The sequence below is a fragment of the Mesorhizobium sp. L103C131B0 genome, from assembly GCF_000502275.1.
GTDB lineage: Bacteria > Pseudomonadota > Alphaproteobacteria > Rhizobiales > Rhizobiaceae > Mesorhizobium.
The window spans coordinates 55680-112674 of record NZ_AYXC01000021.1; the positions used below are offsets into that span (position 1 = coordinate 55680).

At 64.0% G+C, this 56995-nt stretch carries 53 protein-coding genes, 1 tRNA gene and 1 riboswitch (1 of these 55 running past the window's edge); of the genes, 24 read left to right on the plus strand and 30 right to left on the minus strand.

Annotation, left to right across the window (positions count from 1 at the left end; translation table 11 throughout):
* The first annotated feature begins 403 nt into the window (after positions 1–403).
* The 4 genes from proS (at position 404) to X730_RS139690 (ending at position 5450) form a co-directional block, all read left to right on the plus strand.
* Positions 404–1732, plus strand: coding sequence for a proline--tRNA ligase (proS, locus tag X730_RS139705; RefSeq protein WP_023735912.1), 1329 nt, complete (start codon positions 404–406; stop codon positions 1730–1732).
* An 89-nt stretch (positions 1733–1821) separates the two neighbouring features.
* A complete protein-coding gene (locus tag X730_RS139700; protein WP_027050260.1) occupies positions 1822–3060 on the plus strand; it encodes a lipoprotein-releasing ABC transporter permease subunit in 1239 nt (412 codons plus the stop codon).
* Positions 3057–3740 (plus strand): ABC transporter ATP-binding protein, encoded by a 684-nt coding sequence (locus X730_RS139695; protein ID WP_023685211.1) that lies wholly within the window; start codon positions 3057–3059, stop codon positions 3738–3740. The genes X730_RS139700 and X730_RS139695 overlap by 4 nt, the downstream gene beginning before the upstream one ends.
* 459 nt (positions 3741–4199) lie before the next feature.
* A complete protein-coding gene (locus tag X730_RS139690) occupies positions 4200–5450 on the plus strand; it encodes a peptidase M50 (protein WP_023827340.1) in 1251 nt (416 codons plus the stop codon).
* A 19-nt stretch (positions 5451–5469) separates the two neighbouring features.
* Here the strand turns inward: X730_RS139690 and lipB are convergent, their stop codons facing one another.
* Positions 5470–6213, minus strand: a complete 744-nt coding sequence (gene lipB, locus X730_RS139685) for a lipoyl(octanoyl) transferase LipB (protein ID WP_023827341.1) — start codon at positions 6211–6213, stop codon at positions 5470–5472.
* Positions 6214–6549: 336 nt separating this feature from the next.
* On the opposite strand from lipB, the gene X730_RS139680 reads away from it, so the two are divergent.
* Positions 6550–6634 (plus strand) — tRNA-Leu (locus X730_RS139680).
* Between the two features lie 667 nt (positions 6635–7301).
* Here the strand turns inward: X730_RS139680 and X730_RS139675 are convergent.
* Positions 7302–8381, minus strand: a complete 1080-nt coding sequence (locus X730_RS139675; protein WP_023827342.1) for a histidine kinase dimerization/phosphoacceptor domain -containing protein — start codon at positions 8379–8381, stop codon at positions 7302–7304.
* A 401-nt stretch (positions 8382–8782) separates the two neighbouring features.
* Here X730_RS139675 and X730_RS139670 point away from each other — a divergent pair, with 401 nt between their 5' ends.
* A complete protein-coding gene (locus X730_RS139670; protein ID WP_023827343.1) occupies positions 8783–9715 on the plus strand; it encodes a TauD/TfdA family dioxygenase in 933 nt (310 codons plus the stop codon).
* A 27-nt stretch (positions 9716–9742) separates the two neighbouring features.
* Here X730_RS139670 and sucD read toward each other — a convergent pair whose 3' ends face one another.
* The 5 genes from sucD to X730_RS139645 all read right to left on the minus strand — a co-directional run bounded on the left by sucD (position 9743) and on the right by X730_RS139645 (position 14960).
* Entirely contained in the window at positions 9743–10642 is a 900-nt protein-coding gene (sucD, locus tag X730_RS139665) for a succinate--CoA ligase subunit alpha (RefSeq protein WP_023827344.1), read from the minus strand.
* A gap of 128 nt (positions 10643–10770) precedes the next feature.
* Complete coding sequence (locus X730_RS139660; RefSeq protein WP_023827346.1) at positions 10771–11955, minus strand: malate--CoA ligase subunit beta; 1185 nt, start codon at positions 11953–11955, stop codon at positions 10771–10773.
* Positions 11956–11973: 18 nt separating this feature from the next.
* Entirely contained in the window at positions 11974–12948 is a 975-nt protein-coding gene (locus X730_RS139655) for a CoA ester lyase (protein WP_023753464.1), read from the minus strand.
* 10 nt (positions 12949–12958) lie between these two features.
* On the minus strand, positions 12959–14149 hold the full coding sequence (locus tag X730_RS139650) for an aminotransferase class V-fold PLP-dependent enzyme (protein ID WP_023827347.1): 1191 nt from the start codon (positions 14147–14149) through the stop codon (positions 12959–12961).
* 145 nt (positions 14150–14294) lie between these two features.
* Positions 14295–14960 carry a response regulator transcription factor gene (locus tag X730_RS139645; protein WP_023827348.1) on the minus strand — a complete coding sequence of 222 codons (666 nt, stop codon included), beginning with the start codon at positions 14958–14960 and terminating at the stop codon, positions 14295–14297.
* A gap of 267 nt (positions 14961–15227) precedes the next feature.
* Here X730_RS139645 and mgtE point away from each other — a divergent pair, with 267 nt between their 5' ends.
* Both mgtE and X730_RS139635 read left to right on the plus strand, forming a co-directional pair.
* Complete coding sequence (gene mgtE / locus X730_RS139640; RefSeq protein ID WP_023700365.1) at positions 15228–16646, plus strand: magnesium transporter; 1419 nt, start codon at positions 15228–15230, stop codon at positions 16644–16646.
* 158 nt (positions 16647–16804) lie between these two features.
* Positions 16805–17191, plus strand: a complete 387-nt coding sequence (locus X730_RS139635; RefSeq protein ID WP_023685221.1) for a MerR family DNA-binding transcriptional regulator — start codon at positions 16805–16807, stop codon at positions 17189–17191.
* A 301-nt stretch (positions 17192–17492) separates the two neighbouring features.
* Here X730_RS139635 and X730_RS139630 read toward each other — a convergent pair whose 3' ends face one another.
* Both X730_RS139630 and X730_RS139625 read right to left on the minus strand, forming a co-directional pair.
* Positions 17493–17924: an isoprenylcysteine carboxylmethyltransferase family protein gene (locus X730_RS139630; protein WP_023827349.1), complete on the minus strand. Its 432-nt coding sequence runs from the start codon at positions 17922–17924 to the stop codon at positions 17493–17495.
* Positions 17925–18071: 147 nt separating this feature from the next.
* The gene (locus X730_RS139625; protein ID WP_023690977.1) at positions 18072–19082 is read right to left on the minus strand and encodes a DUF1624 domain-containing protein; all 1011 of its coding nucleotides are present in this window, start codon (positions 19080–19082) and stop codon (positions 18072–18074) included.
* 232 nt (positions 19083–19314) lie between these two features.
* On the opposite strand from X730_RS139625, the gene X730_RS139620 reads away from it, so the two are divergent.
* A complete protein-coding gene (locus X730_RS139620; RefSeq protein ID WP_023827350.1) occupies positions 19315–20514 on the plus strand; it encodes an MFS transporter in 1200 nt (399 codons plus the stop codon).
* 7 nt (positions 20515–20521) lie between these two features.
* On the opposite strand, the gene X730_RS139615 is transcribed toward X730_RS139620, so the two are convergent.
* Positions 20522–21697 carry an aromatic ring-hydroxylating dioxygenase subunit alpha gene (locus tag X730_RS139615; RefSeq protein WP_023827351.1) on the minus strand — a complete coding sequence of 392 codons (1176 nt, stop codon included), beginning with the start codon at positions 21695–21697 and terminating at the stop codon, positions 20522–20524.
* A 136-nt stretch (positions 21698–21833) separates the two neighbouring features.
* Here X730_RS139615 and X730_RS139610 point away from each other — a divergent pair, with 136 nt between their 5' ends.
* The 5 genes from X730_RS139610 (at position 21834) to cobO (ending at position 25024) form a co-directional block, all read left to right on the plus strand.
* Positions 21834–22526, plus strand: a complete 693-nt coding sequence (locus X730_RS139610; RefSeq protein ID WP_031203234.1) for a gamma-glutamylcyclotransferase — start codon at positions 21834–21836, stop codon at positions 22524–22526.
* A gap of 67 nt (positions 22527–22593) precedes the next feature.
* A riboswitch (cobalamin riboswitch) is annotated at positions 22594–22790 on the plus strand.
* 35 nt (positions 22791–22825) lie between these two features.
* Positions 22826–23005, plus strand: coding sequence for a CbtB domain-containing protein (locus tag X730_RS139605; RefSeq protein ID WP_023670784.1), 180 nt, complete (start codon positions 22826–22828; stop codon positions 23003–23005).
* Positions 23006–23020: 15 nt separating this feature from the next.
* Positions 23021–23830 (plus strand): CbtA family protein, encoded by an 810-nt coding sequence (locus tag X730_RS139600; protein WP_023827353.1) that lies wholly within the window; start codon positions 23021–23023, stop codon positions 23828–23830.
* Between the two features lie 7 nt (positions 23831–23837).
* Positions 23838–24410, plus strand: a complete 573-nt coding sequence (cobU, locus tag X730_RS139595) for a bifunctional adenosylcobinamide kinase/adenosylcobinamide-phosphate guanylyltransferase (protein WP_023827354.1) — start codon at positions 23838–23840, stop codon at positions 24408–24410.
* Entirely contained in the window at positions 24410–25024 is a 615-nt protein-coding gene (gene cobO, locus X730_RS139590; protein WP_023685228.1) for a cob(I)yrinic acid a,c-diamide adenosyltransferase, read from the plus strand. The genes cobU and cobO overlap by 1 nt, the downstream gene beginning before the upstream one ends.
* Positions 25025–25099: 75 nt before the next feature.
* Here cobO and X730_RS139585 read toward each other — a convergent pair whose 3' ends face one another.
* The 8 genes from X730_RS139585 to infC form a co-directional block, all read right to left on the minus strand.
* Positions 25100–25702 (minus strand): nucleotidyltransferase family protein, encoded by a 603-nt coding sequence (locus X730_RS139585; RefSeq protein WP_023672277.1) that lies wholly within the window; start codon positions 25700–25702, stop codon positions 25100–25102.
* A gap of 160 nt (positions 25703–25862) precedes the next feature.
* The gene (gene pheT / locus X730_RS139580; protein ID WP_023823994.1) at positions 25863–28271 is read right to left on the minus strand and encodes a phenylalanine--tRNA ligase subunit beta; all 2409 of its coding nucleotides are present in this window, start codon (positions 28269–28271) and stop codon (positions 25863–25865) included.
* A gap of 2 nt (positions 28272–28273) precedes the next feature.
* On the minus strand, positions 28274–28720 hold the full coding sequence (locus X730_RS139575; protein ID WP_023696009.1) for a GFA family protein: 447 nt from the start codon (positions 28718–28720) through the stop codon (positions 28274–28276).
* Positions 28717–29769 carry a phenylalanine--tRNA ligase subunit alpha gene (gene pheS, locus X730_RS139570; RefSeq protein ID WP_032885996.1) on the minus strand — a complete coding sequence of 351 codons (1053 nt, stop codon included), beginning with the start codon at positions 29767–29769 and terminating at the stop codon, positions 28717–28719. The genes X730_RS139575 and pheS overlap by 4 nt, the downstream gene beginning before the upstream one ends.
* 185 nt (positions 29770–29954) lie before the next feature.
* Positions 29955–30356, minus strand: coding sequence for a 50S ribosomal protein L20 (rplT, locus tag X730_RS139565; RefSeq protein ID WP_023672281.1), 402 nt, complete (start codon positions 30354–30356; stop codon positions 29955–29957).
* Positions 30357–30392: 36 nt separating this feature from the next.
* A complete protein-coding gene (gene rpmI / locus X730_RS139560) occupies positions 30393–30596 on the minus strand; it encodes a 50S ribosomal protein L35 (RefSeq protein WP_006201248.1) in 204 nt (67 codons plus the stop codon).
* Positions 30597–30780: 184 nt separating this feature from the next.
* Positions 30781–31419 carry an isoprenylcysteine carboxylmethyltransferase family protein gene (locus tag X730_RS139555; RefSeq protein WP_023681388.1) on the minus strand — a complete coding sequence of 213 codons (639 nt, stop codon included), beginning with the start codon at positions 31417–31419 and terminating at the stop codon, positions 30781–30783.
* A gap of 132 nt (positions 31420–31551) precedes the next feature.
* On the minus strand, positions 31552–32088 hold the full coding sequence (gene infC / locus X730_RS139550; protein WP_023744911.1) for a translation initiation factor IF-3: 537 nt from the start codon (positions 32086–32088) through the stop codon (positions 31552–31554).
* 246 nt (positions 32089–32334) lie between these two features.
* On the opposite strand from infC, the gene X730_RS139545 reads away from it, so the two are divergent.
* The 4 genes from X730_RS139545 (at position 32335) to X730_RS139530 (ending at position 35814) form a co-directional block, all read left to right on the plus strand.
* Complete coding sequence (locus X730_RS139545) at positions 32335–33105, plus strand: alpha/beta hydrolase (protein ID WP_023827355.1); 771 nt, start codon at positions 32335–32337, stop codon at positions 33103–33105.
* A 6-nt stretch (positions 33106–33111) separates the two neighbouring features.
* On the plus strand, positions 33112–34254 hold the full coding sequence (locus tag X730_RS139540) for a benzoate/H(+) symporter BenE family transporter (RefSeq protein WP_023827356.1): 1143 nt from the start codon (positions 33112–33114) through the stop codon (positions 34252–34254).
* 117 nt (positions 34255–34371) lie between these two features.
* Positions 34372–34857: a DUF2852 domain-containing protein gene (locus X730_RS139535; RefSeq protein WP_023827357.1), complete on the plus strand. Its 486-nt coding sequence runs from the start codon at positions 34372–34374 to the stop codon at positions 34855–34857.
* A gap of 198 nt (positions 34858–35055) precedes the next feature.
* On the plus strand, positions 35056–35814 hold the full coding sequence (locus X730_RS139530) for a M48 family metallopeptidase (protein ID WP_023681391.1): 759 nt from the start codon (positions 35056–35058) through the stop codon (positions 35812–35814).
* A gap of 18 nt (positions 35815–35832) precedes the next feature.
* Here the strand turns inward: X730_RS139530 and X730_RS139525 are convergent, their stop codons facing one another.
* On the minus strand, positions 35833–36051 hold the full coding sequence (locus tag X730_RS139525; RefSeq protein WP_023672288.1) for a hypothetical protein: 219 nt from the start codon (positions 36049–36051) through the stop codon (positions 35833–35835).
* A 109-nt stretch (positions 36052–36160) separates the two neighbouring features.
* Between X730_RS139525 and X730_RS139520 the strand changes: the two genes are divergently transcribed.
* From X730_RS139520 to X730_RS139495, 6 genes are all read left to right on the plus strand, one after another.
* A complete protein-coding gene (locus tag X730_RS139520) occupies positions 36161–36820 on the plus strand; it encodes a phosphoribosylanthranilate isomerase (protein WP_023681392.1) in 660 nt (219 codons plus the stop codon).
* Between the two features lie 90 nt (positions 36821–36910).
* Positions 36911–38161 carry a tryptophan synthase subunit beta gene (trpB, locus tag X730_RS139515; RefSeq protein WP_023681393.1) on the plus strand — a complete coding sequence of 417 codons (1251 nt, stop codon included), beginning with the start codon at positions 36911–36913 and terminating at the stop codon, positions 38159–38161.
* 2 nt (positions 38162–38163) lie between these two features.
* A complete protein-coding gene (gene trpA, locus X730_RS139510; RefSeq protein WP_023827358.1) occupies positions 38164–39003 on the plus strand; it encodes a tryptophan synthase subunit alpha in 840 nt (279 codons plus the stop codon).
* Positions 39004–39104: 101 nt separating this feature from the next.
* Positions 39105–40031, plus strand: a complete 927-nt coding sequence (gene accD / locus X730_RS139505) for an acetyl-CoA carboxylase, carboxyltransferase subunit beta (protein WP_023672292.1) — start codon at positions 39105–39107, stop codon at positions 40029–40031.
* Positions 40032–40093: 62 nt separating this feature from the next.
* Positions 40094–41419 (plus strand): folylpolyglutamate synthase/dihydrofolate synthase family protein, encoded by a 1326-nt coding sequence (locus X730_RS139500; RefSeq protein ID WP_023672293.1) that lies wholly within the window; start codon positions 40094–40096, stop codon positions 41417–41419.
* Positions 41420–41445: 26 nt separating this feature from the next.
* Complete coding sequence (locus tag X730_RS139495; protein ID WP_023681395.1) at positions 41446–41865, plus strand: VOC family protein; 420 nt, start codon at positions 41446–41448, stop codon at positions 41863–41865.
* A 22-nt stretch (positions 41866–41887) separates the two neighbouring features.
* Here the strand turns inward: X730_RS139495 and X730_RS139490 are convergent, their stop codons facing one another.
* From X730_RS139490 to X730_RS139440, 11 genes are all read right to left on the minus strand, one after another.
* Positions 41888–42136 carry a hypothetical protein gene (locus X730_RS139490; RefSeq protein ID WP_023827359.1) on the minus strand — a complete coding sequence of 83 codons (249 nt, stop codon included), beginning with the start codon at positions 42134–42136 and terminating at the stop codon, positions 41888–41890.
* A 70-nt stretch (positions 42137–42206) separates the two neighbouring features.
* Entirely contained in the window at positions 42207–42488 is a 282-nt protein-coding gene (locus X730_RS139485; protein WP_023696001.1) for a cupin domain-containing protein, read from the minus strand.
* A 190-nt stretch (positions 42489–42678) separates the two neighbouring features.
* On the minus strand, positions 42679–43002 hold the full coding sequence (gene trxA / locus X730_RS139480; protein ID WP_023672297.1) for a thioredoxin: 324 nt from the start codon (positions 43000–43002) through the stop codon (positions 42679–42681).
* Positions 43003–43075: 73 nt separating this feature from the next.
* Complete coding sequence (addA, locus tag X730_RS139475; RefSeq protein WP_023827360.1) at positions 43076–46594, minus strand: double-strand break repair helicase AddA; 3519 nt, start codon at positions 46592–46594, stop codon at positions 43076–43078.
* A complete protein-coding gene (addB, locus tag X730_RS139470; protein WP_023827361.1) occupies positions 46591–49728 on the minus strand; it encodes a double-strand break repair protein AddB in 3138 nt (1045 codons plus the stop codon). Before addB ends, addA begins: the two co-directional genes overlap by 4 nt.
* Entirely contained in the window at positions 49725–50429 is a 705-nt protein-coding gene (locus X730_RS139465; RefSeq protein ID WP_031197320.1) for a nucleotidyltransferase family protein, read from the minus strand. The genes addB and X730_RS139465 overlap by 4 nt, the downstream gene beginning before the upstream one ends.
* Before the next feature lie 14 nt (positions 50430–50443).
* Complete coding sequence (tsaE, locus tag X730_RS139460) at positions 50444–51955, minus strand: tRNA (adenosine(37)-N6)-threonylcarbamoyltransferase complex ATPase subunit type 1 TsaE (protein WP_023681400.1); 1512 nt, start codon at positions 51953–51955, stop codon at positions 50444–50446.
* 8 nt (positions 51956–51963) lie between these two features.
* Positions 51964–54528, minus strand: coding sequence for a PAS domain-containing sensor histidine kinase (locus X730_RS139455; RefSeq protein ID WP_023687430.1), 2565 nt, complete (start codon positions 54526–54528; stop codon positions 51964–51966).
* Between the two features lie 307 nt (positions 54529–54835).
* Entirely contained in the window at positions 54836–56236 is a 1401-nt protein-coding gene (gene ahcY, locus X730_RS139450; protein WP_023827362.1) for an adenosylhomocysteinase, read from the minus strand.
* Between the two features lie 206 nt (positions 56237–56442).
* Positions 56443–56733 (minus strand): HPr family phosphocarrier protein, encoded by a 291-nt coding sequence (locus tag X730_RS139445; protein WP_023672303.1) that lies wholly within the window; start codon positions 56731–56733, stop codon positions 56443–56445.
* Positions 56730–56995 carry the 3' portion of a PTS sugar transporter subunit IIA gene (locus X730_RS139440; protein ID WP_023672304.1) on the minus strand. 136 nt of this gene lie beyond the right edge of the window, so only the last 266 of its 402 coding nucleotides appear in the window; the start codon falls outside the window, past its right edge; it ends in the stop codon at positions 56730–56732. Before X730_RS139440 ends, X730_RS139445 begins: the two co-directional genes overlap by 4 nt.

Genomic DNA, 56995 nt, shown 5'->3' on the forward strand with positions numbered 1-56995 from the left:
TCTCCACCCTCTCGGTTATCGGGGCACACTAGCCTAACCCTGATGAAATTGTCACGCAGAATTTTGCCCGCAATCGGGCAATCTGTGCTGCAGTGCACAATAGTGCGGCAGGCTTTGCTTGCGAAACGAACAACACCGGGGCTGCCGCCTTAATCTGGTCAGGTGTGCCGCGTCGCCCGGACGCGCAAAGCGTGTGTGAGCACTTCGGAGTCCGGGTCATCATTTTGCATCAAAAGCATTATCGTTTTCGGTGCGAAGGTCTTTGGAAGAAGAATCGATTTTTGCGATTTCGGACCGATGCGGCCGGTCGGGTTTCCATTCCGTCACGAAATAGCTATGAAGCCGGGGCAAGCAAGCCAGCCGCGCCGATTCCGGCGCAGCCTCCTCTCTCACGGACCTGTCCATGCGTTTGTCGCAGTTTTTCCTGCCCATCCTGAAAGAAAATCCGCGCGAGGCCGAGATCGTCTCGCACCGGCTGATGCTGCGTGCCGGCATGATCCGCCAGCAGGGGCAGGGCAGCTTTTCCTGGCTGCCGCTAGGCAAGCTGGTGCTCGACAAGGTCTGCCGCATCATCCGCGAGGAGCAGAACCGCGCCGGCGCGCTGGAAATCCTGATGCCGACCATCCAGTCGGCCGATCTGTGGCGCGAAAGCGGCCGCTATGACGACTATGGCAAGGAGATGCTGCGCATCAAGGACCGGCAGGACCGCGACATGCTCTACGGTCCGACCAATGAGGAAGTGGTCACCGAGATCGTGCGCGCCTACGTCAAGTCGTACAAGGATTTGCCGCTCAACCTCTACCACATCCAGTGGAAGTTCCGCGACGAGGTGCGGCCGCGCTTTGGCGTCATGCGTTCACGCGAATTCCTGATGAAGGACGCCTATTCCTTCGACCTCGATTTCGAGGGCGCGAAGGCCGCCTATAACCGCATGTTCGTCTCCTATCTCCGGACGTTCACGCGCATGGGGCTGCAGGCCATTCCGATGCGGGCCGACACCGGGCCGATCGGCGGCGATCTCAGCCACGAATTCATCATCCTGGCCGACACCGGCGAGAGCCAGGTCTATTGCGACCGCGAATATCTGTCGCTCCAGGTGCCCGGCGAGAAAACCGACTTCGGCAATGACGGCGAGATCGCCGACATCGTCAAGACGTGGACGACGCCTTACGCCGCCACCGACGAGATGCATGACGAGGCGGCCTGGGACAAGCTTGGCGAAGCCGACCGGGTCTCGGCGCGCGGCATCGAGGTCGGCCACATCTTCCATTTCGGCGACAAATATTCCAAGCCCATGGGCGCCAAGGTGACCGGGCCCGACGGCAAGGATCATTTCGTTTCCGGCGGCTCCTACGGTATCGGTCCGTCGCGGCTGGTGGCGGCGATCATCGAGGCCAGCCATGACGACAACGGCATCATCTGGCCGGAAGCGGTGACGCCGTTCGACATCGGCCTGATCAACATGAAGGCCGGCGACGCCGAGTGCGACCGCGTTTGCGGCGAGCTCTACGCCGCCTTTACCGGCGCCGGCAAGGATGTGCTTTACGACGACACCGACCAGCGGCCGGGCGGCAAGTTCGCCACCGCCGACCTGATCGGCCTGCCCTGGCAGGTGATCGTCGGGCCGCGCGGCGTGGCCGCCGGCGAGATCGAGATCAAGAACCGCCGGACCGGCGAGCGCGAGACGCTGCCGGTCGCGGAGGCCAGGAAACGCTTCGGTGCAACCGCATGAGCGAAGCCGCGGCAGCGAAGTCTTCGGTAGCCCAGTCTCCGGTTGGCAAGTCTCCGGTCACCAAGTCTCCGGTCGCCGGCCCGTTCTCCATGTTCGAACGCATGGTCGCCTGGCGTTATTTGCGGTCGCGCCGCAAGGAGACGGTGATCTCGGTCATCGCCTCGATCTCCTTCCTCGGCATCATGCTAGGCGTCGCCACGCTGATCGTCGTCATGGCTGTCATGAACGGGTTTCGAGCCGAACTTCTGACCCGCATCCTCGGCGTCAACGGCCATCTGATCGTGCAGCCGCTGGATTCGCCGCTTGAGGACTATGCGCAGGTCGCAGCCCGCATCAACGGCGTGGCCGGCGTCAAATACGCGATACCGCTGATCGACGGCCAGGTCCTGGCGCAAGGCAATGTCGGCGGCGGCATGGGCGCGCTGGTGCGCGGTATCAGGGCCGAAGACCTCGGCAAGATCGCCATCGTCGCCCAAAACGTCAAGCAAGGCACGCTTGACGGCTTCGACTCCGGCGATGGCGTCGCCATCGGCAAGCGCATGGCGGAGAATCTCGGCCTTGTGCTCGGCGACACCATCACGCTGATCTCGCCGGACGGCGATGTGACGCCGATGGGCACGACGCCGCGGCTGAAGGGCTACAAGGTGGCGGCGATCTTCGAGGTCGGCATGTCGGAGTATGACAGCTCCATCGTCTACATGCCGTTTTCCGAAGCGCAGCTCTATTTCAACATGGACGGCAGGGCGCAGACGATCGAGATCTATGTCGACAATCCCGACAATGTCGACGCGCTGAAACCGCTGGTGGATGCGGCGGCGCAACGGCCGATCGACATGGTCGACTGGCGCCAGCGCAACGAGACGTTCTTTTCAGCACTGCAGGTCGAGCGCAACGTCATGTTCATGATCCTGACGCTGATCGTGCTGGTGGCGGCGCTCAACATCATCTCCGGCCTGATCATGCTGGTGAAGGACAAGGGCCACGATATCGCCATCCTGCGCACAATGGGCGCCTCGCGCGGCGCCATCCTGCGCATCTTCCTGATGACGGGTGCTGCGATCGGCGTCACCGGCACGCTGGCCGGCGTGCTGCTCGGGGTGCTCATCTGCACGAACATCGAATCCATCCGCCAGTTCTTCTCCTGGATGACCGGCAAGGTGCTGTTCAACCCGGAGCTCTATTTCCTCAGCCAGCTGCCGGCAAAGATGGACCCGCGCGAGACCACCTATGTCATCCTGATGGCGCTCGGCCTGTCCTTCCTAGCAACGGTGTTTCCGGCATGGCGCGCCGCACGGCTCGATCCGGTCGAGGCCTTGAGATACGAATGAAGTCCGAGATCATTATCGAGCTGAAGAGCGTCGAGCGGCACTATGTCCAGGGGCCGCGCAAGCTCACCATTTTGAACGGCGCCGACTTTTCGCTGAAGCGCGGCGAGATGGTGGCGCTGGTGGCGCCGTCGGGCACCGGCAAGTCGACGCTGCTCCATACGGCGGGCCTGCTCGAGCGCCCCGACGCCGGTGACGTCATTCTGGCCGGCCGCGCCTGCGGACGGCTCTCCGACGACGAACGCACGGCGATCCGCCGCAACGATGTCGGCTTCGTCTATCAGTTCCATCATCTGCTGCCGGAGTTTTCGGCACTGGAAAACATCATGATGCCGCAGCTGATCAAAGGGCTTTCGCGCAAGGAGGCGTCGGAGCGCGCAGCACAGCTGCTCGACTATATGCAGATCGGCAAGCGCGCGTCGCACCGTCCGTCGGAGCTGTCCGGCGGCGAACAGCAGCGCGTCGCCATTGCCCGCGCGGTCGCCAATGCGCCCTTGCTGCTGCTCGCCGACGAGCCGACCGGCAATCTCGACCCGGTCACCGCCTCCTATGTCTTCGAGGCGCTTGGCGCGCTGGTCAAGCAGTCCGGCCTTGCCGCGCTGATCGCGACCCACAATCACGAACTCGCCTCGCGCATGGACCGCCGGGTGACGTTGGCGGATGGCAAGGTCGTTCCGTTGTAGGCCCCAACTTCCTCATCCTAGGGTCTGCGCCGCGTCGCTGCGCTCCTTGCTCCGCCCTAGGATCACGAAGTGATTGGTGCGTGTCCCGATCGCAAAGGCATGCGATGCGCCCTGCGTCAGCACTGCCGTCACCCCGTCAACCTTTCCTTAACCCTGCCCAAACCGGGTGTCAGGATTCGTCGGCATGCCGCTTTCCGCTCATTGACTTTCGAACAAAGTTAGAACAAAATACGAACATATCAACAACAGGAGAGAGTTATGAGCGATCTTGTTCAGGACGTCGTTTCGTTGGTGTGCATGAGTGCGTTTCTGGTTTCCATGGCTGTCTGGATCGGCGCCATGTGATGCAACTGCGGTTCGCCGCACTGTTTTAGGCGGGCAGGAAGGCGCTGTGCCGTTAAGCCTTTCTTGCCGCCATGACGCTAGGCTGCCCCGCCAAGACAGGGAGCAAAACCTCAGGTGTCGCCGATCGTGACGGCCCTTCTCGTGGCCGGTAATCTCGGACTGATTTTCCTTCTGATGACCGCGCCGCTCGGTTTGCGCACGGTGCGGCTGAGCCGCGTGGTTGCGGTGGACCGGCAGCGCCTCTGGCAGGCGCTGTGGCCGCTCGGCAGCGATGCCGGCTGGTCCGGCGAGATACTCTCGGCCCAGCCGCTGGACGGGCAGGGCACGGCCCGCATCCTGCTGTCCTGGGAGGGCCGGGACGGCCAGCCGATCGAGCGAAGGTCGCGCTTCGAGGACGTCGTCGAAGGCAATCGTTTTTCGATGCGGGTCATCGAGGATACCGCGCTCGACGCGTCGTTCTGGAAGGATTTTTATGAGACCACCGAACTCACCTCGGAAGGTGCCGGCACGCGGGTGACGCTCAGTCAGACCGATCGCTATCGCGGCGTCGCCTTCCTGGTGTTCCGCTACTTCGCCATGCGCCGCGAGCTCGGCAAGCTGGAGATCTGGGCGAGGACCGGACAGTATCGCAAGGGCGGCTGGTTCGAGCATCCGCTGAGCCAGGTCGGTTTCGCCGTTCTGTCGGCTTTCATCCTTTGGCCGTTCTTCGGGCTCAATCTCGGCGGCCTGGCGCTGGCCGCGATCCTGACCTCGGTGGTTGCCCTGCATGAGCTCGGCCACATGGCGGCCTTTCGGCTAACCGGTCATCGCAAGGCGCGGATGATCTTTATCCCGCTGCTCGGCGGCATCGCCATTGGCGGCCGGCCTTATGACAGCCGCTTCGAGGTCGCCTTCGTGGCGCTGATGGGCGCTGGTTTTTCCGCGTTCCTGGTACCGCTGCTGATCGTCGCCAGCGGGCTCGCATCCGGCGAGGGACATCGGCTCGCCGCGGCCCTTCTGGCGACGCTTGCCGGCTTTGCCGCGCTGTTCAACATCGCCAATCTGGTGCCGGTGTGGAAATTCGACGGCGGTCAGGTGCTGCGCCAGATCTGCCCGGGGCCGGTCGCCCTGGCGCTCGCCTCGTTTTCCCTGCTCTCGGCCTTGCTATGGCTTGGCTGGCTGGCCGGCTTTTCCCAAAGCTTTCTGCTGGTGGCGGGCGCCGTCTTTGCCATCCTCAGCCTGATGACAGTGGGTAGCGGGGTAAAACCGCGCCACGAATTGAAGCCGATCCGCATCTTCGACCGTTTCGCCATGGCCGGCGCGCTGCTGGCCGTCTTCGCCATTCACGGTTTCGGGCTGTTGTGGGCCTCGGCGCGGTTGCTTTGAGCGTTGGTCGAGGCGAGACTCAGCCGGCCTTGCGAGCCGGTTCTGCAGAAGTTGACTCCGCTGCCCCGAAAACATCCTCGAAGGCGGATTTCAGCGCCAGGTCGAAATCGCCCATGGTCACGGGCAGGCCGAGGTCGACGAGGCTGGTGACGCCGTGATCCGGCACGCCGCATGGCACGATGCCGCTGAAATGGCTGAGATCCGGCTCGACATTGACGGCAATGCCATGAAAGCTCACCCAGCGCCGCAGCCGGATGCCGATGGCCGCGATCTTGTCTTCAGCCGGCGAGCCGTCGGGCAGGGACGGGCGCTCGGGCCGCACCACCCAGACTCCGACGCGGTCCTCGCGGCGTTCGCCGCGCACATTGAAGGCGGCAAGCGTGCCGATGATCCACTGCTCGAGCGCGGCGACGAAGGCGCGCACATCCTCGCGCCGGCGCTTCAGGTCAAGCATGACATAGGCAACCCGCTGCCCCGGCCCGTGATAGGTGTATTCGCCGCCGCGCCCCGCGGCAAAGACCGGGAAACGGTCGGGGTCGATCAAGCCCTCGATGCGGGCGCTGGTGCCGGCGGTGTAAAGCGGCGGATGCTCGACCAGCCAGACCATCTCGGCGGCCGCACCCGTGCGGATCGCCTCGGCGCGCGCTTCCATCAGGGCCAGCGCATCGGTGTAGCCGGTCAGGCCAGGCTCGATGCGCCATTCGACCGGCGCTGACCCGGGCAAGGGCAGGAACGACGTGGCGATCTGGCTGCGTTCGGTCATGGCTTTTCGTTTTTCGCGTGACGCACGCCGGCTTGGCGAAACCGGCTTGCGCTCTGGGGCCAAATGCATTTGCCCTTCATATGGCGGTATCCGGCTGAAACGTCCAGTTCGCCACGCATTTCGGCCTTCGCGCACGACCCCGAAGATAGGAACGATCTTCGGAAAGGATCATGCGCCAAATCAAAGTGCTGCAGCGTCCTTTGCGCGTCCCACAGGACGCGCGGCGCTGTAGAGGCCGATATGCCAATTTGCGCGATTATTGCGCGCCGCGCCCTTGTTTCGCCGGAAACGATTTGCTACACGCCGCGAGCCGGTTCGTTCCGGCTCCTACCACGGGCGGTCGTGGCGGAATTGGTAGACGCGCAGCGTTGAGGTCGCTGTGGGGCAACCCGTGGAAGTTCGAGTCTTCTCGACCGCACCATAATTTTTCGGCCATTGAAATCATTGCGGCTTCTCAGGCCGTCGACGCCAGATCATCGCCTTTGGCGCTTGAACCGGCCGCAGCAGAGTTGCAACAGGAGGTCGCAGAGCCGCACGCGAACGCCGTTTGGCTCGCACCGGCCAGCCTCCTGCACCCGAGTCCCCGGCTTTGCCGGTGGCGGGGCAGGGGATGTGGGTGACCTAAGCGGCGCGTCGTTGCGGGAAATGGAGACCCGGACGGGCTCGACGAGGGTCAACGGCCGTCACGACGGTGTGGTGGTGATCGCAGTAGACGCGATCCGGCGACGTCGGCCCGGCACAAAAACGGTAACCACCGGGTACCGAGCGGTCTTCGCTCACCGGGAAGCGGCACTGGTTGAGGCCTAGCTGAATGAGGGGGACGTCTCTCGACGCTGGTCTGATATTTTCACGCATGATGGTTTTCAGTTCCTGGTTCATAGCCCTTGCCGGCTGACGGCCGCGGTGCGACCCGTCGGAGCGAGCTTCTCTCGTTTTGGAGGCTGTGGACCACATATGGTGCTGATCGCACCGCCAAAGAAGCCCGGCGCCCCGCTTCTGAAGCCAAATCGTTTGCGACTTAAGGCCACACCCGCGAGCGCCCGAAGCACCTGTCCGGCCGGGATTTGTCGGCGCGTCGTTACATAGCCTCAGTCCGTCGCCGCCGATCGCTTGAAGACGATGGTGACCCTGGTTCCCTCGCCGGCACTCGAGTTGACGTCGAATTGCGCCTTGGCATTTTCGGTCAGCGACCGCGCGATCAGGGAGCCGAGCTTGCCTGGCCTGGGCCAGGTCTCACCCGTCGGCAGACCGATTCCATCATCGGCGACAGTCACCCGGCAACCATCGCCGCTGACGACGCTGTGCAGCGTGATCGTGCCGCCGTCGCGCCCGACGAATGCATGTTTGAGAGCGTTGGTCAGCAACTCATTGACGACCAGGCCTGTCGGCATGGCAACGTTGATGGATACCGGATAGGTATCCACCTTAAGGTCGAGGCGGATACCTTCGACTGCGTGCGACGCCATGACGGCGGACGCGATCTGGCTAAGATACACACCAAGATCCACCTCATCCTTCTGCTGGTCAGCCGACAAGGTCTGGTAAAGGATTGCCAATGCGTCTACCCGGCCGGCAAGCCTTTCGAAGCGCTTCTGGTCCGGTTCGGTGGCGTTGCGGGTTTCCATCCGGATCAAAGCGGTGATCATCTGCAGATTGTTTTTCACCCGGTGCTGCAGTTCGCGCAACAGGGTGTCCTTCTCCCGGATTAGCTCCTCCGCGGGTCGCGCGTCCTCGGTCTCGCCGTGTGCCGTGACGTCGACAAGCGCCACCAGCCGGAAGCAGAGCTTGCCGTTGTCGTCCTCGATAACGTTGGAATAAACGTCGACGATTGCCGGCTTGTCCTCGCCGCGCTCAAGACGAAATGTGCCGACGAAATCGGTGTCTTCAACGACAGCCTCGGCGAGCGGCCTGTCCTTCTGCCGATGAAGCCCCCTGCCGGAAAGGGCCGCCCAGTTTTCCCGCGCAAGCTTCGGCGCCTTGAGGTCCGAGAGCTTCTCGAATTCGGGATTGGCGTAGACGACACGCTCCTTCGCGATCAATTCCGAGACGGCGATCGCGATCGGCATCTGGTCGAGAAATTTCTTGAACTGGTCGCTTTCCAGCGCGGTGGCAAGGTCAGGCGTATCGAGCAATTGCTCGACAGCGTCAGCCTTTTCGGAGTCTGTCATCTCGGGGCCTGCGTGATGCGTGGAAGCCATCAATATCAGGCATGCAATTCACCCGCTATCTCCAATATCGAAGGGGATACGACAGCGTCACTACTGGTGCGGGCCGCGTCGCGCGGGGCTCCACCGCCTGCTGCTCACGAACGAACTGGACAGAAGGCATTTTTCTCAGGGCCGCCGAACTTTGAAAAGAAATGTCTATGGAATTTGTAGAATTACGCTTTGAATGGGATCTCGGTGCTGCTCGCAAGCCTTGGCGGCCTTCGCCTCCTGAGTTGAGATCAGCGCTTTCGTTACCAAGCAAGTCGGCTCCCGATGAGGGAGTTGCTCCGCCGATCGCTATGCGGCCGGCAGACGGCGGAGCATTGCCAGTGGCCCCGCGACTTTAGAGAACAGAGGTTCCCATGACCAGACTTACCCCCGTAGAGCAGATCATCCCGGATGCCGATATTGTCCCGCTTACCGGACGCGTCGGCGCAGAGATCAGGAACATTCGGCTCTCCGGCGACCTGCCGCAGCAGACAATAGCGGCGATCAATCAGATCCTGTTGCGGCACAAGGTGGTGTTCTTCCGCGATCAGGCGCATCTCGACGATGCCGGGCAGGAGCGCTTTGCCCAGCGTCTCGGCGACCTCGTCCCGCATCCGACCCAAGGTCCCGTCAAGGGAACGGCGTCCATTCTCGAACTCGATTCCAGCCGTGGCGGCGGTCGCGCCGACCAATGGCATACCGATGTCACCTTCGTCGACGCCTATCCGAAATTCTCCGTTCTTCGCGGCGTCGTCATACCGCCGGCCGGCGGCGACACCATCTGGTCGAACACCGCGGCCGCCTACCAGGACCTGCCCGAGCCGTTGAAACTGCTCGCCGACAATCTCTGGGCGGTTCACAGCAACGCCTACGATTACGCCGCGGTGCGGCCGCGTGCGAGCGCCGCGGAAAAGAAGCACTTCGAGGAAATCTTCACCTCGACGATCTACGAGACCGAGCATCCCGTCGTCCGCGTCCATCCCGAAACAGGCGAGCGCACGCTGCTGCTCGGCAATTTCGTGCAACGGCTGATCGGCCTTTCCAAAAGCGATTCGGCGAAGCTTTACGAGGTGTTCCAGTCCTATGTCACCGCGCCGGAGAACACCGTGCGCTGGCGCTGGAAAGCCGGCGATGTGGCGATCTGGGACAACCGCGCGACGCAGCACTACGCCGTCAACGACTATGGCGACCAGCACCGGGTGGTCCGTCGCGCCACGGTCGACGGCGACGTTCCGGTCAGCGTCGACGGCCGCCGCAGCGCCACCCGCACCAAGGTCGCGAAGCCGGCAGCCGACAAGGCGGCATGAGGCGCGGTCGAACGCGAAGGCCGCTGTTCAGGCGGCCTTCTTCATACGTGATAGTGTCTCTGCAACCACCTCACCAAACGACGACGGCGTCGGCACGATGATCACCCCGGCGTCCTTTAGAATCTCGACCTTTTCCTGCGCCGATTCGCCGAAGGCCGAGATGATGGCGCCGGCGTGGCCCATGCGGCGGCCTTTGGGGGCGGAAAGGCCGGCGATGTAGGCGATCAGCGGCTTCCTCATATTGTCGCGCGCCCAGATCGCCGCTTCGGCTTCCTGCGGTCCGCCGATCTCGCCGATCATCACCACGGCGTCGGTGTCGTCATCCTGTTCGAACAGTTTCAGCATGTCCTTGAAGGACGAGCCGTTGATCGGGTCGCCGCCGATGCCGACGCTGGTCGAGACGCCGATGCCGAGCGACTTCATCTGCGACGCCGCCTCGTAGCCCAGGGTTCCCGAGCGGCCGACAATGCCGACGCGGCCGGGGAGGTAGATGCTGCCGGGCATGATGCCCATCAGCGCCTGTCCGGGCGTGATGACGCCGGCGCAGTTCGGGCCGATCAGCCGCATGCGGTCCTCGTAGCGGTAGCGCAGCATGTAGCGCTTGACCTGCATCATGTCCTGCGACGGGATGCCGTCGGTGATGCAGACGCAGAGTTTAATGCCGGCGTCCGCCGCTTCCATGATCGAATCGGCGGCAAAGGGCGGCGGCACGAAGACGATGCTGGCCTCGGCGCGGGTCTCGCGCACCGCGCCCTTGACCGTGTTGAAGACAGGCAGGCCGAGATGCTTCTGGCCGCCTTTGCCGGGGGTGACGCCGCCGACCAGCTTGGTGCCATAGCGTTTCATGTCGTCGGCATGGAAGCTGCCGATCTTGCCGGTGAACCCCTGGACGATGACGCGGGTGCTGCGGTTGAGCAGGATTGCCATTTTCTCGACCTCCCTAGAGCACGATGCCGAAAAGTGTGAAGCGGTTTTCGGACGACATCATGCTCCATCTGTTTGATTTTAGAGACGGATTCAGATTTCAGGTCGATTCGACCTGAAATCATCCGGCTCTAGGCTGCTTTTTTCTTGGTGGCCGCGCGCCATGCGGCGACGGCTTTTTCGGCGGCTTCTGCAAGCGTGTCGGCAACGATCACCGCCTCGCCGGAATCAGCCAGGATGCGGCGGCCTTCCTCGGCCCTGGTGCCGGAGAGACGGACCACCAGCGGCACGTTGACGCCGACCTCGCGGATCGCCTTGATGACGCCTTCGGCGACCCAGTCGCAGCGGTTGATGCCGGCGAAGATGTTGACCAGGATGGTCTCGACATTCTTGTCGCCGAGCACGGCGCGGAAGGATTTCGCCACCCGCTCGGGCGAGGCGCCGCCACCGATGTCGAGGAAGTTGGCCGGTTCGCCGCCGGCGATCTTGATCATGTCCATGGTCGCCATGGCGAGCCCTGCGCCATTGATGATGCAGCCGATGTTGCCGTCGAGGCCGACATAGGAGAGGCCGCGATCGCTGGCGAAGGTTTCGCGCGGATCTTCCTGGCTTTTGTCGCGCAGCTCGGAGATTTCCGGCCGTCGGAACAACGCGTTCTCGTCGAACGACATCTTGGCGTCGAGCGCGATCAAATTGCCGTCGCGGGTCACCACCAGCGGATTGATCTCCAGCATCGAGGCGTCGTAGTCGCGAAACACCTGGTAGCAGCTGAAGATGGTCTCGGTCGCCTTGCCGATCAGATTGTGGTCGAGGCCGAGCCCGAAGGCGATCTCGCGGGCCTGGAAACGCTGCATGCCGACACCGGGATCGACCGATGTGCGCAGGATGGAGTTCGGCGCCTTCTCGACGATGTCCTCGATCTCCATGCCGCCGGCAGCGGACGCCACGATCATGACGCGCTCTTCCTTGCGGTCGAGAACGAAGCCGACATAGAGCTCCTGCGCGATATCGACGGCTTCCTCGAGATACAGGCGCGAAATCAGCTTGCCGCGCGGGCCGGTCTGCTGGGTCACCAGCTTGCGGCCGAGCATGGCTTCGGCAGCGTTGGAGATCTCCTCGTCATTGGCGCAGAGCTTGATGCCGCCGGCCTTGCCGCGGGCGCCGGAATGCACCTGCGCCTTCAAGACCCATTTGGCGCCGCCGATCTCGCGCGCCCTGTAGGTCGCCTGCTCGGGGCTGTAGGCCAGCCCGCCGCGCGGCACATGCACGCCGTGGCGTGCCAGCAGTTCCTTGGCCTGATATTCGTGGATGTCCATTTTGTCCTCCCTGAACGGTCAATGCGCGGCGACACGCGGCTCGCTAGAGAATTGGCTGGCCCGTTCGATTGCCTCGTTGACCACCAAAACATTGCGCGCCATGCGTTCCGACGCTGCGTCGATCATCTTGCCGTCGAGTGCGGCTGCTCCCTTGCCCTGCGCCTCCGCCTCCTTCAGCACTTCGAGGATGCGCCTGGCGCGCGTCACCTCTTTTTCCGGTGGCGAGAAGACGTCGTTGGCTAGCGCGATCTGCGAGGGATGGATTGCCCATTTGCCTTCGATGCCAAGGGCGGCGGCGCGCCTGGCGCCGGCGATGTAGCCCTCCGGATCGGAGAAGTCGCCGAACGGCCCGTCAATCGCGCGCAAGCCATAGGCGCGGCAGGCGACGGTCATCCGCGACAGAGCGAAATGCCACTGATCGCCGGGATAGTCGGGGTTGAGGCCGCCGATGTTGACCGTGCGCGCCTTGCAGCTTGCCGCATAATCGGCGACGCCAAAATGCATGGCTTCCAGCCGGCCGGGTGTCGCGGCAATCGCCTCGACATTGGCCATGCCGAGCGCGGTCTCGATCAGCGCTTCGAGGCCGACGCGGGTCCTGAAACCCTTTGCCATCTCAATCTGGTTGACCATGGCCTCGACCATGTAGAGGTCAGCCGGCACGCCGACCTTCGGCACCAAAATGGTGTCCAGCCGGTCGCCGGCCTGTTCCATGACGTCGACCACGTCGCGATACATGTAATGGGTGTCGAGGCCGTTGATGCGCACCGAGACGGTCTTGCCCTTGGCGCGCCAGTCGATGTCGTTGAGCGCCTGGATGATGTTCTTGCGGGCGCGCTCCTTGTCGGGTGGGGCAACGGCGTCCTCGATGTCGAGGAAGATGAAGTCGGCGGCGCTGTTGGCCGCCTTGTCGATCATTTCCGGGCTGGAGCCGGGAACCGCCAGCTCGCTGCGCTGCAGGCGGAGTTTCTTCAGGTGGTTGATGGTGTGGCTCATCGTAGGCTCCTCAGGCGGCTTCGGCGACCGGCACGGCGGCCGAGGCGCGGAAGTGCTGGATGGCGGCGCCGACGCCCGAGCCCGGCGCCAGCCGTACGCCGCAGTCGAGCAGCGCCATTTCGGCGGCCGAGAGCGAGGCCAGCACCATCACCTCGTTCAGCCAGCCGAGATGGCCGATGCGGAAGACTTTGCCGATCACCTTGTTGAGGCCGCCGCCGAGCGAGGTCTGGTATTTCTGGTAGGCGCGCTTGACCACATCGCCGCTGTCGACGCCGTCCGGCACCAGGATGGCGCTGACGGTGTCGGAGTGCCATTTCGGCGCCTTGGCGCAGAGCTTCAGGCCCCAGGCGTCGACCGCCTTGCGCACGCCTTCGGCGAGGCGATGGTGACGGGCGAAGATGTTTTCCAGCCCTTCCTCGGCGATCAGGTCGAGCGAGGTGCGCAGGCCGCGCAGCAGCTGCGTCGCCGGCGTATAAGGGAAATAGCCGGCGTCGTTGGCGCGGATCATGTCCTCGAAGGAGAAGACGCAGCGCCGATGGGTGGCGCTCCGCGAAGCCACCAGCGCCTTCTTGCTGACCGAGAGGAAGCCGAGGCCGGCGGGCAGCATGAAACCCTTCTGCGAGCCGCTGACGGCGCAGTCGACGCCCCATTCTCCCTGGCGGAAGTCGATCGAGCCGATCGACGACACGCCATCGACGAAGAGAAGGGCAGGGTGGTTGGCGTCATCGAGCGCGGCGCGGCAGCCGGCGACGTCGCTGGTCACGCCGGTCGCGGTCTCGTTTTGGGTGCAGAAGACTGCCTTGATGCGGTGCGCCTTGTCGGCCCTGAGCCGCTCGGCATAGAGCTCGAGCGGCACGCCGGTTCCCCATTCGCAGTCGATAACCTCGACCTCGAAGCCGAGGCGCTCGGCCATGTCGACCCACAGATGCGAGAACTGTCCGAAGCGCGACATCAGCACGCGGTCGCCGGGGCTGAGCACATTGGTCATCGCCGCTTCCCAGGCGCCGGTGCCGGAGGAGGGATAGATGAAAACGCGGCCGGTCTCGTTCTTGAACACCGTCTTGATGTCCTCGAACAGCGGTAGCGTGAGATCGGGGAAGGATGCTGCACGCATGTCCTCCATCGGCAGGTTCATCGCCTGCCGGACCTGTTCGGGAATGTTGGTCGGTCCGGGAATGAAAAGATGGGTGAAACCGGCCATGTCGCGAACTCCTCCTGCTCCAGCAAAGCGGTGAGGGGAGTTTCGTCTCAACGGCTAATGGCAACAACACCTCAAGGGGTAACATCTTGCCGCGCGCGGGTGGGGGTTGCCTACCCGGGTGACCTACCCGCGGCTCATCGCTCGCCTACCCGAACGGCTGCTTCTGGGTACGCCGCTCGCGCGCATAGAGCGCGACGGCCATCGCCCGGTTGCGGACGTCGAGCTTGTCGTAGAGGTTCTTGAGGTGGTATTTCACCGTGTTCTCGGAAATCCCGGTCCGCGTAGCGATCTGCAGATTGGTCCAGCCGTCGGACAGCACCGCCAGCAGCTCGCGCTCGCGCACCGTGAGCAGCGACAAGGGTGTGTCGTTGACCTTGTTGATGTCGATGTAGGGGATGCAGATGCGGCCATGCGCGACGGCCAGGATGGTCTCGAAGATGATCGCCGGATCGTCGAACTGGAAGCAGTAGCCCTGGGCGCCGAGCCGCACGCACTGCTTCAGGATGCCGATGTCGTGGTCGTTGGAAAACACCGCGATGCGCACGCCGAGCTTGCGGCTGTGAACCTCGGCCAGCACATCGGCGCCGTCCATGTCGGAGAGCTTCCAGCCGATAACGGCGACGTCGAATTCCGCTTCGGCTGCCAATTCCAGAAAATGCCTGCCGCTTTGCACGCAGGCCCTGAGATCGAAGCGCCCGTCGCAGTCCAGCATGTCGCGCACCGCCGATATGACGAGCGGATTGCGTTCGGCGACGACCACGCGCACGCGCCGTTCCTCGATTGCCTTCTGCGTCTGTGACCTGATCTTCAAGGGCTTCCGGCTGTTCTGGTTCCTGGCCTGGGCGGGTCCGGCAGATGGCAGGACCTGCACCATGACAATTCTGCCCCAACCGTGCTCGGGTGCTCTTTCCCCAGCGACATGTGCTGTCGCGCCGCCTGAATCCTGGGCGGCGTCATATCCTGATGAAATCACTCTCGCCCATATGCAGGGCGGGGCGCATTTCGTTTGATATTCCCGTGCGTTGCGCGCTAGACCTGACAGGCACCTTTTCCGAAATTCCCATGGCGGGAGCCGCTGGTGGAACGCCAGGACGACCAGAAGACCGGCGCCAAAGCCGCTGACGATGCCCACGCCGACATCTATGGCGAGGACGGCGCCGTTCTGTCATCATTCCTCGCCCAGATCGGCGCGGCGATCGCCGATCGCGATACGCTGACGCTGAAGCGCGAAGTCGACGACCTGCACCAGTCGGAACTTGGCGATCTGCTCGAGGCCCTGCACCCCGAACAGCGTCGCGCCCTAGTCGAACTGCTCGGCGCCGACTTCGACTTCTCGTCGCTGACCGAGGTCGACGAGGCGATCCGCCGCGATATCGTCGACAATATGCCCAATGAGCAAATTGCCCAGGGCATGCAGGACCTCGATTCCGACGACGCGGTCTACATTCTCGAAGACCTTGAAAAGGAAGACCAGGACGAGATCCTGTCGCAGCTGCCGTTCACCGAGCGGATCAGGCTGCGCCGCTCGCTCGACTACCCGGAAGAGACCGCCGGTCGCCGCATGCAGACCGAGTTTGTCGCCGTGCCGCCGTTCTGGACCATAGGCCAGACCATCGACTACATGCGCGAAGACAAGAACCTGCCCGAGCGCTTCAGCCAGATCTTCGTCATCGATCCAAGCTTCAAGTTGCTCGGCGCCATCGACCTCGACCAGATCCTGCGCACCAAGCGCACGACCAAGGTCGGAGACGTGATGCACGAGACGAGGCACGCCATTCCGGCCACCATGGACCAGGAAGAGGCGGCGCGGGACTTCGAGCAATACGATCTTCTGTCCGCCGCCGTCGTCGACGAGAACGAGCGGCTGGTCGGCGTGCTGACCATCGACGACGTCGTCGACGTCATCCAGCAGGAGGCCGAGGAAGATCTGCTGCGCATGGGCGGCGTCGGCGACGAAGAGTTGTCCGACAGCATTCTTTCGACCTCGCGCTCGCGCGTGCCCTGGCTGCTGGTCAACCTGTTGACGGCGTTCCTGGCGGCATCGGTGATCGGCCTGTTCGACCGCACCATCGAGCACATTGTGGCACTGGCCGTGCTGATGCCGATCGTGGCCGGCATGGGCGGCAATGCCGGTTCGCAGACCATGACCGTCACGGTACGCGCGCTGGCGACCAGGGATCTCGACATCTACAATGCCGGCCGCATCATCCGCCGCGAAATGGGCGTGGGTTCCATCAACGGCATCATCTTCGCCGTGCTGATCGGCATCGTCGCGGCCGTCTGGTTCCGCGATCCCAATCTGGGCGGCATCATAGCGGCGGCGATGATCATCAATATGTTCGTGGCAGCCCTTGCCGGTATCCTGATCCCGCTATTGCTCGACCGGTTCAAGATCGACCCGGCGGTGGCGTCGGCGGTTTTCGTCACTACGGTCACCGACGTCGTTGGCTTCTTTGCCTTCCTCGGGCTGGCCACCTGGTGGTTCGCTATCCCTTGAGAAAGAGGCGTTGCGGGTTCAATTGACTTTTACGTAAATGTGGTGCGAGGCTTGCGCGGGGTTTCATGCCGAGTCCGGCTTGGAACGGGGTTGATCGGAATGCGTTGGAAATCCCGGGCGACCGGGCGTTTTCCGATGTTCCGACATTTGGAGCAAAGATGCGGGAATATTATTCGATCACCGAACTGACCCGCGAATTCGACGTGTCGACGCGGACGCTGCGCTTCTATGAGGACGAGGGGCTGGTGCAACCGGTCCGGCGGGGCCGCACAAGGCTGTTTCGCCCATCTGACCGGCATCTGATCCGTCAGATCATGCGCGGAAAACGGCTCGGCTTCTCGATCAACGAGATCCGCGAAATCATCCAGATGTACAAGGAACCGCCCGGCGAGGTCGGTCAACTCAACCTGATGATCAAGCGCATCGAGGAAAAGCGCGAGGATTTGCGCCAGAAGCGCCGCGATCTCGAGGAGACGCTGGCGGAGCTCGACCAGGCGGAGGAGTCTTGCGTCGAGCGGCTGGTGGAGTTGGGGGTAAATACCTGAGCGGATCGTCGAGCGTTTGCGCGCCCGTCGCAAACGTTCGCGATTAGCCGGAGCCCTTCCGCACTTCGTCATTCTAGGGCGAAGCAGGAGCGAAGCTCCATCGCGGAGACCCTAGAATCCATTCCGTGACATCGGTCGTGGAGTGCAGCGGTAGCGAATTCTGGACCATAGCAACGCTCTGGAGTCGCGGCATGGATCCTCGGGTCTGTGCTGCGTCGCTACGCTCCTTGCTCCGCCCGTGGATGACGAAGAGACGGATGCGCCAGCTAATCGCCAAGGTATACACCCCTGCCACGTCGCCTCAGATCCAGCGCCTGACCCGCTTCGCATAGTCGCGGTACTTCTTGCCGAATTTGGCGAACAGCACCTTCTCCTCGCTCTCGATGGCGACCTTCTGCGTTGCAAATGCCGCGATCAAAGCCAGCGGCAGGAACCATACAATCCCCGAGACGAAGGCAACGCCGATCAAAAGCAGCGTGTTGGCCAGATACATCGGGTTGCGCGTGACGCCGAACGGGCCGGACGTCACCAGATGCTCCGGCACGCCATTGGGGTTCATCGTCGTTTTGGCCCGGATCATGGTGCGGATAGCGGTGAACCAGAGGGCTGCGACGGCAAACAGCACCACAAAGCCGGCGGCAAACAAAAGGTCGCCCAAGAGGTCGCCGATCCAGGGCAGCGGATAGAACAGGCCGAGCACGATGCTGATGGCGATGGCGGCGATGTAGATCACCGGCGGCCACGGGATCAGCCGTGGTCTCGGTAGATCNGAGCACGATGCTGATGGCGATGGCGGCGATGTAGATCACCGGCGGCCACGGGATCAGCCGTGGTCTCGGTAGATCGGGTTTTGCCAGCCGGGGTTTTGCCAGCTTGTCAGTCATTGTTGCCCTCCCTGCGTCATCGGACTCTCCTCCGTCCTTGCGGTGCAGATGCCGGCGAGTTCACCGAGATGCGCTTTGAACTCCGGGGTCTGGTCGCCATTGTAGAGCCGGTCGAATGCCGCTTCGCTTTGCAGCGTGTCCAGCATGCACACACAATAGCTGGTGCAGAACTCCGTGTCGCGCTGCTGTTCGCAAGATACCTGGCATTCCTTGAGGAAGATCACTTCCCTTGTTTCGACGGGCGCCGGCGCAATCTGCGAGAACAGCCAGACGCAGCCGAACAGCAGCGGCTGGTGGATCAGGTAGAAAGCCAGGCTGTGGCGGCCGATGAAGGTGAGCGGCCTGGTCCAGCTTCCTGATCCCAGCGTGGCCAGCCGCGCCAGCAGGCCAGTGGTGGACGCAAACTTTGCCGCGGCGATGCCGAGAAGCACGGCGCCGAACCAGGGAAACAGCGGCACGTAATCATTGGAGCGCGGGTTGATCGCCGACAGGCCGACCCACCACAGCGCCGGATGATCGAAGGCTTCGGATCGGAGATAGAGGGGGACTGCGATCACCACCGCCGCCACGACCAGCGTCAGCCAGGAAGGCAGCCGCAGAAACAAAAGGCCGAGCAAGCTGGCCAGCGCGATCTGATGCAGGATGCCGAAGAAGATGAAGCTGTCCGGCGTGATGAAGTACGTGACCGCCGATATAGCGGCGGCCGCGACGGCGACCATGGCAAAACGTTTCCAGAAGCCGGTCCAGCGGATCTGCCTGCCATGAGCGAGAAACAGGCTGACGCCGACCAGGAACAGGAAGGTCGAGGCGATGCAGCGCGCATAGATCTTCCACCAGCCGACGGCGGTGAGGCCGGGGTCGGTGTAGTGGAAATTTTCGAGATCCCAGGTGAAGTGGTAGCTCGCCATGGCGATCAGCGCGATGCCGCGTACGACATCGATGGCGACGATGCGCTTCGGTTGATCTCGCTTCAGTTGATCTCCAGGGGGTGCGGTATGGATGCTCATGGTCTCGCGATCTGATTCAGCCCCAAAGACGACTATCACGGTTGCACCGGACAAAAGAAGGCCGCCCTCTACGCTCCGGGTCATGCCGTGCGGCTGCATCGGGCGGCGCTTTAGGCCAGAGCCGGAAAGCCTTTGGCCGAATTTGCTTTTTGCCGGGAAGGGGTCGGTTTCCTGTTACCGGCGGAGGAAGCGCCAGCGCAGATTTGGGCTGCGAGTCTGATTTGGGGATCAAATGTCCACCCATGTGCGCCATCCGATCTGGCTTCCGGCCCTGCGTCCGGCGGATGCGCGCACCTTCGCCTCGCTCTATGCGGTCGAATCCTTCGCCCGCGCCACGGTATCGAGCGTCATCCCGATCCAGGCCTATGAGATTCTGCACAACGAGCAGATCGTCTCGATCCTCTACACCATCGTGGCGCTGCTCGGCCTGTCGGTGACCTTGTTCATGCCGATGTTGATCCGCAGGTTTGCCCGGCGCTGGGTCTATACCGGCGGCGCCTGCCTGCTGGCGATGGGCTCGCTGTTCTTCGTCACCCACACGCTTGCCGGGCAACTGACAGGCATGCTGTGCCGCGTCATGGGGGCGAGCGCGCTGTCGATCACGCTCAACCTCTACATCATGGATCACATCCGCAAGACCGATTTCATGCATGCCGAATCGCTGCGCATGGCGTGGTCGATGCTGGCCTGGACCGGCGGGCCGACACTCGGCATCTTCCTCTACACACGCTACGGCATCTATGCCGCGCATGGCGCGGTCGCGGTGTTTGCGTTGGCCTTGCTGGCGCTGTTCTGGACCTACAGGCTGGGCGACAACCGGTCGATCCGGCCGGGCAAGACACGGCCGGCCAATCCGCTGGCCAATATCGGCCGCTTCGTAGCACAACCCAGGCTCAGGCTGGCCTGGCTGATCGCCTTCGGCCGCTCCTGCTTCTGGACGACGTTCTTCGTCTACGGGCCGCTGTTCATGGTGATTACCGGCGAGGGCAAGCTTGCCGGCGGCCTGCTGGTTTCGGCCGGCAATGCGCTGTTGTTCATGGCGATCTTCTGGGGCAAAGCGGGAAAACGCTTCGGCGGCCGGCGCACCATGACCTTCGCCTATTTCGCGATGTCGGCGACGCTGCTTGCGGCGGGCGCGGTCGGCACTACCGCGCCGCTGCTTACGGGCTTTTTCCTGCTCTGCGGCGCCTTCGTCACCATCGCGCTCGATGCACTGGGCTCGACCGCCTTCATGCGCTCGGTGCGGTCCTATGAGCGGGCGCAGATGGCCGCGGTCTACCGCACCTATCTCGACTTTTCCGAACTGACGCCGCCGCTGGTTTATTCGGTGGTGCTGGCGTTTTTCGGCCTCGGCTCGGTGTTCGTGACGCTGGGCATTCTGGCCGCGGTTTGCGGCTTTATCACCTGGCGCTATCTGCCGAAGTCGCTTTAGTCGCCGATCAGGCGGTTGCCTCAAGTGCAGCATGCCGCTCGCGCACCCAGTTGTGGAAGCGGTGCAGATCATACTCCTCCGGCATCAGCACGCCGGCCCGGTGCCGCATCGAGCGCAGGCCTTTCTGGTTGATCTCGCAGATCGCGGCATCCTCCTCCAGCACCTGGGTGCCGAAGGCGACGACATTGTCGACGTCGGTCTCAGCCAGCGCCTCGGGCGCGAACAGCCATTCGGCGGTCAGCTCGGTCTGCTCCGGGCCGAGCGGCACCAGCCGCACCGTTCTGATATAGTCGACATGGCCAACGATGAACATCGAGGGCAGGTTGGTGGCATAGGTCTGTCCGGCCGCGCGCTCGGCCGCCGTCAGACCCGGGAAGACCGGGCCATGGGCATGTCCGTCGCGCGACCAGGTCTCGGCGCCGGCGCGCAGGCCACCCGAAAACTCCGGCGCGTCATTGTCGGCATGGCGGACCCAGTCGGGGTCGTCGTGCCGGCTCATCAGGCCGCGGCCGTATATCGGCACCAGCCGAGACAGGTCCTTGTGGACGCCCGGGCAATGCAGGCACTCGTTGAAGTTTTCCCAGAAGATCTTCCAGTTGCAGTTCATCACCTTAAGCAGGACATGGCCTGATACCAGCGTTTCCAGCGGCCAGTTGGCGAGGTCGCCGGATGCGGGATCGAAGGAGGTCCCGGCGGAGCCGGCCGCAGCCTGCTGAAGGTTCACAAAGACAAAACCGCGCCACACCGACAGCGCCACCCGGTAGAGCGGATGATCTGCCTTGTCGAAACCATCTGGCAGCGATTTCGAGGGAACGCGCACGAGATCGCCGCGCAGCGAGTAGGACCAGGCGTGGTAGGGGCAAGTGATGAGCCGCGCTTTCAGCCGGCCCTCGCTTTCCTGGCAAAGCTGCGAGCCGCGATGCCGGCAGGTGTTGTGGAAGGCGCGCAACTCGCCGGTGTCGTCGCGCAGCACGACGATTTCCTGCGTGCCGACGCGGAATGTCCTGAACGCCAGCGGCTGGGCGAGGTCGGCCTCGCGGCAGACGAGCAGCCAGCTTTTGTGCCAGATGGCGTCGAGATCGCGCTGGTAAGCCTCGCTATCCCAATAGGCCAACGACGGTAGCGTCGGTTCGGCCCGGCTCAGGCCGTTATAGGGGTCGCGCTCGCTCGGGTTGGGATGCATGGCTGGTTTCCTATGAAGCGTCAGCCGACACCCCGGCAAATCGTTTGTCAATCAGAGTGCCGCATTGCCGGTTGCAGGCGCGGCGCATAATCATGTCGTGGACATGGGACATTCGGAAATTGGGGGGATTCGGAACGTGGCCGCACGACAGATGTCGCTTACGCCGGAGCTGGTCGCGCGCTGCTGGCGCGAGATCAGGGACCCCGGGCCGGATCCGGACGCGATGCATCTCGATGACGCCGACTATGACGCGCTGCTGGATGAATTGCAGGTCGAACTCCCGGATAGCGAACCGCTATGGCTGTTCGGCTATGGATCGCTGATCTGGAAACCGGAAATAGATTATGTCGAGGACCGCGTTGCGCTGGCGCGCGGCTGGCATCGGTCCTTTTGCATGAACATGACGCGCTGGCGCGGCACCAAGGACAGCCCCGGCCTGATGATGGCGCTGGACCGTGGCGGACAATGCAAGGGCGTCGCCTTCCGGCTGACCGAAAGTAACCGGCGCGGGCAGTTGGGCCGGCTTTTCCGGCGCGAAGTCACGCTGAAGCCGACAAGCTACCGGCCGCGCATGCTGAAGCTTGCAAGCGAGGCCGGACCGCTCAGGGCATTGGCCTTCGTCATCAACCGCAACGGCCTGACCTATTCAGGGCCGCTCGACGAGGGCAAGGTCGTCGAAAGGCTGGCAACGTCCTGCGGGCACTGGGGGTCGGGCGCCGACTATCTCTACAACACGGTGAAAAACCTTGAAGAGCGCGGCATTCACGATCGCCATCTGTGGCGGCTGCAGCGGCTGGTTGCCGAGCGGATCACCGCGTTGAACCCGTAACGCCGCATGGCGCATTCGCGCTGTTGGCCGGCGGAATTTGGTTTGCCGGATGCGGCCGTTTCAGCCTATAGTCATGCATGTCGTCGGTTCCGTTAGGGACCAAGAGGGAATGCGGTGAGGGCTGACTTGTTGCCCAATGCCGTGGCTGCCCCCGCAACTGTGTGCGGTAGTCCTCTCCAAGCCACTGAGGATTTTTTCCTCGGGAAGGTGGGGAAGGGCGCTGATCCGCGAGCCAGGAGACCTGCCGGCGACAGGGAACTGACTTCGATGCCCTCGGGTGGAGGGCGAAAGGACAAGATATGAATACCGCTTCCGTCTCCCTCGGCGCTTCCGTCTCCTCGCAGTCGCGCTTCATGCAGCTCGTGCTTAGCGCGTTTCTGGGCATTTTCGTCGTCGGCGTTGTCGGTTTCTCGCATATCGATGCGGTCCACAATGCGGCGCACGACTATCGCCATTCGATGGCGTTTCCCTGCCACTGACGAGGATCTGACATCATGAACCTGTTTCGCAACGTCGTGTTCATCGCGGCGATCGCAGGGCTCGTGGCGGGTGTCGCTCTCGCCTGCATGCAGGCCTACGCCACCGTGCCGCTGATCCTCAAGGCCGAGGTCTACGAAAAGGCTGGTGGCGGCCATGAGCATGAGCATGCCGCGGCGCCCGCCGCCAACGCTGCGGACACCAATGCCATGAGCACCGCCGCGCCGGCGGAAAATGCCGTGAGCAGCGCAGCACCCGCACCGGCTGAAGCTGCCGCGCCAGCGGAGGACGAAGGCTGGGCGCCGGCCGACGGCTTCGAGCGATTCGCCTTCAGCGTGCTGGCCAATATCGTCACCGGTATCGGTTTCGCGCTGGTCCTGGTGGCGGTTTCCGAATTCGCCGGCGGCATCGGCAACTGGCGCCAGGGGGTGTTCTGGGGTCTGGCCGGCTTTGCCGTATTCACGCTGGCTCCGGGCCTCGGCCTGCCGCCGGAACTGCCGGCAATGCCGGCGGCCGATCTCATGCAGCGCCAGATCTGGTGGGTGGCGACGGTTGTGGCGACTGCCATTGGCCTTGCCTTGATCGCCTTCCGCACCTCGGCGCCGCTGACCGTCCTTGCCGTCGTTCTGATCGTCGCCCCGCATATTGTCGGCGCGCCGCAGCCCGACAGTTTCGAGACGCCGATCCCCGAAGGCCTGCATCACCAGTTCGTGGTGGTGGTGACGGTGACCAATCTGGTGTTCTGGTTGGTGCTCGGCGCCGTCATTGGCGTGGTGCGCGAACGCTTCACCGGCTCGGCGACCAGCCTGCGCGACAGCTTTGCCTGATCGCAGTTTGACCTTTATCATCGGCGGTGCGCGCTCCGGCAAGAGCGCGCATGCCGAAACCCTGGCGACGGCGTTGCCGCCGCCATGGGCCTATATCGCCACNGCGCGCTCCGGCAAGAGCGCGCATGCCGAAACCCTGGCGACGGCGTTGCCGCCGCCATGGGCCTATATCGCCACCGCCGAAGCCTATGACGATGAGATGCGCGAGCGCATCGCGCTGCATCGCTCGCGGCGCGGCGAAGGATGGGCGACCATCGACGCGCCGCTCGATCTTGTCGGAGCGCTCGAAGCCTTGCCCGACAACCAGCCGGTGCTCGTCGATTGCCTGACGCTGTGGCTGACCAATCATATGCTTTCCGACCATGATCTCGAGGCGGAATGCCGGCGGCTAGCCGACATGCTGTCGCGGCCGCGCGGGCCCTGGCTCGTTGTCTCGAACGAAGTCGGGCAAGGCATCGTGCCCGACAATGCGCTCGCACGCCGGTTTCGTGATGCCGCCGGCCGTCTCAACCAGCAGGTCGCGGCGGTTGCCGATACGGTGCTACTGATGGTGGCGGGGCTGCCGCTCAAGGTGAAATGATGACCGATATCGACGCAAAAGACGAAGAACGCCACCGCGCCAAGATGGCCAAACGCAAGGCGGTGCAGGACGCCGAGGTCGCGGAAAAGACGGTCGAGAAGGGGCTGCTGATCGTCAACACCGGACCCGGCAAGGGCAAGACCACGGCCGCCTTCGGGCTGGCGCTGCGCATGCTCGGCTATGGCAAGCGCGTCGGCGTCGTCCAGTTCATCAAGGGCAAATGGCACACCGGCGAAAAGGACGCCTTCGCGGCGTTCGGCGACCGTGTCGTCTGGCACACGATGGGCGAGGGTTTCACCTGGGAGACGCAGGATCTGAAGCGCGACATTGCGGCGGCCGAAGCCGCCTGGGCCAAGGCGCTGGAGCTGATCGCCGACCCCTCTGTCAGCCTTGTCGTCCTCGATGAGCTCAACATTGCGCTGCGCTACGACTATCTCGATCTCGACAAGGTGGTCGCGGCGCTGAAAGCGCGGCGCGAAGGCCTGCATGTCGTCGTCACCGGCCGCAATGCCAAGCCGGCGCTGGTCGAGGCGGCCGACCTCGTCACCGAGATGGGCGTGACCAAACACCATTTTTCCGCAGGCGTTAAGGCGCAGCAGGGAATCGAGTTTTGAGGGGCTATCCTCACCTTTTACCCTCCCCCTTGTGGGGAGGGTCGATCCGCGAAGCGGATCGGGGTGGGGNAAGTCTCACCACGGCACCACCGTAATCTCCGGCCAGCACGCCTTCGCCCTCGCCCCCTTGGCCTCATGCGTGCGCCTGTTATCCATCAGCCGGTTGGGCGTGATGCGAAACGCGAAGAGGTCATCCAGCCCGAACGGCGCCACGACCTCAAGCTGCCCATCGGCATCGTATCGCACCCCGACCGCATGCGTCTTCGAAGCAAAATAGCTCACCGACTCGCTGGAACTCGTATAGCGCGGGCAGGGCTGGCCGAATTTCTGCGGATACCACAGATGCACCCGTGCCTGGTTGCGCACCTCGGCCGGCAGAGCCAGCCCCTCGAAATGCTGCGCGGCTCGACGGATGACCGCGTCCTCGGCCTCGTAGGACAGGTCGCTGTCATCGAAGTAGAAGAGATCGACATCCTTGATGCCGTAGCCCGGCGCCTTGCCGGTCAGGTGGTTCCAGACGCTGTTGTAGAGCGCGCCGGACACCACCAGCCAGTCCGGCAACGCCAGCGTGCGGGCCCGCTCCAGCGCGTCGCTGACGAGCGCATCCGCCAACACCATGGCGAGAAACGCTTCGCGCTGGGCTTCGAACGGCAGACCGGAATAGCGCAGATGGTCCATCGCCCTTTGGAGAGCGATTCGCAACTGCCGGCAATCCTCAGAAGCAATTCCAGGAAAAGTGTGTAGCGGTTTTACTGGGAAAGCGCGCCGCGCTTTTCCTAAGACGCGCTTTCCCTAAGAATTGCGTGAAGTCGAAATACGTAGGGCGGCGTTAGCCGCTCTACGTTCTCAGCATGCCGCCCGTTTGCTTGCCGACATTGTCGACGATGCGCTTGGCCAGCGCCTCGAAATCCTCGTCGGTGAGCGTCTTTTCAACCGGCTGGATAGATACTTCGATGGCAATCGACTTCTTGGCGGTCCCGAGAGATGCCCCCTCGAACACATCGAACACCGAAACGCCGGTGACCAGCTTCTTGTCGGCGGCGAGCGCCGCGCGCACCAGCGCGCCGGCCTCCACCGTCTTGTCGACGACGAAAGCAAAGTCGCGCTTCACCGCCTGGAAGGCGGACAGCTCCAGCTTTGGCTTGGTTTTCGTCGGCTTGGCCTTCGGCTCGGGCACGGCGTCGATATAGACCTCGAAACCGCAGATCGGTCCGGAAACGTCCAACCCCTCCAGCGTCTTCGGGTGGAACTCGCCGAAGGTGCCGAGCACTGTCTTCGGGCCGAGCTTGATCGTGCCGGAGCGGCCGGGATGATACCAGGCCGGACCGCCTGGCTCGATCTGCAGCCTGTCGACCGGCGCGCCGCAGGCTTCCAGCGCTGCAATCGCGTCGGCTTTGGCGTCGAACACGCCGACCGGACCGGAATTGCCGGCCCAACTGCGGCCGGAACCGTCGAGCTTGGCGGTGCCGCGGCGCACACCGGCGGCAACGCGCCGCTGCTGGTCGGGGCCGTCGCCCTCATAGGTACCGGAGACCTCGAACAGCGCGACATCGCCGATGCCCTTGTCGGCATTGCGCTGCGCGGCGACGATCAGGCCGGGCAACAACGAGGGCCGCATATCGGACATGTCGGCTGCAATCGGATTAGCGAGCTTCAGCGCCGTCTGGCCGCCGCCGAACAGTTCGGCGTGTTTGGCCGGGATGAACGACCAGGTGAGAACCTCCAGCATGCCCCGCACGGCGAGCGAGCGCTTGGCAGTGCGGGTGCGAACCTGCAGCGTCGTCAGTATCTTGGAGTTGACCGCGTCATGCGCGCCGAGCGGCTGCGGCGCGATGTTGTCGACGCCGTGGATGCGCATCACTTCCTCGACCAGGTCGGCCTTGCCGTCGACGTCAGGACGCCAGGACGGCACAGCGACATCGACGACGTCGCCCGAGCCTGACGGCTTGAAGCCGAGGCGGGTCAGGATGTCGAGGCTTTCCGCCTTCGGCACCTCGATGCCGGTCAGCCGCTTCACTTCCGAGATCGGGAAGGAAACGATCTTCGGCTTGTAGCCGGCATAGCCGACCACCTCCGTCTCGGTCGGCTCTCCGCCGCAGAACTCCAGCACCAGCTTTGTCGCCAGCTCGACGCCGGGCACAATGAATTCCGGGTCGACGCCACGCTCGAAACGGTAACGGGCATCGGTGATGATGCCGAGCGTACGGCCGGTGCGGGCCGTGGTGATCGGATCCCAAAGAGCGGATTCGATCAGCACGTCCGTGGTGTTCTCGTCGCAGCCGGAATGCTCGCCGCCCATGACACCGGCGATCGATTCGACGCCATTGTCGTCGGCGATCACGCAGATCTGCGGCGTCAGCGTGTATTCGCGCCCGTCAAGCGCCAGCACCTTCTCGCCGTCGCGTGCGCGGCGCACGACGAGATTGCCGGCGACCTTCTTGGCATCGAACACATGCAGCGGCCGGCCACGGTCGAAGGTGACGTAGTTGGTGATGTCGACCAGCGCGCTGATCGGGCGCAAGCCGATGGCGATCAGCCTTTGCTGCAGCCATTTCGGCGACGGCCCGTTCTTCACGCCTTTCACCAGGCGCAGCGCGAAACCGGGGCAGAGCTCCGGCGCCTCGATGGTCACCTTGACCGGCGTTTCACCTTTGCCAAGGACCGCTTCGACCGGCGCGGTCTTGAGCCGGCCAAGCCCGCTTGCCGCCAGGTCCCGGGCGACGCCGTAAATGCTGGTCGCATCCGGCCGGTTCGGCGTCAGATTGATCTCGATCACCGGATCGTCGAGATGCGCGTAAGCCGCGAAGCTGGTGCCGACAGGCGCATCGGCCGGCAGGTCGATAATGCCATTGTGCTCATCCGACAGCTCCAGCTCGCGCTCGGAACACATCATGCCATGGCTCTCGACGCCCCGGATCTTGCCGACGGTCAGCGTCACGTCGATACCGGGCACATAGGCGCCGGGCGCGGCGAAGGCGCCGATCAAGCCGGCGCGGGCATTCGGCGCACCGCACACCACCTGGACAGGGGCTGCGCCATTGCCGGTGTCGACGGTCAGCACCCGCAGCCGGTCGGCGTCGGGATGCTGCACCGCCGTCAGCACCTTGGCGATGACGAACGGCTTCAGGCCGGCCTTGTCGTCGACATGCTCGACTTCGAGGCCGATCGAGGTCAGCCTCTCGACGATCTCGTCGAGCGTGGCGTCGGTGTCGAGATGATCCTTGAGCCAGGAAAGGGTGAGTTTCATCACTATGTTCCGTTTTGTCTGTACCCGCCCGGACCTTGTCCATCGGGTCTGGGTACGCTTGTCTTCAAATGGCGCGGCAAGTCGTCGGGCATATGCACGAAGGGCAGCTGCTCGCGCACATAGGCATGGTGCGTCGGCCGGAAATAGGCCGGCATGTCCATGGCGCCCAGCATGAAATAGATGTGGTCTTCCAGCCGCTCGTCGACATAGGCGATAGGCGAGCCGCAAATGCCGCAGAACGAGCGCGTCACCGGCCCGTTCTCGTACATCTTCAGCGCCTTGCCGGTGAAAGCCACCTGCTCGGTCAGGAAGCCGACAAAGGCCGACACCGGCGCGCCGCTGGCGCGCCGGCAATCGCCGCAATGGCAATAGCTGATATGGTGCGGTTCGACTGATGCCTCGAACCGTACCGCGCCGCAGCGGCAGCCACCCGTGTGCGGCGCCGTCATGCGGAAAGACCTCCGAACAGCGTCGGCATGTCGAGCGGCCTGAAACCGTAATGCGACAGCCAGCGCACATCGGCGTCGAAGAAGGCGCGCAGGTCCGGCATGCCGTATTTCAGCATGGCGATGCGGTCGATGCCCATGCCCCAGGCAAAGCCCTGATATTCGTCGGGATCGAGCCCGCCGGCGCGCAGCACATTGGGGTGGACCATGCCGCAGCCGAGGATCTCCATCCAGTCGGAGCCTTCGCCGAATCGCACTTCGCCGGGCCGCGAGCGGTCGCACTGGATGTCGACCTCGAGGCTGGGCTCGGTGAACGGGAAAAAGGACGGCCGGAAGCGCATCTTGACCTGCGGCACCTCGAAGAAAGCCTTGCAGAATTCTTCCAGCACCCACTTCATGTTGGCGACATTGGCCGATTTGTCGATCACCAGCCCCTCGACCTGATGGAACATCGGCGAGTGGGTAGCGTCGGAATCCTGCCGGTAGGTCTTGCCGGGAATGACGATGCGGATCGGCGGCTTCTGCTTCTCCATGGTGCGGATCTGTACCGGCGAGGTGTGCGTGCGCAACAGCTTGCGCTCGCCCTTTTCGTCCGGCTGGAAAAAGAAGGTATCGTGCATCTCGCGCGCCGGATGCCCTTCGGGGAAATTCAGCGCGGTGAAATTGTAATAGTCGCTCTCGACATCGGGACCTTCTGCGATGGCAAAGCCGAGATCGCCGAAGATCGCCGCGATCTCGTCGATGACCTGGCTGATCGGATGGATGCGGCCGCGCTCGGCCGGCGATTGCCGCACCGGCAGCGTCACGTCGACCGTCTCGGCGGCAAGGCGCGCCGTGACCGCCACATCCTTCAGCTCGACCTTGCGTGTCGTCAGCGCTTCGGTGACGCGGTTCTTCAGGCCGTTGATCGCGGGGCCCTTGACCTGGCGCTCCTCGGCGCTCATCGCGCCCAGTGTCTTCAGCAATTCCGAGATCGACCCCTTTTTGCCGAGAGCCGCGACGCGCACGGCTTCGATAGCAGCCTCATCGGCGGCCGACGCGACGTCGGCCATCAGGGAGTTTTCGAGAGTATCCAAGCCGGTAGCTATGTCGTTCACGGTCAAACTCGCTGTGTTGGGAGTCAACTTTGAGGTGAAAGTCACTTTCAAGTTGAAAGTTCAGCCATAAGAAAAACCCGCGCCAGCCGTGCCAGCGCGGGTTCCCCAATCAGAATTGCGAATGCTGGGAAGCGCTGGTCTTAGGCGACAGCGCTTTCAAAAGCATTCGGGGTGGTGTTCTTCAGATATTCGAGCGCGACCTTGGCCTTGGCCACGAGTGCGGCGAACGCCTGCGGTTCATGGATGGCCATGTCGGACAGGATCTTGCGATCGATCTCGATACCGGACTTGTTGAGGCCGTCGATGAAGCGGCCATAGGTCAGGCCATGCTCGTGCGTCGCGGCGTTGATGCGCTGGATCCACAGCGCGCGGAACGAGCGCTTGCGGTTCTTGCGGTCGCGATACGCATACTGCATCGACTTTTCGACCGCCTGCTTGGCGATGCGAATGGTGTTCTTGCGGCGGCCGTAGAAGCCTTTCGCGGCTTTCAGGACCTTCTTGTGCTTGGCGTGCGAGGTGACGCCTCTTTTTACGCGTGCCATGTCATGATCTCCTTAAACGCTGTTCCTGCCGAATGCTCAGAGGCCGTTCGGCAGAAAATTCTTGATGACCTTCTTGCCATCCGGTTCAGCCAGAACCATCGTGCCGCGGGCATTTCGAATGAACTTGTTGGAACGCTTGATCATGCCGTGACGCTTGCCGGCCGCAGCCGACAGGACTTTACCCGTACCTGTGATCTTGAACCGCTTCTTGGCGGCCGATTTGGTCTTCATCTTGGGCATTTTGCTACTCCGTATTGGTGGCGCACAATCGCGCTTCTTGTTCGCTTCGGGCGGACCAAAAGCCCGAAAAGCAAATGAAACCGCCACGGCATGCCCTGCCGGGCGGTTTTCTTGGAACGGCGGTCCTATACGTCAAAGCGGGCTGGCGCGCAACACCCGAGCGGCTGCGACGCTCTCTGCGCGATCAGGGCAGCCTAAACAGCACCGGCAGAATGCCCGATTGCTGGGCGCCATCGATGGTCTCGAACACCGGCAACGCCACCAGAAACACCAGCCCGTCGAGCAAGGTGGTCAGCAAGAGGCGCGGCTTGAAGCTGCCGGTGTCGCCTTCCTGGTAGAGCGACAGCTGGGGGAAGAAACGCGGCACCCGCGCCAGATAGGCTGTGTAGGGCGCGCCGAGAACCTCCTTGAGATACCGTTCCTCGCGCAGGATGACGATGTGGAAGGCGCCGGCGCACAACAGCGCAAACAGGACGATGCCGGAGAACGAGCCGATCTGCGCCCCGACGCCGGCGGCGGCAACGGTCGAGAACACGTAGAGAGGATTGCGGGTGATCGAATAGGGTCCGCCGGTGACCACTTCGGAGGATTTGCGCCCCCCGATATAGAGTGTCGACCACAAGCGGCCGACGACGCCAAGGAAGATCAGCAGCACGCCGACCATCTCGATCGTCTCATGCACCGGGGTATCGGGCGGGAAGGTCGACTGGCCGAACAGCAGTGCCGCAAACAGCACCACCACCAGCACCGCAAGCACCATGCGGCGCATGTGCTGGTAGCCGCCCAGCTCCTTGATGGGCGCAGGGTTGATTTCATTGGCCATGTCGGGAATCCGATCGTCGAGAAGCTTTGCCGGCGATCGCGGCGTCTGGACAGGAGAATCGGCGTCCCGCCGATCGCCGGGACGCCATGAGACAGGATTCAGGCGGATTTAGAGCGCAACGCCCGAACTGATCTAGCGCGGCGCCAGCACCATCATCATCTGGCGGCCTTCCAGCTTCGGCTCGGCTTCGACCTTGGCGATGGTAGCCGTCTCCTCGCGCACCTTGTTCAGGAGCTGCATGCCGAGTTCCATATGCGCCATCTCGCGGCCGCGGAAGCGCAGCGTCAGCTTGACCTTGTCGCCTTCCTCGAAAAAGCGCCGCACGGCCTTCATCTTGGTTTCGTAGTCATGGCTGTCGATGTTCGGGCGCATCTTGATCTCCTTGATCTCGATGACCTTCTGGTTCTTGCGCGCCTCGGCCGCCTTCTTCTGGTTGGCGTATTTCAATTTGCCGAGATCGAGAATTTTGACGACAGGCGGCACCGCATTGGGCGAGATCTCGACCAGATCGAGCCCTGCCTCTTCGGCGAGCAGCAATGCGTCGTTGATGGAAATATCGCCGCGGTTCTGGCCATCGGCGTCGATCAGCTGGACCCGGGGAACCCGGATATCACGGTTGGAGCGCGGGCCATCTTTGGTGGGCGCCGCTGCTTTGAAAGGTCTGCGAATGGTCGTGGTCTCCTTGGCCGTTTCGTTCAGGGTTTCAATCTAGAATGTTCAGGACGCGCCAATGTGGTGAGCGCGCGGGCGGAGTCAATAGCACAGCGCTGACAGAAAATCACCCTGATCGCAGGCCTGCACCAAACAAAGGATGTCGCGAGCACTTTCCGCCTCGCCTGTGCCTGTGTCAAAAGACCGGCGAGTAAAATCAGGCTCCCACAATCAGGCCCCCAGAACCAGGATTGATCCACAGCCATGACCGCGACCACCCCAACCCTACTGGATGTCGACGGCATTGATATCGCGGTTCGCCATTCCTCGGGCGCAACGCCCGGCGTCGTCTGGCTCGGCGGCTACAAATCCGACATGCTGGGCACGAAGGCGCAAACGTTGTCGGATTGGGCGGCCAGGGAAGGCCGCGCATATCTGCGCCACGACTATTCCGGCCATGGCGAATCCGGCGGCGCCTTTGCCGACGGCACCATCTCGAAATGGCTTGGCGAGAGCCTCGCCGCCTTCCGGCGTTTCACCGAGGGCAAGCAAATCCTGGTCGGCTCGTCGATGGGCGCCTGGATCGCGCTGCGCATGGCGCAGGAACTGCGCAAGGCGGGCGACAGCAATGTGGTTGGCCTGGTGCTGCTCGCGCCGGCGCCGGATTTCACCGCCGAGCTGGTCGAGCCGGCTCTGACGGAGGAACAGAGGCGCGACCTCCGGGAGAAAGGCTTTTTCGAAGAACCTTCGGACTATTCCGCCGAGCCTTACATCTACACAAGCGCGCTGATCGAGGACGGCAGGGCGAACCGGGTCATGACCGGGCCGATCGATACCCATTGCCCCGTCCACATCCTGCAGGGCCTGGCCGATGCCGATGTGCCGGCAAGCCATGCGCTGAAGCTGGTCTCGCTGCTGCCGGCCGACGACGTCACCTTGTCGCTCATTCCCGACGGCGACCACCGGCTGTCGCGGCCGCAGGATCTCGACATGCTGCTGAGGGCGGTGGGCGACATGGTTCAGCGGGCGGGGTAGGCAAGAATGCGCATTTCCATCCCGATATCCGCCTTTGTCGCGGCAATCGTCGGCTTCGGCGGCACGCTGGCCGTCGTCATTGCCGCCGCCAAGGCGGTTGGCGCCACGCAAGCCGAAACCGCGAGCTGGGTGACGGCAGTGTGCGTGGCGATGGCGATCGAATGCTTGTGGCTGTCCTGGCGCACGAAAATACCCATCATCACCGCCTGGTCGACACCGGGCCTGGCGCTGATGGCGGCATCGAGCGGGTTTACCATGGCTGATGCGGTCGGCGCCTTCATCGTCACCAGCTTGATGTTGATCGCCACCGGCCTGTTCAAGCCGCTGACCCAGCTGATATCAAGGATACCGGCGTCGGTCGCGTCCGGCATGCTGGCGGGCATCGTCGTCACCTTCGCGCTCAATGCCGTCAAGACCATTCCGGTCGATCCCTGGCTGATCCTGCCGCTGATCGCGGCCTTCTTCGTCATTCGCCTGTTCAACCCGGCGCTGTCGGTGCTGGCGGTGCTGATCGGCGGCGGCATCGCCGCATTCCTGACAGGCCGTGTCGGCGGACTGCCGGCGCCGGAACTGTCGACGCTGACGCTGATTGCCCCGCATTTCAGCGCCGCAGCTGTCATCGGCCTGGCGCTGCCGCTCTACCTCGTCACCATGGCGTCGCAGAACCTGTCGGGTCTCGCCGTCTTGCGCGCCGCCGGCTATCACCCCGAACCCGGCCCGCTGATCGGCGTCACCGGCCTGTTCTCGCTGCTGTCGGCGCCGTTTGGCGGCTCGACCACCAATCTGGCCGCGATCTCTGCGGCGATCTGCACCGGGCCGGACGTCCATCCCGACCCGGCCGAGCGCTGGAAGACCGGACCCTTCTATGCACTTGCCTATCTGATCTTCGCGGTTTTCGGCGCCTCGCTGGTGGCGATCTTCGCAGTGCTGCCGCAAAGCCTGATCGTGCTGGTGGCCGGCCTGGCGTTGATGGGGTCGCTGGCCAACGCGCTGGCGATCGCGCTCAAGGACGAGGACCAGCGCATGGCGGCTACTGTCACCTTCGTTGTCACCGCGTCGGGGCTGACTTTGTTCGGCGTTGGCGCCGCCTTCTGGGGCTTGGTCGCCGGCCTGGTCGTGCTTTTCCTCGAAGCGGTCAAAAAGCGATAATCAATTCAGGACCTTGTCCGGTTTTGGCGGACGTTGTCTTGAATCGCCGTTTTTCTCATCCCATTTCGAATCCACGCAGCCGCTCTTGGCTGTCTCCAACCGAAGGAATGGGAGAAAATGAACACATCCGCATTGATCCGCCCGGCCTGGACGCCGGCGACCATCGCGCTGATGGTGATCGGCTTCATGGTGTTCTGGCCGCTTGGCTTCGCCATGCTCGCCTACATCATCTGGGGCGACCGGCTTGACGGCTTCAAGCGCGACGTCAACCGGGCCACCGACGGCATCTTCGCCGGCTGCCGTCGCGGTTCCGACAAGGCCGCGCGCTGGGGCCACGGTTCGGCCCGCACCGGCAATGTCGCTTTCGACGACTGGCGCGAGAAGGAACTCGAACGCCTCGCCGAAGAGCGTCGCAAGCTCGATGAGATGCTGAGCGAGTTCGACGAGTACGCCCGCGAATTGCGCCGCGCCAAGGACCAGGACGAGTTCAACCGCTTCATGGCCAACCGCAACAAGTCGACAGCGCCTGCGAAGACAGGCTCGGCCGAAACGGCCAAGCCCGCGACGCCCAAGCGCAAGGGCCCGAACCTGCTTGACGACTGAGGCTGCGCGCATGACCCCGAAAATCGAAACCGATTTTCGGAAAGGTTCATGCGCCGAATTAGAGTGCTACAGCGTCCTTTGCGCGTCAGAGACGCGCGGCGCTCTAAGACAGGCCTTGGCATGATGGACGGCGTCGCGCGAGCGGCGCCGTTTCTTTTTTGTTCTGGTCGTTTTCCTCGAATCGCGTATCGTTCAGCCATGTCCTTCGGCTTTTTCCGCAACCTGACCAAACCAAAACCCTCGCCTGTCGAAGAGCGAGAGCACGTCGTTGCCGGCCGCACACTGCCGCTCAGGATCGTCGAGAGCGCCCGCGCACGGCGGCTGACGCTGCGCATCGATTCGGGCGGCCAGGGGCTGCGCATCACCGTGCCGCCGGGCCTGCGCCGCGGCGAGGTGGAGAAATTCCTTCACCGCCATCAGGGCTGGCTGGAGCAGCGTCTGGCCAAGGTACCGACACGGCCGCAAGTGCGCCCCGGCATCAAGATCCCGATACGCGGCGTCGCGCATCGCATCGTCCACGAACCGTCGAAACGCGGCACCGTCACCGTGTCGCGCGACGAGCGCGGTCCGCTGCTGATCGTCCATGGCGAGCGCATACATTTGCCGCGCCGCATCGCCGATTTCCTCAGGCGCGAGGCCAAGAAGGACATCGAGAAGCTGGTGGTCAAGCATACCGAGGCCATCGGCAAGCGCGCCAAGGCTATCCGCTTCAAGGACACGTCGAGCCGCTGGGGCTCCTGCACTTCCGACGGCAATTTGTCCTTCTCATGGCGCATCATGATGGCGCCGACGCCGGTGATAAACTACTTGGTCGCGCATGAGGTGGCGCATCTCAAGGAGATGAACCACGGCCCGAAATTCTGGAAACTGTGCGAGCAGCTCTGCCCCGACACCGACCGCTGCAAGGACTGGCTGAAGCGGAATGGTGGGGCATTGCAGGCGATTGTGTTCGATTAGCCTTCGCCGGCGGCGCGCTCAATCATCATTGGCCGCATTAAGCTCTTCAGGCCGCAGCCCTTCGTCGCCATGGCGCGGCCATGGCAGGAAATTCTGCTCGAACGCATCGCTGCCGAAATAATCCAGGACCCGGTGCGCTTCCGCCCCGTCGAAGGCGGCCTTTTGCATCAGATGGGCGATGACGTCGCGCGCTTGCGCGATCTTCTGCCTGAGTTCGGCTATGCTCTGGTCGGCCATTCGTCTGCTCCGCCTTGCTTCTCCCATCAATAGGTAGCGCCTTTGGCGTTGCCGGCAAACAGCATGCTTTTTCTCGACTCTTGGCCGGTTTCGTGCCAAGCCCCGCGCCATGGCGCTCGATATCAAGATCTGTGGATTGAAGACCGATGAGGCAATGGCCGCGGCCCTGGCCGGCGGCGCCAGCCATGTCGGCTTCATCTTCTTTGCTAAAAGCCCGCGCTATGTCGAGCCTGCGGCAGCCGGCCGCCTGCGCGAGGCGGCAATCGGCAAGGCCAGGGCGGTCGCCGTGACGGTCGATGCCGATGACGCGTTCCTGGATGAGATCGTCGCAAAGATGCGCCCCGACATGCTGCAGTTGCACGGCACGGAGACGCCCGAGCGGGTGGCCGAGGTGAAAGCTCGCTACGGCCTGCCTGTCATGAAGGTGTTCTCCGTCAGTGAGGTAGCCGATCTCGAGCGGCTAAAGCCGTTCATCGGCGTTGCCGATCGCTTCATGTTCGATGCCAAGCCACCAAAGGGCTCGCAACTTCCGGGCGGCAATGGCGTCGCCTTTGACTGGCGCATCCTGGCCGGCCTTGACGCCGGGCTCGATTACATGCTTTCCGGTGGGCTCAACGCCGCCAATATCGGCGACGCCCTGATATCAGCCAATCCGCCCGCGATAGACATTTCGTCGGGGGTGGAAAGCGGCCCGGGCGTCAAGGATCCGGCGCTGATCGAGCAGTTCTTCCGGGCCGTCAGGGCCGCGCGCGACGACCGCGCTGCCTGAGGCACTTCTTTCGAACCCGAGCATGTTCCGGAGAAGTGGGAACCGGTTTTCCGATAAGACATGCTCAGAACCAAGACCAGGAGATCGGCGATGAACAAGCCGGCGACACCCAATTCCTTCCGCACGGGACCCGACGAACAGGGCATGTTCGGCATCTTCGGGGGCCGCTTCGTGGCCGAGACGCTGATGCCGCTGATCCTCGACCTCGAACGGCACTGGAACGAGGTCAAGAACGATCCGGACTTCAAGGCCGAACTGACCGACCTGTCGACCCATTATGCCGGTCGGCCATCAAAGCTGTATTTCGCCGAAGGGCTCACAAAACACCTTCGTGAGGTTTCCTCGGCGAAGGGCCTCGGGGGCGGCGCCAAAGTCTACTTCAAGCGCGAGGATTTGAACCACACCGGTTCGCACAAGATCAACAACTGCCTCGGCCAGATCCTGCTGGCCAAGCGCATGGGCAAGAAGCGCATCATCGCCGAGACGGGCGCTGGTCAGCACGGCGTTGCCGCGGCCACGGTCGCGGCGCGCTTCGGCTTTCCCTGCGTCGTTTATATGGGCGCCACCGATGTCGCCCGCCAAAGCCCCAACGTCTTCCGCATGAAGCTGCTCGGCGCCGAAGTGCGGCCGGTGACCGCCGGTCACGGCACGCTGAAGGACGCCATGAACGAAGCGTTGCGCGACTGGGTCACCAATGTCGAGGACACTTATTACCTGATCGGCACTGCCGCCGGCCCGCATCCCTATCCGGAGCTGGTGCGCGACTTCCAGTCGGTGATCGGCATCGAGGCGCGCGCCCAGATCCTCGAACAGGAAGGCCGGCTACCCGACACCATCATCGCGGCTGTCGGCGGCGGCTCGAACGCCATCGGCCTGTTCCATCCGTTCCTGGATGACAAAGAAGTCCGCATCATCGGCATCGAAGCCGGCGGCCGCGGCCTTGACGGCATCGAGCATTGCGCCTCGATGAATGCCGGCGCGCCCGGCGTGCTGCACGGCAACCGCACCTATCTCTTGCAGAACGCCGACGGCCAGATCCTCGACGGCCATTCGATCTCAGCCGGCCTCGACTATCCCGGCGTCGGCCCCGAACATTCCTGGCTGCGCGATTCCGGCCGCGTCGAATATGTGCCGATCCTCGACGACGAGGCGCTGGAAGCCTTCAAGCTGACGACGCGCGTCGAAGGCATCATCCCGGCGCTGGAATCCGCCCACGCCATCGCGCATGCGGTGAAGATCGTGCCTGATATGGACAAGGACCAGATCGTCATCGTCAACCTGTCGGGACGCGGCGACAAGGATGTGCACACAGTGGCCTCGATGCTGGGCATGGAGATCTGATCATGGTGACCCGCATCGACCGCCGCATGGCAAAACTGAAAGCCGAGGGCCGCCCGGCGCTCGTCACCTATTTCATGAGCGGCGACCCCGACTATGACACCGCTTTGTCGATCATGAAGGCGCTGCCCAAGGCCGGCGCCGACATCATTGAAATGGGCATGCCGTTTTCCGATCCGATGGCCGATGGACCGGCGATCCAGGCCGCTGGCCTGCGGGCGCTGAAAGGTGGCCAGACCCTGGTCAAGACGCTGAAGACGGCGGCTGATTTCCGCGCCACCGACAATGAAACGCCGATCGTGCTGATGGGCTACTACAACCCGATCTACATCTACGGTGTCGATCGCTTCCTCAAGGACGCCATCGCCAGCGGCATTGACGGGCTGATCGTCGTCGACCTGCCACCGGAGATGGACGAAGAACTCTGCATTCCGGCGCTGAAGGCCGGCATCAACTTCATCCGCTTGGGAACGCCGACCACCGACGACAAGCGCCTGCCCAAGGTGCTGCAGAATACGTCGGGCTTCGTCTATTACGTGTCGATGACCGGCATCACCGGCTCGGCTTTGGCCGACACCGGCAAGGTTGCCGCCGCGGTCAAGCGCATCAAGGGCCACACCAATCTGCCGGTCTGCGTCGGCTTCGGCGTCAAGACCGCCGAGCAGGCGCGCATTATCGGCGCCAATGCCGATGGCGTCGTCGTCGGCACCGCGATCGTCAACGCGGTCGCCAATGTGTTGGGACCGAAGGGCGAGAAGATCGCCGACCCGGCCGAGGCCGTCGCCACCCTGGTCAGCGGACTGTCTCAGGGCGTGCGTTCGGCCCGCCTTGCTGCTGCCGAATAGTTTCCCTACTTAGGCCTTGTGCAAGTCGTTATCCCAAAACCGGTTCCCACTTTTGGGCGACATGCACGAGCCAACTCTTCGTCAGGACAGGAGCCGAAGCGATGAACTGGATCACCAATTACGTTCGCCCGAGGATCAATTCGATGCTCGGTCGGCGCACCGACATGCCCGAGAATCTCTGGATCAAGGATCCCGAGACCGGCGAGATGGTGTTTCACAAGGACCTGGAATCCAACCAGTTCGTCATCCCGTCATCGGGCCATCACATGAAGATTTCGGCCAAGGAACGGCTGAAATTCTTCCTCGACGACGGCAAATACGAGCAGCTTGAGAACCCCAAGGTCATGCAGGACCCGCTCAAGTTCCGCGACGAGAAGCGCTACACGGACCGGCTGAAGGACGCCAAGGCCAAGACCGGCCTGGAAGACGCCATCATCAACGCGCTGGGCACGGTCAAAGGCCTGCCGGTTGTGGTGACGGTGCAGGATTTCGCCTTCATGGGCGGCTCGCTCGGCATGGCCGCGGGTGACGCCATTGTGCACGGTTTCGAGGTCGCCTTGCAGCGCAAGCGGCCGCTGATCCTGTTTGCCGCCTCCGGTGGCGCGCGCATGCAGGAAGGCATTCTGTCCCTGATGCAGTTACCGCGCACCACGATCGGCGTCGACCGGCTGAAGGAAGCCGGCCTGCCATACATCGTCGTCTTGACCAACCCGACCACCGGCGGCGTTACCGCCTCCTACGCCATGCTGGGAGACGTCCACATTGCCGAGCCCGGCGCGCTGATCGGCTTTGCCGGCCCGCGCGTCATCGAGCAGACCATCCGGGAGAAACTGCCGGACGGTTTCCAGCGCTCCGAATATCTGATGGAGCACGGCATGGTCGATATGGTGGTGTCGCGGCTGGAACTGCGCGAGACGATTTCACGGCTGTTGAAAATCCTGCTCAAACTGCCGCAGGAGCAAAAGCCGCTGGAGCCGGAAATCCTGCCGCCGTCGGTCATCCCGACGGAAGCCCGCCCGCAAGCCTGACGCGACATTTCTGGCCGCAAACCGCGATTGCGTGCACCTGCGCGCATGCGTAGGATTCGCTCATGACAACGCTTGCCGCAGATCGTGAAATCGAAGCCCTGATGGCGCTGCATCCGAAAGGCTTCGACCTTTCGCTCGACCGCATCACAAGGCTGCTCGAACGCCTCGGCAATCCGCAGGAGCGGCTGCCGCCGGTCATCCATATCGCCGGCACCAACGGTAAGGGCTCGTGCGCGGCCTTTTCGCGCGCGCTGCTCGAAGCCGGCGGCCACCTTGTCCATGTCCACACTTCGCCGCATCTGGTGAACTGGGCCGAGCGCTACCGGCTGGCGGCCGAGGGCGGCGGCCGGCTGGTCGACGACGAGACCTTCGCCGAGGCCATCGCCCGCGTCGCCCGGGCCAATGCCGGCCAGAAGATCACCGTCTTCGAAATCCTAACCGCCGTCACCTTCATCCTGTTTTCCGAGCATCCGGCTGCCGCCGCCATCATCGAGGTCGGCCTTGGCGGCCGCTTCGACGCCACCAATGTCGTTGCCCGGCCGGCGGTGTCGGTGATCATGCCGGTGTCGATGGATCACGAAGCCTATCTCGGCGACCGGGTCGAACTGATCGCCGCCGAAAAGGCCGGCATCATGAAGCGCGGCTGCCCGGTGGTCATCGGCGCGCAGGAGAGCGAGACGGCGCTGCAAGTGCTGATCGAAACCGCCGAGCGGCTGGATTGCCCGACCTTCGTCTACGGCCAGGATTTTCTCGCCTTCGAGGAAAACGGCCGCATGGTCTATCAGGATGAGGACGGGCTGATGGACCTGCCGCCACCGCGCCTGCCCGGGCGCCACCAGTTCGCCAATGCGGCGGCAGCGATTGCCGCCGTCAAGGCCACCGGTTTCGAAATCAGTCATCGCGCCACTGAGAAGGCGATGGCGAGCGTCGCATGGCCGGGCCGCATGCAGAAACTGGTACAGGGCCGGCTGATGGAGCTGGCGCCCAAGGGCGCCGACATCTGGCTCGACGGCGGCCACAATCCGGGCGCCGGCATGGTCATTGCCGAGGCGCTGGCCGAGCAGGAGGAAAAGAACCCGCGGCCGCTGTTTCTGATCTCCGGCATGATCAACACCAAGGACCAGAGCGGCTACTTCCACGCCTTCAAGGGCCTGGCTCGGCACGTCTACACCGTGCCGGTGAGCATGAGCGATGCCGGCGTGCCGAATGACGAGCTGGCGGTGCGGGCGACCGAAGCCGGCCTCACGGCCGAACCGGTCAGTTCCGTCGCCAGTGCGCTGATGCTGCTGCGCGACACCTGGGACGGGCCGGCGCCACGCATCCTGATCGGGGGGTCGTTATATCTCGCCGGCGCGGTGCTGGCCGAAAACGGCACGCCGCCAACCTGAAGCCATTTCACTGCGAGGAGCCCATCATGATCAAGGTCAAGCAACTCGCCCATGTCTGCATCTTCGCGCATGATCTGGAGGCGACGCGAAGCTTCTACCGCGACGTGCTTGGCCTCGACACGCAGTTCAATTTCCTGCGCGACGACAAGGTCTTCGGCTTCTACCTCAATTGCGGCGGCCGCAGCCATGTCGAGGTGTTCCAGAAGGACGGCACTGCATACAGCGAGCAGAACCAGATCAACCATTTCTGCCTGGAAGTCGAAGATCTCGACGCGGCGATCGCCCATATCAAATCGAAGGGCATCGACGTCACCGCCAAGAAGCACGCCTGCGACGACACTTTTCAGGCCTGGATCCGCGATCCCAACGGCGTGAAGATAGAGCTGTTCGAATACACCGCCAAAAGCGCGCAATTTACCGGAGGCGACCGCATCGCCGACTGGTGAGCTGTGTTGGTGTCGACGAGGATCAAAGCTCCGGCCCTGTATGGACCTTGAGGCTTTTCCGGATGATTTCTTCCAGATCGATATCCGCGCCACTGCTTGCCGTCAGGCGGGAGTAGAAGGTGGACGCCGGTTCTCGCCCCGCCTCCCGAATCTCATAGGATTCAAGCGCGCGTTCGACGATATCCGCTATCGAGCGGTTTTCGCGATGAGCAAGACGATGCGCAAGATCTCGTGCTTTTGCGCTGCGGGCGGAAAGCCGGGGTTCGGCCATTTCAAAATACCTTCGAGAAAATATATCCCATTTAGGACGAGCCATCAAGATGGCAGAGGATGGCAAGCCATCACCTTAGCTCAATCTCGATGAAGGCATACTCGCCGTCATTGGCGCTAATGACGTCGTGTTCGACGCCCTCCTTTCGGAAATAGGGCGCACCCTTCTTCATCTCGGCAAAACTCTCGCCGTCCTTGGTCACCAGCTTCACCTTGCCGTCCATCAGCGGCACCACGACATAGTCGTGGCCGTGGCGATGCCAGCCGGTGTTGTCGCCGGGCTGGAACCGATACTCGGTGACGATGACGCGCTCATTGTCGATGAAGACGGTGGCCTTGGCGGATCCGGTCATTCTGTTTCTCCCTGTCCTGCCTCAAGCAGATGACATGGAGTGCGCCGATGCGAGGGCCAGAGGCGGCCGGGCGATGACGCCAAAGAAAAAGCCCGGCGCGAGGGCCGGGCTTCGATCTCGGGAACTAATGCAGGTCGCCCAAAAGTGGTCCCGGTTTTGGGAGGACGACATGCATCAAAACAAAGCCAGATCAGGCGAGGCTGCCATTGATCCAGTGCGACAGCGCGGTCTTCGGCGCGGCGCCGACCTTCATGTCGGCGACTTCGCCGCCCTTGAAGATCATCAGCGTCGGGATCGAGCGCACGCCGAATTGGGCGGCAAGCTCGGGGTTCTCGTCGATGTTCAGCTTGGCGATCTTGATCTTGTCGCCGAGCTCATTGGCGATCTCTTCCAGCGACGGACCGATCATCTTGCAGGGGCCGCACCATTCGGCCCAGAAATCCACGACGACGGGCTGCGAGGCGTTGAGCACATCGGCCTGGAAATTGCTCTTGTCGACCTTGACGGTGGCCATACGAAAATCCTTTCGAAATTTATCTCGCACCAAATGTGGTGGTTCAGCAGCCCTTCTTCAAGCAGAACTTGTGTCACGCTCCCGTGAGTCGGGCAAGGGCGCCATCCATCGCCTGGGCCGGCAGTTCGATAAGCCTCGGTGCCTCGGTGAACAACAGTGCTGCCGTCACCGCGCGGCCGGGGTAAAGCGGCTGGAGCAGCGCGCGGTAGAGCGCCAGCTGCAGTATATAGGCCGGCGGCACCTGGGCCAGGCCTGCGGGCGCCGGCCGGTTGGTCTTGTAGTCGACGATCGATACGCGCCCGGGCGTCACCGCCAGCCGGTCGATCTTGCCGGAGATCGAGCGCAGCCTGCCCTTGACCTCGATACTGCCCATGACGGCCACTTCGGCGCGGGACGAGGGCGAAAACAGCCCGGCAAAACGCGAATCTCTGAGGATCGCCATCACCGAAGCCAGCGCTTTGTTGCGCTCGGCCTCCGGCCAGTCGGCGCCGGCTCGAATGAGATACTGCGCCGCCGCGCCTTGCTGTTCGTCTTCGGCAAAACCGGGCAGCATCTGCACCAGCTTGTGCAGCGCCAGCCCGCGCATCACGGCAAAACCGGGCTCCGCTTCGCTGTCCAGCACCGGCGAACGCGTATCGACGACCGCCTCCTTGCCCTCGTCGATCAGCGCCGACGCGCCGGAAGGCGACAGCGGGCGCGGCAGCTCCTCATAAGGCGGCAAGGGCCGGAACAAGCCCACCGGCAGCGGCGGCACCTGTTGCGGCAGCCGCGACTCGTCGGCTGCCGCTTGCGCCACCGGCGGAAGCTTGGTCATGACGAAACGGTGCACCGGCTCGCTGCTGGCGGGGTGGCGGCGCTCGGTGCTTTCGGGTGCACCTGTCAGCGCGCGGCTGACGATCGAATGCCAGGTGCCGGTGCTGGGCTGACGCTTGCCGTGATAGCCGCAGACGATCAGCCGGTCCTCGGCGCGCGTCATGCCGACATAGAGCAGCCGCCGGTATTCGTCGTCGGCAAGCTCCCGCGCCCTGGCCGAGGCCGCCTTGGAGAAGCCGTTCGCGACATCGGCGGCCGAGCGCCAGAGATAGCCCTTGCCGTCGAAATTGCGGCCCGAAGCGTCGAACGGCATGAGCCGCGGCAGATGCTGGTCGCTGAACGGCGCCGAACCGCCATCGACCAGGAAGACAACAGGCGCTTCCAGGCCCTTGGCGGCATGCACGGTCATGACGCGGACCTCGTCGCGCGTCTGGTCCATCTCGCGCTTGATCTCCGGGCCGGTGTTTTCCAGCGTCGCCAGGAAAGCCTCCAGCCCCGGCAAGCCGGTGCGTTCTTCGGCCAGACAGAAACTCAGGAACTCGTCGAGAATATCGCCGGCTTCCGGTCCAAGCCGGGCGATCATCTTCTTGCGCAGGCCGTCGCGCGCCAGCACCCCGGCGTAGAATTCGAACACCGGCCGGAACGCCGCCTCGTTGGCCCAGCCGTCGAGCCGGGCAACGACATCGGTCAGCGCGGTATTGTCGCCAGCATGCTGGCGTAATGAGGCGATCAGCGATGTTCCGGCTGGCCGTCCGGCGCCAAGCGTAAAAAGCGTCTCCTCCGACACGTCGAAAACCGGGCTGCGCAGCACGGCGGCGAGCGACAGGTCATCCTGCGGCTGGATGAGGAAATGGCCGAGTGCGATCAGGTCCTTGACCGCGATGTGGCCGGGCAGGCTCAGCCGGTCGGCGCCGGCGACGGGAATATCGCGGTCCTTCAGCGCGCGCGACAGCGCATGGACGAAGCGGTCGCGCTTGCGCACCAGCACAAGAATGTCGCCGGCCCTCAGCCTGCGTCCCTTGCCCTCGATGATCTCGCGGTCCTTGAGCCAGGTCTGGATGGTCGCAGCCACGTGCTCGGCCACCCGCACAGCCGGCGCGCTGGCATGATTGACCGGCAACGTCCAGTCGTCGGGCTCCTCGACGGCGTCAGCGCCGAGCGACGGCCAGACCTCGACATAGCCAGGCGCGTCGTTGCGGATCGCCTTGTGGTCGAGCGGATCGGGGTCATGGCTGATGCCGCGCCGCACGCCCGGATCGGCAAAGACGCGGTCGACGGCGGCAAGCACGTCGTCGGTCGACCGGAACGACCAGGTCAGTTTCAGGTCGGCAAACGAAGCATTGGCGGCGTTCACGCGTCCGGAAAACAAGAGCCGGCTGTCGGCGAAGGAATCCGGCGCGGCACCCTGAAAGGAATAGATCGACTGCTTTTCGTCGCCGACGGCGAACACCGTGCGATTGGTCGTGCCGCGCTGGCCGTGGCCGGCAAAGAACTCCTCCGCCAGCCGCTTCACCACCTCCCATTGGTCGGGGCTGGTGTCCTGCGCCTCGTCCAGCAGGATGTGGTCGATACCCTGGTCGAGCTTGTACTGCACCCAGGGGCCGGCATCGGGCCGCGCCAGAAGGTTGACGGTGCGGGTGATGAGGTCGTTGAAATCGAGAAAGCCGCGGCTGCGCTTCAGGCGCTCGTACCGCACGATCAGCCAGTCGGCTATGGTCAACGCCGCGACCGTGCCTTCCAGCATCCGGAACAGCGCCAGCCGGTCGGAGACGTCTGTTATCGACTTGACGGCCGCCAGATAGCGCTCGGGAAGGTCGGGCAGCCGGCCGAGCAGCGCCTTCTTGAACAACTTTGAGGGATCATAGGGGTCGCCATCGGCCTTGAGAAAGGCTTTGCCGAGCATCTGCAGCCGGCGGGTCGGGTCCGTCTCGGCAAAGGCCAAGCGGGCATAGGGCAAGAGATTGTTGAGCACGGTGCGGGCGTCGGTGGCCTCGGCGGCACTGGCGAACACTGCAAAGAAGTCCGGCAGGAAACCCGGCAGCGGCCATACCGATGCCGCTATGTCTTCGGCGCTCTGCCCGGGGCGAAAATGGAATTCGTCGAACAGGGCCTGAAAGCCGCCGCCGTCGCGCCGGACCGCACCGATGAAGCCGCGTAAGCCGTCGCGCTTGCGCACGATTTCGGCGAGCAGCGCATCGAGTCCGTGTTCGCCGCCGCGCTCCAGCACGGTGGCAAAGGCCTCGGCCAGTCCGGTGTCTCCGGCTGACGTGCCCGAAATCATGTCCCGGCGGGCGCCAGCAAACAGCGAGGCCTCCATCTGCGGATCGAGCATTTCGAAATGCGCCGGGATGTTGGCCTCCAGCGGAAACTGGTGCAGCACCGATTCGCAGAAGGCGTGGATGGTCTGGATCTTCAGCCCGCCCGGCGTTTCCAGCGCTTCGGCAAACAGCCGGCGCGCCCGCCGCATCGTGTCGCGGTCGGGTCGGCGGCCGTCCACCGCCTCAATCTTTGTGGCAAGCTCGGCATCGCCGAGCGCCGTCCATTCCGACAGGGTCGAGAACACGCGGTTCGACATGTTGGCGGCGGCCGCCCGCGTATAGGTCAGGCACAGGATCTTCGACGGATCGGTGCCGTTGAGCAGCAGCCGGATGACGCGCTGGGCCAGCACATGCGTCTTGCCCGAGCCGGCATTGGCGGACACCCAGGCCGAGTTCTTCGGGTCGGAGGCGCGCGCCTGGCTGGCGGCGGTTTCGCTGGGGATGGGATAGGCTTTTTTCATGCCTCCCCCGCTTCGTCATCGCTGTCGCCGCCGGCCGACCATTCGAGCACGCGCGCCAGATGGTCGTAATCGCCATCGCTCTCGCCCTCGCGAAAAGGCAGCGCCCGCGACAGATAGCCGGTCGTCGGATCGGCATAGTGGACCAGCAGCTTTTCCAACCGCGCCCAAGCCTCCTCGGCGAGGTCTTCGGCGGTCCGAGGCTGGCGGTTGTAGTCGAGGATGGATTCCTCGAACACTTCGCCATTCGGCTTCAGCCGCACGAATGCGAGCTGGGAGGGCTCGCGCGCGCCAAGCCCCTTGAAGGCGCCGCGCCGGAGCAGCGCCCCTTCGAGCGCCAGCTGTGGCGCCAGCAGCGTGTGGGCCTGCGCCTTGGACGGGGACGAGCCGGTCTTGTAGTCGAGAATGTCGGCCATGCCACCGGCCAAAAGGTCGACGCGGTCGGCATAGCCGGACAGCGTCACGCCGGTGCGGCCGACAGCGGTCTTTTCGGCGCGCTCCTCGGCATGCCGCCGGGCGACGGCGGGAGCGCGGCCGCGCTCCCATTCGATGATGTTGGCGGCAAGCTTTTCGAAGCGCGGCCACCACACAGCCTCGACGTCGGCGGGCAGGGCGATCTCGGCAAAGCAGGTCCGGCCGGCAGCGATGAGGCGTTCCAGAGCTTCGGGCGCGCGGGGATCCGCCACCTCTGTCGAGAACAGATGCAGGATGTCATGAAACAGCGTGCCGCGCTCGGCGGCACCGGGGTCGCGGATCACCGGTTCGAGCGGCAGAAGGCTCAGAATACGCCTGGCGTAGACCGCATAGGGGTCGCGGCGCAGCGTCTCGATCTCGGTCACCGAGAAGTGGGTGGGCCGCATGCTCAGCGGCGGTTTCGGCTGCGGTCGCGGCGCGAAATGCTGCCGCTCGCCGGCATCGAGCGCGCGCGCCCAGGCAAGCAATTCGTCGCCGCGCCCGCGCAGTGCGGCGGCCGGATCCTTGCCGATGAAGGTGAGGATGCGCTGCAACCAGCGCGACGGCACCGCCGGTGCGTCGCCGGCTCGGGCGGAGCGCGTCAGCACCACCTTTTTCGCCCCCATCGCCATCTGGAAATCGTGGGCGGCAAGGCCGATGCGCCGTTCGGGCGGCTCGAGGTCGATGCCGGTCTTCATCAGCCGCGACATGAAGCGGTCGCTTTCCGGCTTGCGTGGCCACACGCCTTCATTCAGCGCGCCAATGACCAGCGTGTCGACGTTCTGCAGCCGTGCCTCCAGCGCGCCCCATATGGCAATGTTGCGGTCTGTGCCTTGCCCGGGCTTGACCGTTTCCGGTGCTATCAGCGCGTCCATCACATCAGGCCATTCGTCGGCCGGGAAGTCGAACGATGCAGACGCGGCGACCACACCGCGCAGCAGCTCGGCGAGTTTCTCGCCGGCGTCGCCGGCATAAAATTCAGCCAGGCTGCCCTCCGCCGTGCGGCCGAGATTTTCCAGCGCGGCGACGCTCGCTCTGGTCAACGCGACGAGATCGGCGTTCTCTTCACCGCGAAAGGCGGTCAGCGGCGCCAGTGCCGTCACAAGCCGGCTCAGCATATCGCGGGCATCGTCGATGCCGCGCCCGCTCAGGCGCGAAAACCAGAAGGGCTGGCGCTTGTCCCCGCTCAGCCCGGCGAGACGCTCCTCGAACAGTGCTGGCAAAGAGGCGATGTCGGGGCGTCCGGTGCCGCCGCGCAGCGCCACGAGTTCGATGAGCTCGGCGGCATGGCGCACGCCGATGCGCTCAAGTCCGAGCCCGAGCAGCGGATGCTTGAGCAGCGACAAAAGGCCGACGGGATCGCCGGGCCGGAATACCGCTTGAAGTGTGAGCCGCAGCAGGCTGGCGGCAGGCGTGTTGGCGAGCGGCGTGCCGCCGGAATCGTCGGCGATCACGCCGAAGCGCAACAGCTCGGCCGAGACGCGCCGCGCCAGCCAGCGGTCGCCGGTAACGAGCGCTGCCCTTAGTCCCGGCTGTTCCACGGCGGTTTTCAGCGCGATGGCGATCGCCGCCGCCTCGTCGCGTTCGCTGGCGGCTTCGATCAGCGTCACGTCGGCGAAGGCCTCGGCGATGTCTACGGCGTTGAAGCATATGCGGGTCTCGGCCCATAATTCCGTGGTCTCGGCCGGCCGCAGCGCCTCGCCGACAAGGGCCGCGCGGAGCGCCAGTGCGGGCTCGGCGGAGACCACTTCCTCGACATCGCCACGCAGCACGCCAATCTTGCCGATCAGCTTGGCCATGCCGTATTGCGGGTGGCCAAGCAGTGCCGGCCGCGCACCGGGCGCCCCAATCGCGGCAAAAGACGGTTCGTCCAGCATCCCATCGAGCCCGGGCAGCACCACGGCGCCGTTGGGCAGGCTGGCGACCGTGGCAAGCAGTTCGGCCGTGGCGGGAATAGAGCCCGTCGAGCCGGCGGCGATCACCGGGCCTTTGGGCGGGTTGCGTTCCAGCCGCTTCGCCTCGCGCCGGATCAGCGAATTGCGGTGCGCGGCCGGGTTGGAGCGGTCGCGCTCCTCCAGCAATTTCGGCCAGGCCTCGGTGACGATACGGAGGAAATCGAGCGTCACAAGCCACCATCCGGCAAGATTGCCGGTGACCAGATCGGCAAGCCTGGTCCAGTCCGTGCCTTCGGTTTCGATCTCGTCCATCAGCCGGGCGAGGTCGCGCGCCAGCCAGATCGCATCGGCGGCGGAGGCCGGCACGACGATCTCTTCGTTGAACATATCAAGGACATGCGCCGGCAAGGTGCGCTTCCAGGCCCGCACCAGCGGCGCCAGTAGCAGCAGGCGTTCGATGGCTGCGATCGGCGGCGCCATTTCAAGCTCGGTCGGCGTGCCGGCGTCGAAGGCGGCTTCGTCCTCGTCGAACTCTCCGAGCGGGCGGATGACCGGCAGGATCGCCGAACGGCGGCTCCCCCCCGGTCCCGAAAGCGCGTCGACAAAAGCGCCGCGCAGCGCACGGGCCGCGCGCCGTGTCGGCACATAGATGGTGACATCAGCCAGCGCCAGCGGATCGCCGTCGAACCGGAAGCTGGGCACCAGCCGTCCGGCCAGCAAGGCCTCGGCCAGAGTCGGCAGGAATGGCGCTCCGGGCGGGATCGAAAGAACGCGGCGCGCGCCGCTCATACCACCTTCGCGAGAGCTTCGGCGGCGGCCGCTTCCGCCTGCGGAATGGCGTCGGGAGTGCCGACGGTGATCCAGCTTCCGCGCATCTGCATGCCGAACAGACGGCCAGAGGCGATTGCCTTGTCGAAATAGGTGTTGAGCGAATGCGCCCCGGCCGGCGCATCCCTGAAGATGGCGGGATTGACGATTGCCGCTCCGGCATAGATCAACCCGGCCGGATCGCCTTTCGAGCGCCGCAGGCCGCCATCCGGCGCCATCAGGAAATCCGTGCCGACACCGTGTCCGGTGGCCGAGTCGAGATCGGTAAGCATCAGCAGAATATCCATTTTCGCGCCGTCCCATGCAAGGGCAAGGCGCTCGAGGCTGGGCTGGCCGCTGTCGATCCAGAACGTATCGGCGTTGATGATGTAGAAGGGGTCGCTGCCCAGCAGCGGCAATGCCTTGACGATGCCACCCGCCGAATTCAGCAGTGCGTCGCGCTCGTCGGAAATGACGATCTTTGGCGCCCGCCTGTGGGCGATATGGGCGACGATCTGGTCCGGCAGATAGTGCACGTTGACGATGGCTTTCTCGACGCCGGCCGCTTCGAGACTGTCCAGCCCCCAGTCGAGCAAGGTCCTGCCGGCGATCCGCACCAGCGGCTTCGGCATGGTGTCGGTGATCGGCCGCATGCGCTTGCCAAGACCCGCCGCCAGCACCATCGCTGTGGTCAAGGTCACGGGAGCCGTTCCTCCAGCAGGCCATGTGCCATGTAAAACTCCTTCAGCTGAGCCAGCGCCGGGTGCGCCAGCGCCCGCCTGAGATAATCGCGGATGCGCGGCAGGTGTCGGAGATAATAGGGCTTGCCGTCGCGCTTTTCGAGCCGCACGAAAATGCCGAGGATCTTCGAATTGCGCTGCGCCGCCATGATCGCATAGGCCGCGCGGAAGGCGTCCTCATCGAAGCCGCCGGCGGCGTGGCGCGCAGCGACATAGGCGTCCACGGTCCGCTGCTCGATATCGGGCGAAACGGTGACGCGGGCATCCATGGCCAGCGACGCAACGTCATAGGCCGCCGGACCCATCAGCGCGTCCTGGACGTCGACGATGCCGAGGCGGTCGTGGCCTTTGCGGTCACCGCGCCAGATGATGTTGGGCGAATGGAAGTCGCGCAGCATCAGCGTGTATTCCTGTGTGTCCAGCCGATCGAGAACCGCGTTCCATTCCCTGTGATAGCCGGCGCGTAAAGCCTCGCTTGCCGGGCTGCCGGTCACCATCGGCACATACCAATCGACCAAGAGATCGGCTTCGATCAGCATGGCGTCGCGATCGAAGGGCGGCACCTCGTGGAAGACGCCTGGGACGGCTTCCATGCGCTGCAGCCAGGTCTTGCCATGCATCATGGCCAGCAATTCGGCTGCTGCCGTGTAGCGCTCGGCCGCCGGCTCACCATTGCCGTCGAGAAAACCTTCCGAGCCCAGATGCTCCAGCAGCAGAAACCCTTGCTCGAGATCCTCGGCATGGATTTTTGGGACACTGACACCTTGCGCCAGCAGCGCCTTGTCGATGGCGACGAAGGCGGTGACCGACTGCGCGGTGTGGGCGATCACGGCATAGGGCTTGCCGTCGCGCACCGGCGGCCCCAGCACCAGCCGCGGCGAATTCATCAGCACGCGCGGCGCAAGGCCGGCGCGCGAGACGATCTCATAGGAGCGCGCCGAGGCGTCGCCGACGAAATGGCGCCGCGCGGCGTCGCCCCAACCGGCCGTTTTGAGGAAATCGCGCATCGCCAGCGATCGGGCCACGCGTTCGAAGGCAACGCCTTGGCCCGATAGTTTCGCCAGGCGGCCTTCGCCCTGATGGACGAGTTCGATCCAGATCGACGTCCTGGGCAGAGCGGCCTCCGCCCGTTCCGGCCACTCGACAAGGGCAGCGCCCTGCAGCAGCGCCTCGTCGAAACCCAGCTCGTCCATCTCGCCGGCCGAGGACAGGCGATAGAGATCGAAATGGTGCACGGGGATGCGCGTGTCGTAGCTTTGCACCAAGGTGAAGGTAGGGCTCGGCACATCGAGGCCGGCATCGTCGGCCAGCGCCCTGATCAGGGCCCGCGCCAGCGTCGACTTGCCGGCGCCGAGATCGCCCTTGAGCGCCAGCACGTCGCCCGGCCGCAGCGCCATGGCCAGGTCCTCGCCGAGCCTTGCGGTCGCAGCCTCGTCGGCGAGAAAACGCTCCAGCACAACAACGGTCATCGAGCGCGCTACTCGGCCGCGGCGCGGATGCCCGACGGTGCATCGGGGAAGGTGCAGATGACGGTGGTGCCCTTGTCCTTGCCGGTCTCGATGCGCACGCTGCCGCCGTGCAGCTCGACAAAGCTCTTGACGATCGACAGGCCTAAGCCCGCACCGCGCCGGCGCCCGCCATTGGTGCGCGGCTCGAAGCGGCGGAACACCGAATCGAGCAGGTCCGGCGGCATGCCGGGGCCGTTGTCATGGACGGAGAATTCCACACCTTGCTCCAAATGCCGGCAGGCAAGCGTGATAGTGCTCGCCTCCGGCGCGTAATTGGCGGCGTTGCTGAGCAGATTGTAGAGGATCTGGCGAACCCGGGTCTCGTCGCCGTGAAAACTCTTCGGCGCCGCAGCGGCGTCGATCCGGAGCTTGATCGAATGCTCTTGCAGCCGGTCGGCGACCAGTTCGGCCGCGGCCTCGATGGTGCGCTCGACGCTTACTTCCGAAATGTCGAGCTGCATGATGCCGGCGTCGACGGTGGCGAGGTCGAGTATGTCGTTGACGATGGTGAGCAGCACCGAGGATGACGAGCCGACATGCTCGACATATTCGCGCTGCTTTGGGCTGAGCGGCCCGGTCGCCGGCAGCGACAGAAGCTCGGTGAAGCCGATGATGTTGGTCAGCGGCGAGCGCAGCTCGTAGGAGACATGCTGCACGAACTCGTTCTTCAGCTGGTCGGATTTCTGCAGCGCTTCGTTCTTGTCCTTCAGCGCGCGCTCGACATTGACGCTGTCGGTGACGTCCACAAAGGTCATCATCACCTGGCCGTTGGGCAGCGGGATGACGGCGTAGCTGAGCACTGTGCCGTTCTTCAGTTCGGTCTGGCCATGGCGGTCGCGGCGCTCGTCGTCGAAACCGGTGATGGCGGCGACGAACCCGCCCCACGGGCTGTCGACGGCGCGCTGGTCGCTGAGATCGCGGATCGCCGAGACATGGACGTTGGGCTTGATCACATCCTGGCTCAGTCCCCACAGCGCGACAAAGGCCGGGTTCGACAGGCGCAGCCGCCCATCGGGACCGAACACGGCGACGCCTTCGGCCAGATTGTCGAGCGTTTCGCCCTGGACCCGCACCGCCGTCTGGTAGCGGCTTTCGAGGTCCATCTTCTCGGTCAGGTTCTCGAACACCCAGGTCACGCCGCCCTTCGGCTGCGGGTTGGCCACCACGCGGATGGTCTTGCCGTCGGGCAGATGCCACCAATGCTCTTGCGATTCCACCGCGCGGTAGGCGCCAAGCAGGCCTTCTTTCCAGCGCCGCCATTCCGGCTGCTCGGCGATCTTGCCTTCGCTGCGCAGCCGGTCGAGCAGCAGCGCATTGTCGGGCGCGCTGTGCAGGAAGCCCGGGTCCAGCCCCCACAGTTTCTGGAACGCCTGGTTGAAGAAGCGCAACTTCTCGTTGGCATCGAAGATCGCCACCGCCGTGTTGAGCTGGTCGAGCGTGTCGGCATGGCTGCGCACCGTGCGCTCATATTCGCCGCGAATGGTTTCGGTGGCGCTGGTGTCGCAGGCAAGACCGGCCGAGCCGTCGGCACCGGCGAAGTCGGTGACGGCGAACACCCGGCGGTCGCCCTCGATCACCGTCGACAGCGTCTGTTCGAAGATCGGGCGCGATTTGTGCTGCGCGGCGATCTGTTCGCGCGCTTGGGCGCCGAGGAATTCCTTGGCTTCGCGCACGGCGGTCTCGGCGTTCGGTGCCTCGACCGCTCCGGCATAGGCACGGTTGACCCATTTCAGCCGCCCGTCGGTGGCGCGCAGCCAGGCCGGCATCGGCAAGGCGTCGAGCAGGCCGATCATGGTCTCGTAGTCGGCGGCCAGACGCTGGTTCTCGATCTTCAGCCTGGCTTGGCTCCTCTGAGTTTCCGACAGCGAGACGAAGCGCACCAGCACATGCGCGGCGCTCTTGCGGCCATGCACTTCAAGCGGCGCCCCGGCCTGCGATTCGATCACGAGATCAAAGGGTTTCGCTTTCTCGCGCAGACCAGCGACGGCATTTTCGAGCGCCGCCGCCGAGCGCGGCATCAGCCAGCGGCCGAAGGCGAGGAAGGCTGCACGGTCGTCCGGCGCACCGCTTTCCAGCGGCAGCGTGCCGATCAGCTCCGGCTTCTTGTTCTCCGACGCCCAGACGATGACGCGCTGGTCACGCAGATTGAGCAGCGCCTCGGAGCGCTGCAGCGCCGCATTGATGTCGGCAATGCGGGCTCTGAGTTCGACATTCTGCGCCGAGGTGCGGGCTCTTTCGCGGATCAGGAAGATGGCCGAGACCAGTGCCGCGCCCATGACGCCGACGAACATGGCGAGCTGGATGACTTCGACCGCGCTGACCGACAGTCCGGCCTTCTGCGCAATGGCCGGCTCGGCATGGGCGGCAAACGAGGTGAGCGGGCCGGCAAGAGCTGAGGTGGCAAGAAAGCCGGCGGTGCGGGCGCCAACGCGCCTCTTCAGGCCACCGCCTGTCGTGACGGAGCCAGTGCTATCGGAATCGTCATGGCCGCCGGAAACGGCCGATCCCGCGCGAGGCGGGTTTTCCCCCGGCATGCCTTGGTCCTCTTCGCCGCCTGAATGCAAGACCGCCTAGATCAGGATCACGTTTGATGAAACGCCCTTCTGACCTAACTCTTTTCTAAAGAGCATGATCTTTTCCGAAAACCGCTTCCCACTTTTCGCTGACGCGGTCCTTCGGTTCGAATCATGCTCTCGATGCGTACGCCGGCCTCGTCCCCGGCCCACGAATCAGCACAATAGCGCGTGCTGGAATCGGCGTGAAGAATCATCCGCGCAAAAAAGAAGCCGGGCGAAAAGTCAATCGCCCGGCTTCAATATCTAGTGGTAAACGCCGCTTTGGCTAATAGCGGTAGTGTTCCGGCTTGAACGGACCCTGCGGGGTCACGCCGATATAGGCGGCCTGTTCGCCGGAAAGTTCGGTCAGGCGGGCTCCAAGCTTGTCGAGATGCAGACGCGCCACCTTCTCGTCGAGGTGCTTGGGCAGCACATAGACCTGGTTCTGGTACTGGCCGGGCTTGGTGTAGAGCTCGATCTGCGCCAGCACCTGATTGGTGAACGAAGCCGACATCACGAAGCTCGGATGACCGGTCGCGTTGCCGAGGTTGAGCAGGCGCCCCTCGGACAGCAGGATCATCCGCTTGCCGTCCGGGAAGGTTATCATGTCGACCTGCGGCTTGACGTTGGTCCATTGCAGGTTGCGCAGCGACGCGACCTGGATCTCATTGTCGAAGTGGCCAATATTGCCGACGATCACCATGTCCTTCATCGAGCGCATGTGGTCGAGGGTGACCACATCCTTGTTGCCGGTGGTGGTGATGACGATGTCGGCGGTCGGTGCGGCATCTTCCAGCGTGACGACTTCAAAGCCGTCCATCGCCGCCTGCAGCGCGCAGATCGGATCGACTTCGGTGACCTTGACGCGGGCGCCGGCGCCCTTGAGCGAAGCCGACGAGCCCTTGCCGACGTCGCCGTAGCCGCAGACGACCGCAACCTTGCCGGCCATCATGGTGTCGGTGCCGCGGCGGATGCCGTCGACCAGCGATTCCTTGCAGCCATATTTGTTGTCGAACTTCGACTTGGTGACCGAGTCGTTGACGTTGATCGCCGGGAAGGGCAGCCGGCCCTTCTTCTGCAGCTGGTAGAGTCGGTTGACACCCGTGGTCGTCTCTTCGGTGACGCCGCGGATGGCTTCCTTCTGCTTGGTGAAGAACCCGGGCGAAGCCTTCAGCCGCTTCTTGACCTGGGCGTAGAAGTATTCCTCTTCCTCGCTCTGCGGGTTGGACAGCACGTCCTCGCCGGCTTCGGCGCGGGCGCCGATCAGTATGTACATGGTGGCGTCGCCGCCATCGTCGAGGATCATGTTGGAAAGGCCGCCATCGGCCCACTGGAAGATCCTGTCGGTGTAGTCCCAGTACTCCTCGAGCGACTCGCCCTTGACGGCGAACACCGGGATGCCGGCCTCGGCGATGGCCGCGGCCGCATGGTCCTGGGTCGAGAAGATGTTGCACGAGGCCCAGCGGATATCGGCGCCAAGCGCCTTCAGCGTCTCGATCAGCACCGCCGTCTGGATGGTCATGTGCAGCGAGCCGGTGATGCGCGCACCTTTCAACGGCTTCTTGTCGCCGAATTCCTCGCGGCAGGCCATCAGGCCCGGCATTTCGGTTTCGGCGATATCGAGTTCCTTGCGGCCCCAGCCGGCAAGCGAGATGTCGGCGACCACATAGTCCTTGCTACCTGTCATGGCAGTGCTCCGGTGTGATTTGTCTTCAGAATGCGCCTGCGCCACACGGCGCGTCGAAGGGCGCGGAATGCCGGCCTGACTAGCAGATCGCCGCCAAGACGACAATGGGATATAAAGAAATCTTTATGCGCGTATGTGTTTACGGGGATGCATGCCGCCCAAAAGTATCCCGCGGTTTTGGGACAACGGCGTTCAAAGCAAAAACTTCAGCACTCTTCGCCGAAGCGCGAGGCGACCAGCTGCTCCAGCGCGTCCATCGCCGCTGCGGCTTCAGCGCCGCTGGCTGTGACGCGGATCGAATAACCGGGGCTCGCCGCCAGCATCATCAGCCCCATGATCGAGGTGCCGCCGACCTTGAGACCATCCTTCTCGACATGGACGGTGGCGTCGAAGCCGCTGGCGACCTGGACGAACTTCGCCGAGGCTCGCGCATGCAGGCCGCGCTGGTTGACGATCGGGAACTCGCGCACGATCTCACCGGGCGACAGCGCGTTCATTTGCTGCTCAGCAGCTGACTTGCGACGTTGATGTATTTGCGCCCCGCAGCCTGCGCCTCGTCGAGCGCGGTCGCCATGTTGTCGCCCTTGCGGATCGACGACAGCTTGATCAGCATCGGCAGGTTCATGCCGGCGATGACCTCGGTGCGACCGGATTCCATCACCGAAATGGCAAGGTTGGAAGGCGTGCCGCCGAACATATCGGTCAGAACGATGACCCCGGTCCCGGTGTCGACGCGGCCGACGGCGTCGACGATATCGC

Bases quoted from the DNA above. Each gene is read 5' to 3' on its own strand.
- proS (WP_023735912.1), top strand. From the start codon at position 404: ATGCGTTTGTCGCAGTTTTTCCTGCCCATCCTGAAAGAAAATCCGCGC.
- X730_RS139700 (WP_027050260.1), top strand. From the start codon at position 1,822: ATGTTCGAACGCATGGTCGCCTGGCGTTATTTGCGGTCGCGCCGCAAG.
- X730_RS139695 (WP_023685211.1), top strand. From the start codon at position 3,057: ATGAAGTCCGAGATCATTATCGAGCTGAAGAGCGTCGAGCGGCACTAT.
- lipB (WP_023827341.1), bottom strand. From the start codon at position 6,213: ATGACCGAACGCAGCCAGATCGCCACGTCGTTCCTGCCCTTGCCCGGG.
- X730_RS139675 (WP_023827342.1), bottom strand. From the start codon at position 8,381: ATGACAGACTCCGAAAAGGCTGACGCTGTCGAGCAATTGCTCGATACG.
- X730_RS139670 (WP_023827343.1), top strand. From the start codon at position 8,783: ATGACCAGACTTACCCCCGTAGAGCAGATCATCCCGGATGCCGATATT.
- sucD (WP_023827344.1), bottom strand. From the start codon at position 10,642: ATGGCAATCCTGCTCAACCGCAGCACCCGCGTCATCGTCCAGGGGTTC.
- X730_RS139660 (WP_023827346.1), bottom strand. From the start codon at position 11,955: ATGGACATCCACGAATATCAGGCCAAGGAACTGCTGGCACGCCACGGC.
- X730_RS139655 (WP_023753464.1), bottom strand. From the start codon at position 12,948: ATGAGCCACACCATCAACCACCTGAAGAAACTCCGCCTGCAGCGCAGC.
- X730_RS139650 (WP_023827347.1), bottom strand. From the start codon at position 14,149: ATGGCCGGTTTCACCCATCTTTTCATTCCCGGACCGACCAACATTCCC.
- X730_RS139635 (WP_023685221.1), top strand. From the start codon at position 16,805: ATGCGGGAATATTATTCGATCACCGAACTGACCCGCGAATTCGACGTG.
- X730_RS139625 (WP_023690977.1), bottom strand. From the start codon at position 19,082: ATGAGCATCCATACCGCACCCCCTGGAGATCAACTGAAGCGAGATCAA.
- X730_RS139620 (WP_023827350.1), top strand. From the start codon at position 19,315: ATGTCCACCCATGTGCGCCATCCGATCTGGCTTCCGGCCCTGCGTCCG.
- X730_RS139615 (WP_023827351.1), bottom strand. From the start codon at position 21,697: ATGCATCCCAACCCGAGCGAGCGCGACCCCTATAACGGCCTGAGCCGG.
- X730_RS139605 (WP_023670784.1), top strand. From the start codon at position 22,826: ATGAATACCGCTTCCGTCTCCCTCGGCGCTTCCGTCTCCTCGCAGTCG.
- X730_RS139600 (WP_023827353.1), top strand. From the start codon at position 23,021: ATGAACCTGTTTCGCAACGTCGTGTTCATCGCGGCGATCGCAGGGCTC.
- cobO (WP_023685228.1), top strand. From the start codon at position 24,410: ATGACCGATATCGACGCAAAAGACGAAGAACGCCACCGCGCCAAGATG.
- X730_RS139585 (WP_023672277.1), bottom strand. From the start codon at position 25,702: ATGGACCATCTGCGCTATTCCGGTCTGCCGTTCGAAGCCCAGCGCGAA.
- pheT (WP_023823994.1), bottom strand. From the start codon at position 28,271: ATGAAACTCACCCTTTCCTGGCTCAAGGATCATCTCGACACCGACGCC.
- X730_RS139575 (WP_023696009.1), bottom strand. From the start codon at position 28,720: ATGACGGCGCCGCACACGGGTGGCTGCCGCTGCGGCGCGGTACGGTTC.
- pheS (WP_032885996.1), bottom strand. From the start codon at position 29,769: ATGGCCGACGTCGCGTCGGCCGCCGATGAGGCTGCTATCGAAGCCGTG.
- rplT (WP_023672281.1), bottom strand. From the start codon at position 30,356: ATGGCACGCGTAAAAAGAGGCGTCACCTCGCACGCCAAGCACAAGAAG.
- rpmI (WP_006201248.1), bottom strand. From the start codon at position 30,596: ATGCCCAAGATGAAGACCAAATCGGCCGCCAAGAAGCGGTTCAAGATC.
- X730_RS139555 (WP_023681388.1), bottom strand. From the start codon at position 31,419: ATGGCCAATGAAATCAACCCTGCGCCCATCAAGGAGCTGGGCGGCTAC.
- X730_RS139545 (WP_023827355.1), top strand. From the start codon at position 32,335: ATGACCGCGACCACCCCAACCCTACTGGATGTCGACGGCATTGATATC.
- X730_RS139540 (WP_023827356.1), top strand. From the start codon at position 33,112: ATGCGCATTTCCATCCCGATATCCGCCTTTGTCGCGGCAATCGTCGGC.
- X730_RS139535 (WP_023827357.1), top strand. From the start codon at position 34,372: ATGAACACATCCGCATTGATCCGCCCGGCCTGGACGCCGGCGACCATC.
- X730_RS139530 (WP_023681391.1), top strand. From the start codon at position 35,056: ATGTCCTTCGGCTTTTTCCGCAACCTGACCAAACCAAAACCCTCGCCT.
- X730_RS139525 (WP_023672288.1), bottom strand. From the start codon at position 36,051: ATGGCCGACCAGAGCATAGCCGAACTCAGGCAGAAGATCGCGCAAGCG.
- X730_RS139520 (WP_023681392.1), top strand. From the start codon at position 36,161: ATGGCGCTCGATATCAAGATCTGTGGATTGAAGACCGATGAGGCAATG.
- trpB (WP_023681393.1), top strand. From the start codon at position 36,911: ATGAACAAGCCGGCGACACCCAATTCCTTCCGCACGGGACCCGACGAA.
- trpA (WP_023827358.1), top strand. From the start codon at position 38,164: ATGGTGACCCGCATCGACCGCCGCATGGCAAAACTGAAAGCCGAGGGC.
- accD (WP_023672292.1), top strand. From the start codon at position 39,105: ATGAACTGGATCACCAATTACGTTCGCCCGAGGATCAATTCGATGCTC.
- X730_RS139500 (WP_023672293.1), top strand. From the start codon at position 40,094: ATGACAACGCTTGCCGCAGATCGTGAAATCGAAGCCCTGATGGCGCTG.
- X730_RS139495 (WP_023681395.1), top strand. From the start codon at position 41,446: ATGATCAAGGTCAAGCAACTCGCCCATGTCTGCATCTTCGCGCATGAT.
- X730_RS139490 (WP_023827359.1), bottom strand. From the start codon at position 42,136: ATGGCCGAACCCCGGCTTTCCGCCCGCAGCGCAAAAGCACGAGATCTT.
- X730_RS139485 (WP_023696001.1), bottom strand. From the start codon at position 42,488: ATGACCGGATCCGCCAAGGCCACCGTCTTCATCGACAATGAGCGCGTC.
- trxA (WP_023672297.1), bottom strand. From the start codon at position 43,002: ATGGCCACCGTCAAGGTCGACAAGAGCAATTTCCAGGCCGATGTGCTC.
- addA (WP_023827360.1), bottom strand. From the start codon at position 46,594: ATGAAAAAAGCCTATCCCATCCCCAGCGAAACCGCCGCCAGCCAGGCG.
- addB (WP_023827361.1), bottom strand. From the start codon at position 49,728: ATGAGCGGCGCGCGCCGCGTTCTTTCGATCCCGCCCGGAGCGCCATTC.
- X730_RS139465 (WP_031197320.1), bottom strand. From the start codon at position 50,429: ATGGTGCTGGCGGCGGGTCTTGGCAAGCGCATGCGGCCGATCACCGAC.
- tsaE (WP_023681400.1), bottom strand. From the start codon at position 51,955: ATGACCGTTGTTGTGCTGGAGCGTTTTCTCGCCGACGAGGCTGCGACC.
- X730_RS139455 (WP_023687430.1), bottom strand. From the start codon at position 54,528: ATGCCGGGGGAAAACCCGCCTCGCGCGGGATCGGCCGTTTCCGGCGGC.
- ahcY (WP_023827362.1), bottom strand. From the start codon at position 56,236: ATGACAGGTAGCAAGGACTATGTGGTCGCCGACATCTCGCTTGCCGGC.
- X730_RS139445 (WP_023672303.1), bottom strand. From the start codon at position 56,733: ATGAACGCGCTGTCGCCCGGTGAGATCGTGCGCGAGTTCCCGATCGTC.